This window comes from Haliscomenobacter sp. (assembly GCF_965225875.1).
Classification (GTDB): Bacteria; Bacteroidota; Bacteroidia; order Chitinophagales; family Saprospiraceae; genus Haliscomenobacter.
Genome location: NZ_CBDDBS010000003.1, coordinates 1,903,162 through 1,960,832 on the forward strand (window position 1 = coordinate 1,903,162; position 57,671 = coordinate 1,960,832).

42 protein-coding genes (2 of these 42 only partly in view) are annotated in these 57,671 nt (G+C 44.3%); 19 read left to right on the top strand and 23 right to left on the bottom strand.

Annotated features, from left to right (window positions below; translation table 11 throughout):
- From ACO08K_RS27940 to ACO08K_RS27960, 5 genes are all read left to right on the top strand, one after another.
- A protein-coding gene (locus ACO08K_RS27940) for a DUF2231 domain-containing protein (RefSeq protein WP_421799790.1) crosses the window boundary here: on the top strand, positions 1–351 show its 3' end. The gene continues 552 nt to the left of window position 1, outside the view; only the last 351 of its 903 coding nucleotides appear in the window; its start codon lies off the left edge, out of view; it ends in the stop codon at positions 349–351.
- A gap of 185 nt (positions 352–536) precedes the next feature.
- Positions 537–1,619: a hypothetical protein gene (locus tag ACO08K_RS27945; protein WP_421799791.1), complete on the top strand. Its 1,083-nt coding sequence runs from the start codon at positions 537–539 to the stop codon at positions 1,617–1,619.
- A gap of 74 nt (positions 1,620–1,693) precedes the next feature.
- Positions 1,694–2,260 (top strand): Crp/Fnr family transcriptional regulator, encoded by a 567-nt coding sequence (locus tag ACO08K_RS27950; protein WP_421799792.1) that lies wholly within the window; start codon positions 1,694–1,696, stop codon positions 2,258–2,260.
- Positions 2,261–2,358: 98 nt separating this feature from the next.
- Positions 2,359–2,856: a hypothetical protein gene (locus ACO08K_RS27955; RefSeq protein WP_421799793.1), complete on the top strand. Its 498-nt coding sequence runs from the start codon at positions 2,359–2,361 to the stop codon at positions 2,854–2,856.
- A 3-nt stretch (positions 2,857–2,859) separates the two neighbouring features.
- Positions 2,860–3,570, top strand: coding sequence for a DUF4386 domain-containing protein (locus ACO08K_RS27960; RefSeq protein ID WP_421799794.1), 711 nt, complete (start codon positions 2,860–2,862; stop codon positions 3,568–3,570).
- A gap of 87 nt (positions 3,571–3,657) precedes the next feature.
- Here ACO08K_RS27960 and ACO08K_RS27965 read toward each other — a convergent pair whose 3' ends face one another.
- The 6 genes from ACO08K_RS27965 to ACO08K_RS27990 form a co-directional block, all read right to left on the bottom strand.
- On the bottom strand, positions 3,658–5,127 hold the full coding sequence (locus tag ACO08K_RS27965) for a TlpA family protein disulfide reductase (RefSeq protein ID WP_421799795.1): 1,470 nt from the start codon (positions 5,125–5,127) through the stop codon (positions 3,658–3,660).
- Positions 5,128–5,216: 89 nt separating this feature from the next.
- Complete coding sequence (locus tag ACO08K_RS27970) at positions 5,217–7,940, bottom strand: WD40 repeat domain-containing protein (RefSeq protein ID WP_421799796.1); 2,724 nt, start codon at positions 7,938–7,940, stop codon at positions 5,217–5,219.
- Positions 7,941–7,966: 26 nt separating this feature from the next.
- On the bottom strand, positions 7,967–10,798 hold the full coding sequence (locus tag ACO08K_RS27975) for a WD40 repeat domain-containing protein (protein WP_421799797.1): 2,832 nt from the start codon (positions 10,796–10,798) through the stop codon (positions 7,967–7,969).
- A 24-nt stretch (positions 10,799–10,822) separates the two neighbouring features.
- Positions 10,823–12,157 (bottom strand): tetratricopeptide repeat protein, encoded by a 1,335-nt coding sequence (locus tag ACO08K_RS27980; RefSeq protein WP_421799798.1) that lies wholly within the window; start codon positions 12,155–12,157, stop codon positions 10,823–10,825.
- Position 12,158: 1 nt separating this feature from the next.
- Positions 12,159–18,326, bottom strand: coding sequence for a hypothetical protein (locus ACO08K_RS27985; protein WP_421799799.1), 6,168 nt, complete (start codon positions 18,324–18,326; stop codon positions 12,159–12,161).
- 56 nt (positions 18,327–18,382) lie between these two features.
- Entirely contained in the window at positions 18,383–21,115 is a 2,733-nt protein-coding gene (locus tag ACO08K_RS27990; protein ID WP_421799800.1) for a family 78 glycoside hydrolase catalytic domain, read from the bottom strand.
- Positions 21,116–21,398: 283 nt separating this feature from the next.
- Between ACO08K_RS27990 and ACO08K_RS27995 the strand changes: the two genes are divergently transcribed.
- Complete coding sequence (locus ACO08K_RS27995) at positions 21,399–21,980, top strand: TIGR00730 family Rossman fold protein (protein WP_421799801.1); 582 nt, start codon at positions 21,399–21,401, stop codon at positions 21,978–21,980.
- A gap of 70 nt (positions 21,981–22,050) precedes the next feature.
- On the top strand, positions 22,051–22,272 hold the full coding sequence (locus ACO08K_RS28000; protein ID WP_421799802.1) for a hypothetical protein: 222 nt from the start codon (positions 22,051–22,053) through the stop codon (positions 22,270–22,272).
- Here the strand turns inward: ACO08K_RS28000 and ACO08K_RS28005 are convergent.
- The 3 genes from ACO08K_RS28005 to ACO08K_RS28015 all read right to left on the bottom strand — a co-directional run bounded on the left by ACO08K_RS28005 (position 22,260) and on the right by ACO08K_RS28015 (position 25,489).
- Complete coding sequence (locus ACO08K_RS28005) at positions 22,260–23,813, bottom strand: sulfatase family protein (RefSeq protein ID WP_421799803.1); 1,554 nt, start codon at positions 23,811–23,813, stop codon at positions 22,260–22,262. The genes ACO08K_RS28000 and ACO08K_RS28005 overlap by 13 nt on opposite strands.
- Positions 23,814–23,912: 99 nt before the next feature.
- Positions 23,913–24,731 (bottom strand): hypothetical protein, encoded by an 819-nt coding sequence (locus ACO08K_RS28010; protein ID WP_421799804.1) that lies wholly within the window; start codon positions 24,729–24,731, stop codon positions 23,913–23,915.
- Positions 24,732–25,000: 269 nt separating this feature from the next.
- Positions 25,001–25,489, bottom strand: coding sequence for an FKBP-type peptidyl-prolyl cis-trans isomerase (locus ACO08K_RS28015; RefSeq protein WP_421799805.1), 489 nt, complete (start codon positions 25,487–25,489; stop codon positions 25,001–25,003).
- A 124-nt stretch (positions 25,490–25,613) separates the two neighbouring features.
- Here ACO08K_RS28015 and ACO08K_RS28020 point away from each other — a divergent pair, with 124 nt between their 5' ends.
- A complete protein-coding gene (locus tag ACO08K_RS28020; protein WP_421799806.1) occupies positions 25,614–26,459 on the top strand; it encodes an alpha/beta hydrolase fold domain-containing protein in 846 nt (281 codons plus the stop codon).
- A 56-nt stretch (positions 26,460–26,515) separates the two neighbouring features.
- On the opposite strand, the gene ACO08K_RS28025 is transcribed toward ACO08K_RS28020, so the two are convergent.
- A complete protein-coding gene (locus tag ACO08K_RS28025; protein ID WP_421799807.1) occupies positions 26,516–32,014 on the bottom strand; it encodes a DUF4062 domain-containing protein in 5,499 nt (1,832 codons plus the stop codon).
- Between the two features lie 465 nt (positions 32,015–32,479).
- Here ACO08K_RS28025 and ACO08K_RS28030 point away from each other — a divergent pair, with 465 nt between their 5' ends.
- Positions 32,480–33,739 carry an alpha/beta hydrolase gene (locus ACO08K_RS28030; protein WP_421799808.1) on the top strand — a complete coding sequence of 420 codons (1,260 nt, stop codon included), beginning with the start codon at positions 32,480–32,482 and terminating at the stop codon, positions 33,737–33,739.
- A gap of 14 nt (positions 33,740–33,753) precedes the next feature.
- On the opposite strand, the gene ACO08K_RS28035 is transcribed toward ACO08K_RS28030, so the two are convergent.
- The 3 genes from ACO08K_RS28035 to ACO08K_RS28045 form a co-directional block, all read right to left on the bottom strand.
- Complete coding sequence (locus ACO08K_RS28035) at positions 33,754–34,281, bottom strand: GrpB family protein (RefSeq protein ID WP_421799809.1); 528 nt, start codon at positions 34,279–34,281, stop codon at positions 33,754–33,756.
- A gap of 48 nt (positions 34,282–34,329) precedes the next feature.
- Entirely contained in the window at positions 34,330–35,346 is a 1,017-nt protein-coding gene (locus ACO08K_RS28040) for an SH3 domain-containing protein (protein WP_421799810.1), read from the bottom strand.
- A 140-nt stretch (positions 35,347–35,486) separates the two neighbouring features.
- Positions 35,487–35,912 carry a DUF4174 domain-containing protein gene (locus tag ACO08K_RS28045; protein WP_421799811.1) on the bottom strand — a complete coding sequence of 142 codons (426 nt, stop codon included), beginning with the start codon at positions 35,910–35,912 and terminating at the stop codon, positions 35,487–35,489.
- A gap of 201 nt (positions 35,913–36,113) precedes the next feature.
- Between ACO08K_RS28045 and ACO08K_RS28050 the strand changes: the two genes are divergently transcribed.
- A complete protein-coding gene (locus ACO08K_RS28050; protein ID WP_421799812.1) occupies positions 36,114–36,617 on the top strand; it encodes a fasciclin domain-containing protein in 504 nt (167 codons plus the stop codon).
- Positions 36,618–36,814: 197 nt separating this feature from the next.
- On the opposite strand, the gene ACO08K_RS28055 is transcribed toward ACO08K_RS28050, so the two are convergent.
- The 7 genes from ACO08K_RS28055 to ACO08K_RS28085 all read right to left on the bottom strand — a co-directional run bounded on the left by ACO08K_RS28055 (position 36,815) and on the right by ACO08K_RS28085 (position 42,403).
- On the bottom strand, positions 36,815–37,603 hold the full coding sequence (locus ACO08K_RS28055) for an SDR family oxidoreductase (protein ID WP_421799813.1): 789 nt from the start codon (positions 37,601–37,603) through the stop codon (positions 36,815–36,817).
- A gap of 95 nt (positions 37,604–37,698) precedes the next feature.
- On the bottom strand, positions 37,699–38,460 hold the full coding sequence (locus ACO08K_RS28060; protein WP_421799814.1) for a tRNA(His) guanylyltransferase Thg1 family protein: 762 nt from the start codon (positions 38,458–38,460) through the stop codon (positions 37,699–37,701).
- Positions 38,450–38,896 carry an AAA family ATPase gene (locus ACO08K_RS28065; RefSeq protein ID WP_421799815.1) on the bottom strand — a complete coding sequence of 149 codons (447 nt, stop codon included), beginning with the start codon at positions 38,894–38,896 and terminating at the stop codon, positions 38,450–38,452. Before ACO08K_RS28065 ends, ACO08K_RS28060 begins: the two co-directional genes overlap by 11 nt.
- Before the next feature lie 555 nt (positions 38,897–39,451).
- On the bottom strand, positions 39,452–39,691 hold the full coding sequence (locus ACO08K_RS28070) for a DUF433 domain-containing protein (RefSeq protein WP_421799816.1): 240 nt from the start codon (positions 39,689–39,691) through the stop codon (positions 39,452–39,454).
- 167 nt (positions 39,692–39,858) lie between these two features.
- Positions 39,859–40,185, bottom strand: coding sequence for a hypothetical protein (locus ACO08K_RS28075; protein WP_421799817.1), 327 nt, complete (start codon positions 40,183–40,185; stop codon positions 39,859–39,861).
- Positions 40,186–40,279: 94 nt separating this feature from the next.
- Entirely contained in the window at positions 40,280–40,759 is a 480-nt protein-coding gene (locus tag ACO08K_RS28080) for a DinB family protein (RefSeq protein WP_421799818.1), read from the bottom strand.
- Between the two features lie 123 nt (positions 40,760–40,882).
- Positions 40,883–42,403 carry a S10 family peptidase gene (locus ACO08K_RS28085; protein WP_421799819.1) on the bottom strand — a complete coding sequence of 507 codons (1,521 nt, stop codon included), beginning with the start codon at positions 42,401–42,403 and terminating at the stop codon, positions 40,883–40,885.
- Between the two features lie 284 nt (positions 42,404–42,687).
- Between ACO08K_RS28085 and ACO08K_RS28090 the strand changes: the two genes are divergently transcribed.
- From ACO08K_RS28090 to ACO08K_RS28105, 4 genes are all read left to right on the top strand, one after another.
- Positions 42,688–42,915, top strand: a complete 228-nt coding sequence (locus tag ACO08K_RS28090; RefSeq protein WP_421799820.1) for an Rpn family recombination-promoting nuclease/putative transposase — start codon at positions 42,688–42,690, stop codon at positions 42,913–42,915.
- Positions 42,916–42,961: 46 nt separating this feature from the next.
- Positions 42,962–43,399, top strand: coding sequence for a hypothetical protein (locus tag ACO08K_RS28095; protein WP_421799821.1), 438 nt, complete (start codon positions 42,962–42,964; stop codon positions 43,397–43,399).
- 240 nt (positions 43,400–43,639) lie between these two features.
- Positions 43,640–46,330 carry a glycoside hydrolase family 2 TIM barrel-domain containing protein gene (locus ACO08K_RS28100; protein ID WP_421799822.1) on the top strand — a complete coding sequence of 897 codons (2,691 nt, stop codon included), beginning with the start codon at positions 43,640–43,642 and terminating at the stop codon, positions 46,328–46,330.
- A gap of 449 nt (positions 46,331–46,779) precedes the next feature.
- Positions 46,780–48,225: a hypothetical protein gene (locus ACO08K_RS28105; protein ID WP_421799823.1), complete on the top strand. Its 1,446-nt coding sequence runs from the start codon at positions 46,780–46,782 to the stop codon at positions 48,223–48,225.
- A gap of 93 nt (positions 48,226–48,318) precedes the next feature.
- Here the strand turns inward: ACO08K_RS28105 and ACO08K_RS28110 are convergent, their stop codons facing one another.
- Entirely contained in the window at positions 48,319–49,752 is a 1,434-nt protein-coding gene (locus ACO08K_RS28110) for a HEPN domain-containing protein (RefSeq protein WP_421799824.1), read from the bottom strand.
- 78 nt (positions 49,753–49,830) lie between these two features.
- On the opposite strand from ACO08K_RS28110, the gene ACO08K_RS28115 reads away from it, so the two are divergent.
- Both ACO08K_RS28115 and ACO08K_RS28120 read left to right on the top strand, forming a co-directional pair.
- The gene (locus ACO08K_RS28115) at positions 49,831–50,121 is read left to right on the top strand and encodes a hypothetical protein (protein ID WP_421799825.1); all 291 of its coding nucleotides are present in this window, start codon (positions 49,831–49,833) and stop codon (positions 50,119–50,121) included.
- A gap of 395 nt (positions 50,122–50,516) precedes the next feature.
- A complete protein-coding gene (locus tag ACO08K_RS28120) occupies positions 50,517–51,857 on the top strand; it encodes a hypothetical protein (protein WP_421799826.1) in 1,341 nt (446 codons plus the stop codon).
- Positions 51,858–52,012: 155 nt separating this feature from the next.
- On the opposite strand, the gene ACO08K_RS28125 is transcribed toward ACO08K_RS28120, so the two are convergent.
- Positions 52,013–52,618: an REP-associated tyrosine transposase gene (locus ACO08K_RS28125; protein WP_421799827.1), complete on the bottom strand. Its 606-nt coding sequence runs from the start codon at positions 52,616–52,618 to the stop codon at positions 52,013–52,015.
- 820 nt (positions 52,619–53,438) lie between these two features.
- On the opposite strand from ACO08K_RS28125, the gene ACO08K_RS28130 reads away from it, so the two are divergent.
- Complete coding sequence (locus tag ACO08K_RS28130) at positions 53,439–54,080, top strand: START domain-containing protein (protein ID WP_421799828.1); 642 nt, start codon at positions 53,439–53,441, stop codon at positions 54,078–54,080.
- A 90-nt stretch (positions 54,081–54,170) separates the two neighbouring features.
- Here ACO08K_RS28130 and ACO08K_RS28135 read toward each other — a convergent pair whose 3' ends face one another.
- Positions 54,171–54,929, bottom strand: coding sequence for a hypothetical protein (locus ACO08K_RS28135; RefSeq protein ID WP_421799829.1), 759 nt, complete (start codon positions 54,927–54,929; stop codon positions 54,171–54,173).
- A gap of 1,198 nt (positions 54,930–56,127) precedes the next feature.
- Between ACO08K_RS28135 and ACO08K_RS28140 the strand changes: the two genes are divergently transcribed.
- The gene (locus ACO08K_RS28140) at positions 56,128–57,024 is read left to right on the top strand and encodes an alpha/beta fold hydrolase (RefSeq protein ID WP_421799830.1); all 897 of its coding nucleotides are present in this window, start codon (positions 56,128–56,130) and stop codon (positions 57,022–57,024) included.
- 366 nt (positions 57,025–57,390) lie between these two features.
- Positions 57,391–57,671, top strand: partial view of an RNA polymerase sigma factor gene (locus tag ACO08K_RS28145; RefSeq protein WP_421799831.1) — the 5' portion only. Its footprint extends 274 nt past the window's final position; 281 of the gene's 555 nt are visible here — the first part of the coding sequence; the start codon lies at positions 57,391–57,393; the stop codon falls past the right edge of the window.

Consider the following 57,671-nt stretch of genomic DNA (forward strand, 5'->3'; position numbering starts at 1 on the left):
GTGCGCTACATGCTCAAACGCCCAGTGATGTTGGACCTGACTTTGCCTGCTCAGGCGGGGAAATCTATGGCAGAAATCCAGCCTGCTTTACAAACCGTGGCACCGAGTATCGTTTGGTTGAATTTGTCGGACAATGGGTTTTCGGAAAAAGATTTGGCTTGGTTAAAAGCTTGCCAGAATCTGGAGAAATTGAAATTGGCGAAGAACCCGGTTGGGGATGGAGTGCTGGAAATTTTAGCGGGCTTAAAACATTTGGAAGCCTTGAATTTGAACGATACTCAGGTTAGTACTGGTACCGTTGAAAAGCTACAAAATGCAGGCGTAAAAAGGATTTACCATTGGAAGCAATAAGCACGGTTTCGGCTCAAAAGGACCAGTAAAATGCATAGTCAAAATTTGACGCCTTGGAGTTATTGGGATGACTTTAATCCAAGTAAAAGACGCGTAAATTGGTGATTATTTTGTTTTTAATCTTGACAAAATAAGCTACAAAATCTATCTTGCTTGCTATTCCATCACACCAAGATTCTAATCCCATGAATCCTGTAAAAAAACTGATTTCCCTGGCTTTTTTGCTTGCCATCACCACCTTTGGATTCGCACAAACGCCTGAACAACTGGAAGATAAAATCGCCAAGGCCTGGCGGGATAGTTTGGCCAAACACATCCCTTTCTTTTACCTAGCAGACGAGTATCTCAAGGTTGAAAAGGAATGGGACCGAAAAATATTTAGCATTGACAACAAGGACCTTGTTCAGTACCTCACCTTGAAAGGGGGATTAAAACCGGATGTAGGATTATTAGGCGGTAAAGTTCTGGTACCCATTGCGCGCAAAGCCCTCAAAGGCAGTGAATTTCACCTGTCGCTTTATGGCAAAAGTTCAAACAACAACGATATAAAACCGACCCTCGTTGAATTTGGAAAAGTCGTTTGTGATTGTCTGGAGGAAAAAGCTGGAACCATTGACCCACCAAAGCTGACTTACAAGCAACAAGATTCCCTAAAAAACCAATATTTAAGTGAATGTTTTCAGGCAAATATTGCCGATCACCGTTCAAAATTATTTTTGGATTACAAGTTCCAGGATCAAAATTCCAGCAAACGATTTGGTAGCATTACAACCGGTTATTTTTTTACAAATTGCCCGACCATGGTCAATGCCAGTGCAGATTCAAAAGCAGCCATTTGGGGAGATCGCATTCTTTGGGAGCTCAGGAGAAACTATAGCAAATCAGCCTGGAATGTGATCGAAGCACTCAAAGAATCCATCACTGACAAACTTAGCGATCAATTCATTGGCGTTCAAAATTTTAACGTAGCCAAACCAACCTTGATAAAAGCACAAAGCGTTTTTAAAGCAAATCCTGGTGCCTATGCGATGACCAGGCCTGAAGATGAAACAAAAAAAGACAACCATACTTTTCAGGTATTCAATTTTGTGGCCAACCAAAAAATGTTGTTTCAATTGGTAGCTGAATACCAAACTGATCCAAATAGCAAGTTGAAAGCAGTGGTATTTGTACCAAGGGAAAAAATCAAGAATGTTCAAGAATTGGACAAAATACTGGAATCTAGTCCGCCGCCGCCGCCCACGGAAGAATTACCGAAAAACGACTAGCGCTTCAATTCTCATCAATTCTCATTATACTTGGGAAACGAAAGGATGAATTTTGTTGAATCCAAGTTGAATGAATGATGGAAAAACTGCAACATTATTTCGAATCCATCGGTTTTACCCCTGAAGAACTGGATCAGGTTTTGCATGCTTTCACCATAAAGCAGTACAAAAAGAACGACTTTTTTATTGAAGAGGGCAAAACCAGTAAACACATCGGTTTTATCAAAAAAGGCCTTTTCCAATACTTTGTCATTGTGGATGGTAATGAACGAACGACGTATGTTTCCATCGAAAATACCTTCCTTTCTTCGGTCATGAGTTTTATCAGTGAAAAACCTGCTTTGGAATCCGTGCGTGCTTTGACCGAGGCCGAGGTTTATTTGATCAGCAAAACGGCTTTAAAAAAGCTCGCCAACGAACTCCCCAAATTTAAAGACTTCTACATCAGCCTACTGGAAAGTGCGGTATGTGGCATCGACAGCAGTCGGCATGACCTGATTGTACTGAGTGCAGAGCAACGCTACGAAAAAATGCTGCGCGAAGAACCCCATCTTTTGCAACACATTCCCTTGCAACACCTGGCCTCGATGCTGGGGGTAACGCCAAGGCACCTGAGTCGTATTCGCAGCACGATTCGTTGATTGATTTTCCTAGCACTTGTTTCGCTTTTGGACATTTGTCTAGTGTTCTTAAACCGCCTCACCTGAACTTTGTGTCGTCAATTAAAAACAACGACGACATGAAACTATTTAAAATCACTTCCTCTAGTATTTTTTTCTTTGCCTTTTTTGGGCTATTTCTGGCACCAAAGGGTCTTTCTGCTCAAAGCCGCTTGTCCACCAACGAATTGAGCATCAATGCTTTTCGCAACCCTTCGATTGGTTTAGAATACCGCTACCACAGTGTTTCAGTGCACGCAGGATACTACATTACTAACTTAGAACCGGACATTACGACGAAGTTTCTGAAAGCGGGTTTGACCGCTTGGTTTCTACCCCTTGGGCAAAAAGAAAATCCCTCTTCCTTTTATGCAGGAGCTTCTTACCTGCGTGGCCTCAACCGGGAGTACAAGGATCAAAACGCGCTGGGTTTGGAAGCGGGGTTCCGCTGGATGATCTGGGAAGGGCTCAATTTCAGGATTGGCGCCATTGCCTTAGTGGCCAAAGGACATGATGTCAAAATCAATCCTACTCCTGGCCTGAGTTATTCTTTCTTCTTTAATTCCAAAAATCAATAAACCATGGAAAATACAATTGTTAAACCCGAAAAAGCCATCGGTATTTTACTGATTGTCAGTGGCATTTTGTTGTTCATTCCCTACACCATTTTGTCCATCACTTTTGAATATCCGCAAATCTTGCGACAAGATATTGGATTTGTTTTGAACAAGTTTCATGATGGGGGCAACGCCTTGATTTGGACCTGGTGGACATTTGCCATGGTAGGCTTGCCCCTTTTCCCCGCCTATGTGTTATTGGGCCAAAAGCTGGAAGCAAAACTCCCGCTGGTACGCTGGGTCACTTACATCGGGTTGATCAGTTTGATTGTCCAAATGTTGGGTTTGTTGCGCTGGACTTTTGTGGTACCGGTTTTGGCAAACAATTATGTAAACGGCAATGAGATGGTCAAGGAGGCTGCCAAAATTGCCTTCCAGGTCATCCACCAATACGGCGGCGTAGTGCTGGGCGAACACATTGGGCAATTGTTTACCATCATCTGGACGATCGGCATGAGTTATGCTTTTAGCCGATTGAAATTGATGCCCAAGTGGTTGATTTGGTTTGGCTACATCACTTCTTTCATTTACTTCTTGGCCCAAACGGAGTTGTTTGCTACGGTGATGCCGGGTTTTCCGGTGCTGGATTTGGCGGGACTGATTGGGAGTACGTTGTGGTTGGTGTGGTTGATTGTAGTGGGGGTAAGGTTGTTGAGAATGAGCATTCAAAATTAAGTCCTAGACAATAAAAACCCGCAATTGAACAAGAGTTGCTGCTGCCGGTCTATTGACCGAAGTACAACTCTTGTTCGATTGCAGTTCCTACAACTGCCCTTCCAAGCCCTTTAAATTAGAAGGTCTTTTGGCTTTTGCGTTCACAATTTTACCCTCTTCATTGACGATGAGGTACCAGGGAATGGACAAATTACCTCCCTGATCAAAAATCTTCACCAAATCATTGGTAAAGTCCTTGTTGGTACGGAGGTGATTCCCTTCCAGTTTATAAAACTTGATCATGCCTTTCCAGGCCTCGTCCCGCTCGGGTTCATCAATGGAGATGTACAAAATGTCGTAACCTTTTTCAGCCAGCAGTTTTTTAAGCTCTACTTTGTGAGCAAACTCTGCTTTGCAGGGGCCACACCAGGTTGCCCATACGTCGATGTACAATTTTTTCCCTTTGAATGGCTTCAGGGCTTCTTCCAGGGAATTGAGGTTGGCGTAGTTTTCCACAAAATGGTATTGATCAGAAAAGCCTGCTGCTTGAGCCTGATGGTACTCAACAATGGGGTCGACTAAAGGTTGGAGATACTGTGTGAAAGGACTTTGAGGATACTGTTGTTTGAATTGATCAAACAAGGCAATCAGTTCCTTTTCATAGTCCTTTTGCAAACAAGCGCTATAGAGGTAAGAAAACTGGAAATACTCCAAGAACTCCCCATTGAAAAGACTGGGAGCTTCCTTCATTTTGAAAGTATGGGCTGTTTCGTTTTTGTAGCGCTCCTCTAGTTGCTTTGGATCAAAATCCTTGGCTAAAAATATCGAAACATCCAAATAGGTCTCCGCATACTCCTGCCACCAAAAGGAGCGGATCAAGCTCTTGTTGTTGATTGGGTATTCTTTAAAGGTTTCAGCAAACCAGGATTGATAGGCAGGAGAAAAGCTTTTGATTTTATCAGGATCGGTTCGCACCAATTTGACCCAAACCAGCTGCGCCTGCATGGTCGCATAATAACAATCCCGATCTGCTTTGACCAATTCATAAAAAGCTGGGGTAATTTTTTGAGCTTTGAGCAAGGCTGAAAAAGGTTTAAGGTCTTTGGCTTTTTCCACTGCAATTTTGGCTTTGATTTCACTGATGACTGTATCTTTGAAATACTTGCGCGCGGCAACCTGCACAAATCCTGGGTTCGGCAGGGCCTGGAATAATTTTTGTCCTTCCTCGTTTGGGCCTTTTGCTTCAAAAAAATCTTCGTCTTTTTCAGCTCCCAGGCTGAGCGTAACGCGATCGCCGGGGCTGAGAATCAAAACCTTGTGGGTTTGATCTACCCCTCCGACGGCTACAACAGAAGTTTGTTCACAGGGGATTTTTATCTGAAAATTTCCTTGTGCATCAACTGGGCTAGTTGCTTTGAGCCCCCAATGGAAAATCCCGCGTTGGGGGATGGTATAGCTCACTTCCTTGATCGTAGCCACATTGACTTTCCCGGTGATCAGGATTTCTTTGGGGGCAACATCATTCGTGTTCCAGGCGAAGAGGAGCCAGTTTAATAATAAAAATGAGGATAATTTCATCTATTCTAATTTTGAGGTGACGTTTGGTTTGCTCCGGCAATGGAATCTGATCAAAAATAAGTTATTTTAATGTAACATTCAATAACACATCATTCTAGTAGTTTTTGCAGCAAGCCTGGTTGGTATTTGGGGTGATTTTTATAATCTATACCAATCGTACGCAGGTTTTTTTCGTCCACAGCATAAAATTGTTGGAGGGCTTCAGGGCTGCCATCAAAACGACCATCCGGGGTAATGAAAGCCCAGGCTGGCTTGCCTTCAGTAGAAAGTAAGAAATAAAAAGAACCAATACTTTGACCAGACTTTGTGTTGATGAACTGGTGTGCAGATTGCCCAGAAAAAAACAACACTTTGGTGTCTTTGTATTCGGCACTGGGAATGACGCGAATTTCATCAACAAATCTCCGGTTTAGTTTTTCTTTTGTTTGAAAAGTCGATAACTCAACAACCTGCATTTGTCCGTCTTTAGGGTTATGGGCAAAGAAATATTGATCTTGTAATGAAAAAAAATAACTGCTGGCTGCAAAGGGCAAAGTGAGCACAATCTTATTCAATTGCAAGTCAAATAGCTCTGTCGTGTTTGAGCTTTCGAGTGGATAAGCCAAATAACGCCCTGACTTGGAAATGTTCATCTTTTTGGGCATGGTACGAGACCACAGGAATTGTTTGCTTATTTTGCCTGTTAGATTGTCCACAATTTGCACAGAATCTTTTTTAAGAATAACCTGATAGGGCCTGGGATTTATTTTGCTTTTTTGCTGATAGGCAGCCTGATCTAAATTAGACGCAATGCTATTTTTTGACCAATCGTACTCATAAAAAACGTCACTTCTATTAGGACTTGGGTAATAGATTTTTTGTAATTGGTCACCAAAATAGAGGATTTGTGGAGACCTTATTCCTGATATTTTTGTCCATGTTAGTTGCCAGGTACGCAAATCAAAAACTAGGCCTGATTCATCGGGATAGGTAACGAATAATTGTTGCTCAAAAGGATTATAACTATGGATAGATGCAAAGTTTTGCAGGGAGCCCTCTTTTTTGCCTGTCCTTATATCCATTTTGGAAAATTCAAAGGTATTGGAAAAGTGTAAAACATTGGGTTCAATTGGATCAAACAGGCAAATGCCAGGTTGCCCCATGAGCATACGACTGGTTTCAAAAACTGGCATTTTCGTCTTTAAATTAATCACCTTAAGTTCATCATACTGATCGATATTGACCAATGCATAAGTATCGTCGGCATTAAATTGAGCAGAAATTACCTTCGAATTCCCTCCAATTTCCATCATGTCCTGTAAGAGGAGTTGATCCTTTTCTAATTTGTACAAGTAGGCGCGTTTGGAATCATCCACAACCAGAACCTGCGGCCCTGCATTGCCATGAGCCAAGGCCGTAATCGGAAATTTCCCAATACTGATAGCTTGCTTTTCCTGCAAATCTGGAAGACTGTAAAAGCGGACCCTTCCGTCGCTACAGCCCGCCAACAGGGTTTGGTTATCCGGCGTAATGAGTAGGGTCGAAACCTTGACATCTTCCAGGTTTAGGGTTTTGAGTGAACGTATTTTTGGTATACTCCACAAACATATCTGACGCATGTCTTGGATAAAAACCCAATAAAGCTGGTTTTTGCTTACTTGCGACGATAAGGGATTTTGTATCCCTTCCAGGGTTTTAATCACCCGGAAAGTGCCGGGTTCTAATAGTTGTACTTTCCCCTCGTAATTTTGGTGGACCAAACGATCCTTAGCTAAAAATTGGATGTTTTTAGGTGTTTTTAATAAAATTTGAAGCTCTTGAGTACCGGGCGCCGATGCCTTAACGATTGGTTTGTTGACTTCCCAGAACCATTTTAAATAATCCAATTCACTCTGAGTGGTTATCTTCCGTTCGGGAAACCTGGCTACCCGATGCGTGGGGGATAAACCATTGAAAGCAGACTTAACCATACCTTCCCGGTAAAAGTCCGTATCTCTTTTGGTGAATGGCACAATTTGTCCCATAGTGCTGAGGTAGGCCATTTGTTGTAGGCCATTTTCGCTGGTTTCAAAATGCAAGCCATCATCAGAAATGGCCACCCAATCATTGGTAGAGCTGGGGTAAATGGTCATTAGTTTTTTCCCACTCCTGACATCCAGCACGCATATTTTTTGGGCGATGGGGATGACAATTTTTTCAATTTCGGGGAAATAACGGCCGCTTTTATTCGAAAAAGCCCAGTCTAATTTAAATAAATGGAGGCGATTAGCATTACCCCTGATAGGATAAACGGCTATATCTTCGCCTTCAACTACAACAATTTTATTGCTTGCATCTGATAAACCAACGATGCTATTGGCATGAGAAGGGAATATACTTTGTTGTGAAGTTTTGAGGTCCCAAATCACGGGATGGTAATCGGCATCGAGGTAAGCCAGATAGCGGGAATTCCCCGAGAAGTGAAAAGGAAAATGAGCGCGAAGGCTTTTGCTAAGTGGAATGTTGAGAATTTTTTTTCCACTTGATACTTGGTACAATTCTATGTTCTTTTTGGTGTGGGCAACAATCAAACTATCACGTTCATCAAAGCTTGCACCCTCGTAGGGCTCGTTTGTTTTAATGTGGTGTTTAGCTTTTCGGGTTTGGTTGTCCCAAACAACCATCTCACCCTTGGAATCAATATAAACCAGGTGGGTTTTGTTTTTGCTCACTTGGGGGCGTATATTGGATTCGGTGATGCCAGTATAAAAAATTTCTCCAGCATCATCATACATCGTTTGTTCATACCCATTAAACCAGGAGGAAACAATTGGTCTACCAGCTTTGCTAGTCATTTTGGCCGCAGGCAAATTAAAACTGCTTACAAAAGAACCTGAACTGAATACCACATCTCCAGATTCGAGGACGATTCCCCGGATAAACTACCTTCAAACTTATCCAGCTCAAGTTCCACTTTATCGACACTCAAATCGATGATTTGTACTCGGTCATCAGTGCTGATTACCAATTGTTTTTCCTTTTCATCAAAAAGTAAGTCATTGACCTTGTATGGTAAAACTCTTTTATAAATCAACTGCTGTTTTTGATTGTCCCATAATTCAAAAAAATCTTTATATGCAAAGGCCAAATAAGTCTTGAGGGGACTAATGGCTATGCGGAATTCAACCCATTTGTTTAGGTCTTTGCCGATAAAATCTGGCTTTTGGGTCAAATCCTGACTTTTGCTGTTCAATTGATTGGTGGGAATGGCCTCATCGACTTTTTTGGGGAGTTTGTTGATTTTTCCCGTTTCAACGTTTAAGGCCCAATAAGTGGTGTTTAAAGCCTCTTCAAGGTGACTACTATAAGGGCCTTGTTTTTTAAAATGAATGTGTACAATTTTTGGATCATCGGTACTCAACATTTGCGCTATCTCTTTGCAGAATTCATCTTCGATGATGTATTTGACTCGCCCGGTTGGCAAATCCCAGACGGCCAAGGTGGAATAGCCTGCGCCTACCAGGGCTTTACCGTCTTTCGTAAAAACCAGGTCAGAAATTGACCCAACGGGCATACCGAATTTGGGTAAAAGAGCAACAACTCCAGTTGTTTTTTTTCGCGAATGAGGATTGAGCTGATCCAGTTTTTGCTGGATGATTGCACCTTGGGGTTTGTTGAGTAGTGGTTGCAACTGAGCCCATTGAGTGAAACTGGAATTGCCAGCGGCAGGATTAAAGTTGACTTGGGCTGCCGTATCCCCTTTTTTCCAACTCAGGGTGGCCAAAAGTTTCCCGCTCATGATTTCCCTGATTTCCAGGTTTTGCTCGGGAGTAAGTAGTAAAAAATGGGCACCAGATGGGCAAATCTGGTACAAAGCTGCTTTAGGAAGGGCGTATTGCAATACTTTAAGGTCGTGTTCTACATCTTTAACATAAGCACCGTTGTCTTCAACAACAAAAAGCATATTGGTTTGATTACCAACCCAGGCCGCATATTGAACGGGTAGATCCTCTCGCTTCAGTTTATCGGTTTCAAAACTGTAAGTGCCCAATAGTGAGCCTTTAGAGGCGAAGACTGTTCTACTGCTGTCGCGATTATAAATAGCATCAACACTACCAACATGCTTATAAATGCCGTATTTTTTTTGTTGCTCACGTTCTGTTCGGGAGATGAAAAAATCTTTAGCAGCATGATAGTACGGGGTGATGGGGCTTTGAAAGATATAATTTCCGGCCTTGATAGCGGCTTCATCTGCTGATTTTGAAAACATTGGAACCCTTAGCCAATCTTTTCCAGTGTAAATGATTGCTCCATTTTCGAAATCCCAGGCGGCGAAGTTCTGCTCTCCTTTTATCCAAACAACGTTTAGCGCTGCGCGGATTTGTTCATTGTCAAAAGATTGACTTTGGCCGGTTTGGATATTCCAAATTTTGATATCCCCGCGGGTAGAACTGGTGAGCAAACGCTGATTTTGATCATCCAAGGCATAAAAGTGATTGCGGGTAGGATTTTCAAGCGGGAAATGTTTGAGCTGAATTCCTTGGGGGGTTCCCCAGTCCATTACAGTAACATTTTCTTCTCCATCGTTCAGCAGCAGGTACTTGCCGTTTGGGCCAAATTTAAAGTCTTGAATGTTGCTTTTTAATACCCCAAAAACCTGGACTATACCCATTTTCAGTGGGTCATACACCTTGACCTGTTTTTCTTGAGCATCCACAAACAAGATGCGACCTTGTTTATCCACGCTCAACCCAGCGTGAAAAGCACCAATTTTGATTTTTTTGATGGTCTTTTTTTGTTCAATTTGGTAAAGCGCAATAGAGTCTTGTGTTAGAGCAAACCACAACTGATTGCCAGGGCTTCCCCCAGCCAATGCCCATAAGGACTTGGGTAAAGTGAAAAGCGTCGTTTTTTTCAATTCCGGCAAACTCCAGGAAGAAACGGAACGAGTGTCAGCTAGAATGAGTTGTTGATCCGATTCAGAAAAACGCAAAGGATGATTAGGCGTTTCAGCGAGTTCAACAGAGTTTAACAACTTGCCATCCAATGTGTTCCAAACCTTTAAAACCTCATCTTGCGCATAACTGAGGCAGTATTTGCCGTCAGGACTGAAACCCAGCGCAAGAATAGGTGCAGTATGTCCTGCATAACTCCAGAGCAGTTTTCCTGTATTTGCATCCCAAAGCTTGAGTAAAGCATCTTGTCCCCCCGAGAGCAAATGTCCGTTTTTATGGGTGGCCAAACGTGGAGTGAGTACTCCTGGCTCGGGAAATTCGATCTGATTTCTGGTGGAAGATTCTGTATGGTCATCTTGTTCTGTAAAAAAAGGAATCCGTTGTTTAGTCACATTGCTCCCCTTATGCCCTTGAAAGCTAAGCACTTGCCTTCCAGTCAGAATTTGCCATTTTTTAATAATGCCGCTTTCATCTATACTGAATACGAATTGTTCATCCGTACCAATGGCTACGTCGGCAATCACCTTGGTTTCTGTGGAAAAAAAACACAGAGGTTTGCCACTGAGGTAATCCCATACCCCCAATTGGCCATCACTGCCTGCGGTGACCAGGTATTTGTTGCTTGTTGAGAGGGTGTAGCTGCGCAGCCAGCCCTTGTGAGAATTCAAAGCAGGTTGTGCCTGTAAAAAAACACAAGTGTTCAGTACCAGGTACAACCCAGCAGCCATCCGGCAAAAACAGATATAAATTGGGTGCATAACTCAATCGGTATAAAAGCTCATTTATTTAGGCAAATAAGAAACTTGGTCTTTCCCAATGTAATAAGACTGGCCGTTTATGCTTTTTACCCAAAAGTAAAAATCCAGTATTTTGGACTGATCAATGTCGCTAGAAACGGAGGTATTGCAATAATTGTCCTTATGGGTGAAACCCAGGTCAAGTATTTCGATGTTCTCGGTAGGTTTTAAGGCCCAGGTCATTGTAGGAATATCGATGACACCTTGGGTATTTCCCTTTTTTACAATAAGCAAATTGAGGTTAAAGAATTTAAAATACTCTTCTGGCCTCAATAGGGTATCGAATTCACTTTGGAACCTGGTTTCTCCGGTAGACAAAACAAAGCCCCATTGATCGGATTCGTTTTTTGTCAAAAAGCACTTTTCGGTGCCTTTGAATGCTGTTGTATAAGAAAGAATTTTGTAATGAAAGCCTATTTTGGGGTGAGTTGCCCCATCCTGGTCCAGCAAACCATATTTCCCCTGTTTTCGGACGATGGCGTACATTTTTCCTTCAATATTTATGGGTTTTATGGGCGAAACGATAGGTTTTCCATTGTTTTGGTCAACGTCTTTGGACACCACGCTGATGTAACCTTTTTCATTCACCTTAAATCCCTTGAAGCCATCCGAACTATCTACAAGCAGGGTAGGTGGATTCACGACTTGAAAAAATTGCCTTTCGCGATATTGTGTAGATTTGTTGTTGTGTTCAAGCAGGATTTTAGCGTCTGGCCCAATGCTATAGGTAGCACTTTTTTGTTTGATTTCCAGGCAGTTTCCGGCAAAGCTTACTTTTTCAAATTCGGCTTTGACCAGGATTTCTCTGCTACTTTGTTGCAGATAACCCCAAAGCTCGTTTTCTTGATAGGGGACTAAGGCGGTAAGGGGGAGCCCTTTGATGCGTTCAAACTTGGCCTCAACGGTATTTAGCGTTGTATTGAGTTTTTGAATGGCTTTTTCCCAGCGCCGATCCTGGCGAAAGTTGGCAAAGTCCGCATCATTGCTCATCCATTTGAGGTCCCAATAGCCCAACTCAATGCTTTTGTTGAGGTAGGCATTGGCCTTATCCAGGTCGCCTACTAAACTGGCACAACAAGCAGCGTTGTAGTAATCATTCTTGTTGGCTTCAGGCTTGCTTAAAGCTTGTTCAAAGACCTTGAGTGCGTCAGAGTAAGCTTTCTTTTCGTAAAAAGCAGTAGCTGTTTCGACAGCCCGGTAATAATTGATGCCCTCTTTGAGGTCTCTACCTTCTGTAATACCTGATTGTGCAGAGAGTTTAAATACAAACAAAGAGAGTAAACAAAAAATCAGGAGGCGACTGGAAATCATTTGCTTCATTTTATTTGATTAGTTGACTGACTAAGCCAGGGGTGTAACCCGTGCCAGGATCAAGACTTAGCGTTTGGGATTTTAAAGTGTTTTCATCTACTGTATACAAGTTTTTAAGCCCTTCTTCATTGCCATCGTAGCGCCCATCCAGGCCCACAAAAGCCCAGGCTGCCTTGCCTGCCCATAACCCAAAAAAGTAAAAGTCACCGAGATAAATGTTTTTATTGACATCCCACAATTGGAATGCATCGCCAGGGCTGTAAAGGAGGGCGAAACGAGTGTTTGTAGTTGCGATTCTAAACTGCTTTTGAGGGGTAGTATAAGATAACGTTTGGATGATTTTACCACTCGCGAGATCGTAGGTGCGAGATCCAGTTGGAGAGGGTAAAATCAAACTCCGGCTATCCTTGGAGTAAACCGGGTCGCTGCCCGATCCTTCTTCGGAAAGAATAAGCTTTTTGGTGCTCAGATCATAAACATTAAAGCCCGAATTGCTTTTAAATTGCGTCAAATAACGGCCATTGTTGGAAAGGTACAGCCCAAATCTTTCCTGTTTGGCTAGTGAATGTTTGTATACCAGTTTTTGATCGAGAGTCGAATAGATACAAACACTATCGTTGTTGTTGGGCCAATTCGCCAAATACAGGCCATTATTTGAAACTGCAGAAATACTCAGTCTTTTGTCAGGCTGCCAAAGGTAACTGCTGTCACCCAGTAGCTTTTTCCCCGTACCTTCTCTTGGTAAATAAAATTTTCCTACGTAGTAATATTTATCGCCCTGCTTCAAAAACTTTCCATAATAGTACTGGCCTTTGATTGATTCGGTTTGAGACTTTGCCAAATCAATCCGATGGACGCCCTCACCTGATTGATAATGCAAAATGTTCCCGCTGATGTCCCAGTTTGAACAAGTCATTGGTGTGGAGGAGATGGATTTATTCTTTTGAGCTTCTAAATCGTAAACCGAAATGTTCGATGAAGTACCGATGTAATCGTATAAAGCGGATTTGCCATCATTGGAAAGGGCATAAATATCGCCTGTTTCTCGGATGGAATCCACTAAAGTCAACTTTTTAAGGTCATATACCATCCAGCGGTGGGTGTATGTCGGTTGGGCGTAATAGTACAATTGATCTGGATTAGATGGATCGATGTGCATCCAACGAGCTTTTGTATGAATGACAAAGTGTTTAGGGCTTGAAACTGAATTCCTGTAGGGTATGGAAAAAATCAAATCCTTCACCCTCAAAATCAGGCTCTGTTCGGCACCAAATTCCAATTGTTGGATGTGCCCATGTGAATTGTAGTTTCCTAACAATTTTGGACTCAGAGCCTTGTAAGGAGGGCTAATGCCATATACGTACAGATTGGAATAAATATCTGCAAAAACCAAGTGGTCATTTTCTGGATTGATGGCCAAACTCAGGATTTTATTACCCGTAGGTCGAATGCGCTCAATACTGCTTAAACTAGGTACCTGCAACAAATGAACAAAACCCTGCAAAGTACCCGCGGCTAGGGTGCGACCATTCGGGCTAATTGCCAGGGAAGTGATATTGGAATTTTCCAGGACTTTTTGCAGCAATAGCGTCCCATTGTTCGCATCAATCAAGCAAATCGTACTGCTCCCATCTACACAAATGAAATATTGCCCATCCTGGGAGAGGATCGACTTAACCAAAGATGGCTTTTGGAGTTGAATGGTTTTTAACCATCGCAGAGTGGCTTTTTCAAAAAAAACAATTTTCCCAGAAATGTCCTGGATGATGATTTTTTGATCGTCTTTGGTAAACAGGGCTGCGACAATATGGCTTCCCAAGGGTACTTGATTGGTATAGATTTTTGTTGGATTGGTTTTGGCTTCTTTGAATTGGCTTGCCAATATTGCATTGGCCAAATAAAAGGGGCTATTCGATCCAGCAGTTGTTTTTGGAGCTGATACAATATTAACTTTATTGGGGCTCAGCAATGCCGGAAATGCCTCAGGTTTGAGCGCTAATGAGCCTGGTTTTTGTGCTGAAAAATGACCAACGCTGCCAACTTTATTGCGATAATGGACATAGGTGGCCGCATTTTCGGAAGTTTCGAAGTGCTTGTTTTGATCTATACTAATCCACTTTTCCATTGTACCCAAATAAAGGGTTTTGAGCAAATTGCCTGATGGCGCGTCTATCTGAAAAACAATTCCATGATTGGAAGCTGCGATGATTTTTTTGTCGGCAGGAAAATATTCAACGTCAATGTCTCGCATTTTGAGATCGAGTCGGTACAATTCTTTCCCTTGCAAGTTGTAAGCAAGAATCCAACTATCCAATCGTCCATATATGGTTTGATTGTCCTCTGATATGCTAAAAATCTCCATACCACCATACGGTAAAGCAATGGTGCGGAGCAGGACATTCATTTTTAAGTCCCAAATGGTAATTCGACCATCAATAGGGCTATCGATAAAGAGGTAATGTGAGTCTGTCGAAAACTTGATAATGACCCGCTCGGGGCTGTCAGCCACGATGGGAATAATGGCTTTCTCCTTACCCGTTTTTGCATCCAATACCCAGACCTGATTTTTTTCACCCAAGGCAATTAAACTGTCCCGGTTGTCGATGGCGATAACATGGAAGGAAACTTTGGGCGATTTGGAAAAAATGGCTTTTTGCTGATCATTGTCCCACCAGACAAACTCTTTTGCATCATGTTTGATCAAGCCCCAACGATTGCCTTTTCGCGCAGACGCAAGTTTGTGAATGGAGCCATTCCAAAGTGGAATTTTGAAGAATTGCTGATTGAACAAGTCAAAATATTCCGAGTTTAAGCCCCTGAGAATGGCTTTGTCGTTGATTTTATAAAAACTGGAGTTCCAGCCAGGAACCTCTTGTGAACTCGTTTCCCGCTTATGCAAATCCACAATTTTGTAGCTATACTCGCTATAGTCTGAAGGGGTTCTAAACACAATTTTTCCAGATGGAAACAAGTGAACGTAAAGCCGGGAATCATATGACTTGGTGGTTTCATTTACTTCGTAAAAATCCGCAAACTGAAGTACAGTGTCTTTTTTTAAGTCCCAATTCCAGATGCGGTATCCATCGGATAGTAATAAATTTTCGCCAGTTGGCGTAAATACAAGATGAATAATGGTGCTCGTGGGAAAATGACGACGCCTGTATACAACTTTACCCTTAACCTGCCGAACCTCTACCGCACCATCCTCTTGAAAGGCCACAGCTAAAAGTTGCTGGTCAGGGCTAAAAGCCAGGTTGTTGATTTTTTTGCCTTGAAAAAGAGCGGTAAATGCCTGTGTTTTCTTTAATGGGTGAAAGAGATATAAAAACCCATCTTCGGTTCTTCCCACCAAAGAATCTTCCTTTGGCCAAGCCCATAAATTTTCAAATTTATGGTTGTATAAATTGATCTCTATGGAATCGCTGAAATTTGGTCCATAAAAAGATACCAGCTTGGTAAAATCGTATTTGCCATAGTGTTCGCCATATACACTAATGATGTTTTTTTCATCATTGTGTAAATAGCGATGTGTAGTGAAAGGAAAGGACAAATTTTTAACCAATGAACTTTGATCAGGGAAGACAAATTTCAAGGTTTTTAAATCATATTTCATTAACTCATAGCTATTTAGGCTTTTAGCGTCGAAGAAAAAATCGTTATTGGGCTTGTCGTTGGTTTCAGTAATGTTTCCTGTATTCAAATCTAGTTCCCAAACATGGGCGTTTCCGCTTTTATTAAGCCTGAGTTTGTGTCCACTGTCGCCTTGCAAATAACGTATTTCCCTATTAAAGATGAAATGAGAAACGGAGCGCAACTCTCTAATCTCGGGTAAAGACCAAACTTTCCCTGTTTCTCGATCATCCACGGTCCATAGGGTTTTTCCATCGTTGTGAATCCCCATGTGGACTATAGGGTAATTGTGCCCTAAATTCAATACCACCGCATCCAGATCATCGGGCATTCTAGCACTTGAAGCTGGCGAAAGGACATCCACGGTTTGGGTTGGAGCTGCATCAAGCTTCAATGCCAGTAAAGCCTGCAATTTGCCCCAGGCTGTTGCATCAATTTTTCCTTCGCTATTTTTTATTTGAAAATTGTTGGTGCCAGCTTGCCAAAAAAAACTGAGCAATGGTTTGCCATCAAGTGCATTACAAAATACCAGACTTTGATCGGGATGTACCAACAAGATTAGGTTTCCCTGAGGATGTAAGGCTGCATGCAAGGGCGAAAAAGGCAAATCGTATTGACTGCTGATTTTTTTATTCGTCACGTCCCAAATCACCACTTTTTGCTGGCTGATCAATAAGACCTGCTTCTGTGTTTTTCCTAGCCAGCCTGCAAAGCGGCAATTGTTGAGTGCTAGGAGTTTTTGTCCACTTTCTACCTCCTGAATTCCACCTTCTCCAACTTCATTTCGGTACAACAAAAACTTAAAATCTGGTGTAAAGTCAAATTGAGTTAAACGATTCCTGACATGATTGATAACGAATTTTTTACGTAGCTTTTCGGTTTTGGTGCCCTGGGGGCCCCAGTCTTTTGCGTTCAACTGGTAAAATTCACCAAAACCATCATCAATCAGGTTTACAAGAATCGTACTGGCATCTTTTGAAAACTGAATAAGGTTAAATTCTTCTACGTTGTATTCGTTTTGGTAGAACTGATCACTTAAGTTTTCAGGATTGATAAAATGGAGGCCAAACATAAAATCAGGCAGTACCAGTTGTTGGCCATTGGGTGCAATATGAAAATCGGTAATGGTTGCAGAATTGTAACGATCTTCATAGAATGATAAACCTGAAGATCTGTCAGCTCTTTGATTCAATTCGGCTGGTTTGGTTAGGTCCCAGGATTCTATAATGCCATTCGAGGCAACGGCAAGCAGTTGCTTAGAGTCATTGCTTATTTTGATGTGATGCCTGTCCCAGTTGTAAGTCATTGCGTATGTACTCAGTGTGGGCTTGGTAGTCTGATTGAGGTCTATTTTACTCAGCTTCATTTCTGTATCATTGACCAAAACATGTAGCCCGTCATCGCTAAAACTTACCGTCTGGATATCTGGAGTAAATACCCCAAATGATTGGGTGTTTTTTTTGAGCTGAGGGTCATAGCGAATTATGCGTTTATCTTCATCTCCGATATAAACCAATTGATTTTTTTGGTCTAATTGATAATGTATAACTGCTTGTAAGCCCTTGCCACGATCAATGACCTTACCCGTTTTTAAATCAAATTGAAAAGTGGAATCTCTGTTGCCAATCCCCACGATTGTAGCCTCATCAAGGAGTTTAACCATCCTGTAAAGTGGCGCTTCGAGTTTTAAAGAAGAAACAATTTGACCATTCTTTAAATCTATTTTTTGTAAGGTTCTGTTGCGATTGGTCAAGCAATAAAAATACTGGTGATCTTTACTGAGGTTGGGCGCATTAATGAAGTCATCACATTTGAAAGCGGCAATTTTTTTGCCACTGCTAAATGCGTAAACATTTACCCCTTCCGTGTCTTGAGTGATCAAGTGTTGCTTGTCTTTGGTTAATATAATTAGCCAAACAAGATTTTCAAACGCAGTGACGTTGCGCACAAATTGCCCGGTTTGGGCGTTCCAAAGCTTTATTTTATCATCTATTCCAGCAGTTATGAGCCATAAACCATCAGGACTCAAGGTCATCGTTACAGTTGGAGGCAGGTGTTCTTTTGACTGAAATTTAGGCCTTACATAGCGTTCTTTGATTCTTTCTCCAATTCCGGGGTCACCATCAGTCATTGCTTCAAGAAATTCTTCTGCTTCTGTTGAAGGCACGGCTTGATGAGCCACAATATTGAACAACAATTTTCCTGTGTTTAGGTCCCATTTTTTAATCCTGCTGGCTGTATCAGCACTGAAAAGATAACGGTCATCGGGTGAAATGTTTAGGGCGACAACACCAAACTGGTTTTTTATCTCCCGAATCTGTTTCCCGGAGAAATAATCCCATAAAATGATTTGATGGTCGCTACCTACTGTGGCTAGGTATTTATTGCTGCCAGGTGACAAGGCGTAAGTTTCCAACCATCCCTGGTGCCCACGTTTGAGTTCAGGTAAATTGGGTTGGGCAAAATTGACCGCAGCTACACCAATAAAAATAAGCACCAAGAAGATACTGAGGCTTACTTTGGGGAATGGAAAACGGAGAGAAAACATAGGGCAGATTTTGTTGCAAAGATATGCAAAACCCCAGAACCTGCCCCAAAGATCGGTCAATATGTTGCCTCAAACCGATACTCCCCCGATCCCAATTCCACCACCGCATACCCATCCCGATACTTCAGCCCGCTCAGCACCACCCCATTCTCCGTCACCCGTCCATTCTCCTTACACTTGATCCAGACCTCCGCCTGTACATTCGCCGGGATTTTCACCCGCAACGAATACGTGGAACCCTGAATTTTCCAATCACTTTCAATGGTACCCTGCACTGACTGATAAGCCCCTTTTGCCCAGGTCAAATCCCCCGCAGGTTGGGGCTTGATGATGACTTTGGAAAAGCCGGGAGCAGCAGGATTGATGCCCAGCAACGAGCGGTAAAACCACTCATCGATGGAGCCAAACATGGGGTGATTGGCCGAATAGGTGAACCCTGGGTCGCCCCAGGTTTCCCACAAAGTAGTTGCCCCTTTGGCCAGCATATCCCCCCAGCCCGGGTAATCGCGCTGGTTGGCAATCTGGTAGGCCCACTCGTTCAGGTTTTCTTCCCGCATTACATCGAAGAGGTATTTGGTGGAAAAAATGCCAGTGGAAACGTGCATTTTATGGCGCTGAAACTCCTGGTACAGCACCTCCAGCGCTTGTTGGCGATCGGGAGCAAGTTTGTACCACAAAGCAAACAATTGCGCCGATTGAGTGGCATTGTCAAAACGTCCAGTGCCATTCACGTGGTAATGGTTCACAATGGCGCGTTTGATGTTAGCGGCCAGTTTTTGGTATTTATCAACGGCTTCTTTTTTGCCTAAAATCTCCGAAAACTCCGTCATCAGCAGGGCATGGTGGTAATAAAAAGCGGCGGCGGTGAGCGCTTCCGGTTTGGTGTCCAGCGCTTCGTGGTCGCTGATGTCCCAATAGAAGAGGTTGTTTACAGCCTTGCTTTGCAGGAAAGCCATTTGCCGTTCAAAGGCTGGGAAATACTGCTCAATCACCCGTTTGTCGCCGTAAAACTCGTACAGTTTTTTTTGTAAAAAAGGAAAACCCAGTTGCCAACCCAGTGGCCCCGACTGGTCGCCATAGCCCCGGTCGGCAATGCCAGTAAAAGGGGCAATTTCGGTGATGCCGCCCTCGGGGCGCTGTTCATTGGCAAAGTCACGTACAGTCTTGCCGTAAAAATTGGCCATGTTGTAGTTGTACAAAAAGGCTTCGGAACTCACCACCATATCGGCGCCATAACCCATCTTTTCCCGGGCGGGGCAATCGGATTGTACACTAAACACGTTGCTCAAAAAAGTCCATTGAATGACTTCGTGCAATTGGTTGAACATGGCGTTGGAGCACTCAAAACTGCCATTGGGTGATAAGTCTGTATTCATGCGCAAGCCTTGAATATCGTCAAGCTTCGGTGCCTGGCCCGGCCAACCCACGATCTCGATGTAGCGAAAGCCGTGAAAGGTGAAGCGAGGCACAAAGGTTTCTGCAAGTGGATCTCCCCGCAAAATGTACTGGTCTATTTGCCAGGCGGTTTTGGGCGCGCCAGGACCACCACTCAATCGCCAGGCCTCTTTAATTTGGCCAGCTACGGTGGTCCACCAGTTCAGGTGACCATTTTTCAGGGTATCCTCCCCGTAGCGCATGGTGATTTTGGCCCCGGCCGGGCCTTTGACCTTGAAACTGGCCACTCCGGCGAAGTTTTGCCCCATGTCCACCAAAAAAGTGTCTTTGCCGATCAACTTGATGCTGCGTGGGCGAATCGTTTTGGTGATGCGGATGGGAGGCTGCATTTGAGCCGTCAGTTCACCGCTGGGGCCTTTGCACAAGTTGGCTTTGGCCCAGGGTTTTGCCTCGCTGAAGGGGCGTTCCAGTCGGGCGTCGTGGTTCTCGCCAAGGTAGACGTTGTTGCGGATGATGGAACTTGGGGCAGTTTCCCAGGTGTCGTTGCTGGCGATTATTTCTTTGCTGCCATCGCTGTAAGTGAGGTGGATTTCGGCCCGCAGGCAAGGTCGGCCCGTTTCCTGAAAATTGCGCAAATCCCAGCGGCCAAACAGGCGCAGGGGCAGGGGATTCCACCAGCCATTGCCCAATTGGACGCCAAAAATGTTGTTGCCTTTTTGCACCTGGCTGGTCACATCATGCACCACGTACAAGGCCTGTTTGCGATAGGTGGTAAAACCAGGGTCCAGCACATGATCTCCGATTTTTTGCCCATTCAAAAACGCCTCGTGGTAGCCGAGGCCACAGATGTACAAACGCGCCGAGTTGATTTTTTTGCCGACTGAAAATTGCTTTCGAAACATTGGCATGGGGTCGTCTTCGTAGTATTTTTCTTCCTGGGCGGGCGGAGTACTGCCGTCGTTGATCCAGCTCGCCTGCCAATCCTTTGGATTCATCATGGCCGTTTCAAACCAGGCAGTTTTGCTCCACTCCGAAGCTTCTCCGTTTTGGTTGTATACTTTTACTTTCCAGAAGTAGCGGGTAAAGGATTGTAGGGCTGGCCCGGCGTATTCAATATGCAGGTTTTGAGCGGAATTGATTTTCCCTGTCGACCAGGTTGCCGCCTTGTTTTGCTCCAATTGTTTTTGATCGGTATGCAGGACGATTTCGTAGGCGGACTGGCTTTGGTTGCGGGCCGTGGCGCTAAAAGTCCAGGACAAACGGGGTTTGGCAATATCTATGCCCAGTGGGTTCTCCAGGTATTCACAAGTTAGTTGGGCTACCTGTAAGGGTGCAATTGCGTTGAGGGCCAGGGGCAAAAAAAGGACGAACAGGGATAATGTTCTTGCTGACATGATGGACAGTTGTAGGACTTTACTGAATAGGTTGTGCCTGCAAATTAGCAGTTGAATTAAATATCCTGATTTTTCCACGATTTACCCCTATCCTGATTATTTTTTTGAAAAAACAATAAGGAATAGGCCAAGTAGTGGGGCAAAAATAAATGTTCATTTTTCCTGAGCCAGAGGATTAGATAAGACACTTAAATTGAACCGTTTACTTATCTAATCCTCTGGCAAAATGAACATTTATTTTTTTATCGCTCCCAAGCTGCTTTTCTTTGCAAAAAAAGTACTCATGCGCGCATTAACCGTTTTTTGCGGAGCCAATACTGGTGCCGACCCTAAATATACCCAGGTAGCCCGCCAAATGGGCGAATTGTTGGTGCAAGAAAACATCACCCTGGTGTACGGGGGTGGAAAAGTAGGCCTCATGGGCGTGATTGCCGATGCGGTATTGGAGAATGGAGGTAAAGTGATTGGGGTGATTCCCCATTTTTTGGCGCACAAGGAAGTGGAACATCCAGGAGTGACCGAAATGTTTTACACCGAAACCATGCACGAGCGCAAGATGAAGATGTTCGAAATATCAGATGGGGCGATCGCCATGCCGGGTGGTTTTGGGACGCTGGATGAGTTGTTTGAGTTGTGCACCTGGGCGCAGTTGGGTTTGCATGAAAAGCCCCTGGGCTTGCTCAACATCCTGAGCTTTTATGATAGCCTGATTGATTTTTTGGGCCGCGCCGTGACGGATGAGTTTTTAAAAATGGAAAACCGGGGGCTGATTCTGGATGCAAAAGAGCCCAAAGTGTTATTGGAAAAGATGCGGGACTACCAGCCGATTCATGTGCCGAAGTGGATTCGGAAGGAAGATGTGTGATGAAGCAGGAGGGGGCATCATCATTAGACTTGAGGCGATCTGATCTTCAAGCAATTATGTAATTTCAGGCATGACGACCAGCGGCAGCGCCGCCAAAACGTCTGTAGCTCAAGGAACGAAGATAGATTTTGAGGTACGTAGTACCGGAACCATTAACTTTGTTCCGGTGCTACGCACCTTAACCATCTTACTTGGCCTAAATACTACAGACGTTTTGGCGGCTCTGCCGCTGGTCGGTGATCTTTATTTCACCTTATTGATTATCAATTTTCTACAAGTCTATTTCAACTGAAGATCCTCATTGATCGTTTGGTAAGCCCCCACCGCTTTTTGCATGGCCGACCTCAGTTTGGCCAATAATTGGGCTGAACCAGCCGCCAGATTGTTTTTTTGCCCGGGGTCACTGCGCAAATCGTACAATTGAGCACTGGGTGAAACTCCTAATTCGATGTTTACTTCCTTGTGCACAGCCATACCTTGATAGGCTGGAATAAATGCGTATGGCCCGGAACGGTAAGCCAGTCTTCCCGATGCTTCCAATACCAATTCCTTGCGCCCCTTTTTGTCTTTTCCCAAGAGCGCAGCCAACTGATTTTGGCTATCCATCAGCGGGGTTTTGAGTTTCAATAAGGCCGCAAGGGAGGCATACAAATCCAGTTGACAAACCAGCGCAGCCGAAACGCCAGGGCGGACCCGAGCTGGCCAATGTACGATAAAAGGGACTTTGGCCCCGCCCTCAAACAAGCTGTATTTGCCTCCACGCAAAGCCCCAAAGGGATCGTGCGCGCCCACTTTTTCCACCGCATCATCGTAGTAGCCGTCGTTCAAAACGGGGCCATTGTCGCTCGAAAAAAGGATCAGGGTGTTCTCCAACAGCCCCTTGTTTTGCAAGTGTTTCAAAATTTCACCTACACACCAGTCCAATTCCAAAATGGCATCACCCCGTGGGCCCATGCCCGATTTACCAACAAAACGAGGGTGTGGTACCCGGGGCACGTGCGGTTGGTGCAAGGCGAAATAAAGGAAAAAGGGTTGCGTGGTGGCAGTTCCGATGAAATTCAAGGCTTTTTCCACAAATACATCGCCCATGGTTTCATCCTGCCAAAGGGCAGACTTGCCGCCACGCATGAAGCCAATGCGGGGAATGCCGTTGTGCACACTCTGATTGTGTCCGTGGTGCCACTTTTGTTTGGTCAACAATTCGGGACTGGTCAATGCGGTGGGCTCGCCGGGGAAGTTTTTTTCATAACTCACCTGCAAAGGGTCTTGAGCAGACAGACCCAAAACCCTGCGGTTTTCGATGTAAACCGTGGGCACCCGATCGGTGGTAGCCGCCATGATGAAACTGTAATCAAAACCCAGATCGTTTGGGTTTTGCTGGATGGGCTGATTCCAGTCCATGCTGCCATTCCCAAGGCCCAGATGCCATTTGCCCACCACCCCGGTGCGATAGCCTTGGGTTTTGAGCAAATCAGCGACCGTTTTTTGGGCGGTATCCAGCAAGGCGGGTGCATCGCCGGTGAGGATTTTGGCGCGTGGGTTGCGCCAGGGATATTGCCCGGTCAGAAGGGCGTAGCGGCTAGGTGTGCAAGTAGCAGAAGTAGCGTAAGCGTTGTTGAAGCGTACCCCGCCTTGGGCTAGTTTATCGATATTAGGCGTAGCCAATTTGCCTTTGCCATAAGCGCTGACATCTCCAATGCCCAAATCATCGGCGTAAATGATGAGGATATTGGGCTTGTTTTGGGCGGGCAGCTGCCTAACGCCGCACAGCAACAAACCAATGCCGATCCAAAGGACCTTCATAGAAAAGAAAAGACGAAGGGTTATTCTCATGGTTGATGACCTTTTTCGAGCAGTTCAACAGGGTGCTTAAAACTAAGGGGATTTTTGGAAATGCAAGCAGCTGAATTTGCCTTTTGCCTGCTTGCCTAACTATCTATCCAGCCAAAGGTCAAACTTCGCCAATTGCTCCCTGTCCTTGCAGACCCAATGCTGATTCTTAAAAATGAAAGTTGCGTCCATTTTTCGGGTCAGCTTCACCTTAAAGTTGCCCTCGTCGTCCAGCACACCATCTTCCAGTAGATAATGCACGATCAGCTCATTCTTGTTCCACTCCAGGTTGGCACTGATACTGCGCGGCTCCCCTATATCGTTCCCAAAAGCAGACCATAGGCCCAAAGGAATGGAAGTTTGCTCCTCCTGCTGCCTCAACTTTTTAAACAGGTACAAATCAGTGGCACAAAAACCCGAACCCGTTGAACAGGTTTTGATGCCAAAAAAATCGCCGTAGCGATTGAATCCTTCGAAACGGTTGTCCCAGCAACAGTGATAATGCCCATGAAAAAATCGGGCCGACTGCAGTACTTTCCCGGCCTGGTTCAACTCAATGATCAGGTGGGTTTCAAAAGTATATTCCGGGCTATAATCAATACTGCAATAATAAAAATGGCCACTTTCTTTGATTTTGTAGTATTTGCCAAGGGTGTCGCCGTCTTGCAGATTGTCCCAATAGCTACCAACAGTGTCCGTTAGTTTATTGGCAATTAAAAAGGGAAGGCCGTCTTTTTTGGTGACGAAGCCAGAGTCTTGGCGGAGCGGGAGGGGATGCAACCCTGAGGAGGCGGACTTGGATTGGGAAGTCTGGTTTTCGGGCTTGCCGCTACAGCAGGTGGCAAACAGAATCAACATCAGGCCACAGCTACAGGTAGTTAAACTGGGCCATGCAAAATTGAGTGTAGGGATGCTTTTCATAATGGATTAAAATATGAATCATCCCGAATTTACAAGTATCAAAATGAAAAATGAACACAAAGGACACAAAGGCAGCACAAAGGACACAAAGACGCGATTTTGACAAAGCAATATGCCTGGACTTTTTCTAATCTTGGATGTAAAGCTTCGTCAACGTCTCACCTTTGTGTCCTTTGTGCTGCCTTTGCGTTCTTTGTGCTAAAAAAAATTGTCGCTTTATGTTTTCTGAAAAATTCGGGATGATTCCTATTTCATCAGCTATCCCATTGTTAATGCCCGTGCGAATCATGCTCGTCGTGCACATGCCCATGCTCGATCTCCGCAGCCGTAGCCCCACGAATGCTTAGAACCTCACCAGAAAAACGAATCCCCAAACCCGCCAAAGGGTGATTGTGGTCCAACATCACCTGGTCTTCTTTCATCGCAATGACACGCCAGATGATGGTTTCCCCCGTTTCTTCATCATCCTCTTCCAGCATGTCCCCTATTTGCAGTCCGGGAATGTTTAAGTCAGACAAGGATTCTACCCGCACGAGGTTGAGGTCGCGCTCCCCGTATGCATCTGCGGGCGCGAGGTCGACTTCAACTTTAGTCCCTACTGGTTTGCCTTCAAACTCAGTTTCTACCTTGGGGAAAATGTTTTCGTATCCACCGTGGAGGTAAGGGAAACCTTCCTGGCTTTCTTCCAAAACTTCACCACCTATTTCTTGAATCTTGTAGCTGATGGTTACTACAGCGTTTTTTTGAATTGTATGCATGTTTGTGCTTTGAGGCCGCAAAGGTAGTATTTTTAGTATTATCTTTAGGCTGTTGAACATCACCCCTCAAGGGTATCTCTGCGGAACGTCCGATCCTTTCTACATCCAGCAACTCGAATTCCCTATGAAAAAATGGCTTTTGATCCTCTTTTTGATGCAACAAATAAATGCCTTTGCCCAGGAGCACAAAGACATCGTTTATGCCAAAACACCCCAAAGAGACCTCACTTTAGACATTTATTTACCCCCACAAACTGCCAATGCCCAACTGATCATCTGGGTGCATGGGGGCGCATGGCACGGAGGTTCAAAAGCCGACCCACCCAGGGAGCTGTTGCAGAAAGGATATGCCCTGGCCAGCATCGAATACCGACTGACCACCGAAGCGGTTTTCCCAGCCATGATCCACGACATCAAGGCTAGCATCCGATTCCTCCGGGCCAATCAGAAAAAATACGGCTACCTGGCCGATAAAATTATCCTCTGGGGATCTTCTGCCGGGGGGCATTTGGCCGCGGTGGCCGCGTTGAGCAACAATGATGCTTTTTTGGAAGGCACGTTGGGCGATTACACGGGTACCAGCTCCAGAGTAGACTTGCTGCTGGACCTTTTTGGCCCCAGTAATTTCAAGAACATTTTAGCCCAGTCTACCCCTCATGGCATCAATGTAAGGACTCCGGCACTCGCTCTCTTTTTTGGAAAGCCACTGGAAAAGGTGGAGGAAAAACTGGTTGAAAAAGCCAGTCCGGTCTTCCTCGTAGATGCACAAGACCCGCCCACTTTTTTGGCCCACGGCAACCAGGATCCCCAGGTGCCCATCAACCAAAGCATCGAACTGCACCTGAAATTACAGGCGGTGAAAGTAAAAAGTGAGCTGCATTTTTTGAATGACATGGGGCATGGGGGGAAAGGTTTTTCCGCACCGGATTTTGTGGGGTTGATGGATCGGTTTATTAGGGAGTATTTGTGAGGTTTTTTGATAGGAAATAATCAGCATGCATTTGATTCAGTTGGCTAAACTACACCTCATGGCCACCATTGACACACCTTTATGATTCCATTGAGTAGATCTTTCATTACGACTTTGCCACCTAGCTTGTAAACCATCGGTAAAGCATATGAAATTCTGTTTAGGATAGTGCCTCGAACATCATTTGGATGGCCCAATGCGGGGATAAGTTCTTCGTAAAATACAAAATCTTTTATTTCCTGAATCCTCAAGAAAACAGCCTTCAATACATCTGCTCTATAGGATTTAAATTGAAAAGCCATCCCAGCAGCCAGCGCCTTTGTGAGGCTCTTTTGATCCAAATATGGTGCTAGCCCTATCAGCGCTTTAGCTCTAGAAAGCTCATCATGAATGGCCAATGCCGCCTCCAGTGCTTGTGTAACACCCTGATGGTCCAGAAACGGGGCCAATCTAGTGAGTAATTTGGCCTTAGAAGATCCATCTGGTTGATCTTGCATGCCTAATGCCGCCTCCAGTGCTTGTGCAATGCCATGTTGATCCAGGTATGGAGCGAGACCAGTTAGCACTTCGGCTTTGGAACCTTCGGATTGAAAGACTATTGCATCCCTTAGCAGCTGTGAAAGCCCAAATCGGTCTAAATACGGTGCCAAGCCAGTGAAAGCCTTTTCTTTTAACGATTCTTCTTGAATGGTTAAAAATGATGCCAACACCTGCTCGATTATCTGCCTATCCAGATAAGGAGCCAAGCCTATGATTGCTTCAATTTTATAAGATCCATCCTGAATGGCATATGCCGCTATCAATGCCCGTTCCATACATTGCTGGTCTAGATATGGAGCCAAGCCTTTGATTGCATGTCCTTTATGATAACCATATTGGATAGTAAGCGTACCTTCCAAAGCTCGTTCTAAGCCCATTTTGTCCAAGCGAGGGGCGAGGCTTTTTAGTGCATCGGCCTTAGAATATTCATCCTGAATACCTATTGCGCAGTCTAAAGCTAGTTCGATACTTTGTTGGTCAAGATAAGGGACCAGGTTATGGAGTGCAGAAGTTTTATAAAATCCATCATCAATGTCTAAAACGGCCTCCAGAGCTGCCTTGCTAGCCTTCTCTTTTCCCTCTTGGTCGAGATGCGGTGCAAGGAAGATGAGGACATCAGCCCTATTAGATGAGTCTTGAATACTTAAGGTAGCCTGTAATACTTTATCCATATCCTGTCGATCCAAATGTCGAATTAGGTTGGTGAGCAAATCGGCTTTTGAGGGTTCTCTCTGGGAAGAATGCATAGAAGATACTGCTTCTAAGGCTTCTTTAATCACTTTGATTTTATCCTTTTTGTCAAGATATGGAATTAAATCTGTAAGTAAACTGGTTTTATAAGACTCAACTTGTATAAGTAATGCTGCATCCAAAGCTGCTTTGATGGCTTCTACCTTGTCCTGTTGGAGTAGAAACGGGATCAGGCCTAGCAATGCAAGAGCCCTGTTAATTTCCTCTTCCATAGATAATGCGACTTCAAGCATTTGTGTATTGGCTTGAATATCTAAGTACCGAGCCATCCCCCCGATTGCCCTGGCTTTTGCGTATTCACTATGGAAGGCTAATACTGCTTCCAGAACTTGATTGATTCCCGCTTGAGACAGGTTCGGAGCTAAATCCACCAGGTAATTCGCCCTAAAAGGCTCATGATGAATGCCTAAGATTACTTCTAATGCTTTTTCCAGGTCCTGTTTGTCTAGATTTGGGGCCAAAGAAATGAGTGCTTTAGGGCGGTGGAAATCGTCCTGAAATGCTAGGGCAAATTCTATGTTCATACCGATTTGGTATAAAAATGGAGCCAGATTTTTTAATGCATCGGATTTGCTGGAGGAATATTGATCATTTTGGATCGCAGAGGCAGCCTTCAACGCTGCTCGAGCAGCTTCAATATTATCAGGATGATCCAGGAACTGTGCCAGATTCTTGAGCAAATTAGCCCTGGAAGATTCATCATGTATGGTCGATGCTGCATTCAGTGCTGCTTCAACGGCATTAGCTTTATCTTGGTCCAGATACCTGGCCAAACAAGTAAGTGCCTCAGTTCGATAAGAATCATTTTGTATGGCCAAAGATTTTGCTAGTACTTGTGAGAGTTCCTGCTGGTCCAAATGTGGTGCGAGCCCCCTGATTATATTAGCTTGGTCATCTTCTTCAATAAATGATAAGGTTTCAATGCTAAGGGCCATAGCCTCGTGGTTCAAATGCGGGGCAAAACCTCTAAGCGCATCGGTTCTTAAGTTAATATATGGGGTTTCCAATGCCACCTTCATTACTTCCACAACTTCATATTGGTCAAGATGTGGAACCAATTTTCTAAGGACGGAAACCTGCTCAGGTCCATGAAAATCAAAAGCAGCTTTTATTACTTGTGTATGATCTTTCCGGTCTAGAAGTGGAATAAGACTTTTAAGGGCAGAAGCCCGGTAAGACTGATTTGATATTGATAATACAGCATTCAAAGTTTCAGTGGTAGCCTTGGCTCTGCTATCCTGGTCCAAATACAGGGTTAGGTCTTCAAGAGCAAGTACTTTTGAGAATTCGTCAGGTATAGTAAAAAAAGTCTCTACCGCGCTATGGATGGCCTGGGTTTTAGGGTCCTCATCGAGATAAGGTATCAAACTCGTGAGCGCTGTTACTCTACAACTTTCGTCTTTTATAGCCACTGTAGCAGCCATTACCTGAACAAGGCCATCCTGGTCTAAATGTGGGGCCAGGTTCCTAAATGCGGTGGCTTTAGACTTCTCATCATTTATGCTTAATACAAACTTTAATGCTTCTGTTATCCCTTGCGGATCAAGGTGAGCAACAAGTTCTTTTAATTCAGCAATGCTTTTAACTTTCCCTGTAAACCCGTCTGATAAAGCCTTTAGCGCTTCTCTGGCAACCCAAAATTTGCCAGGAGGATTCAAATGTTCGGATAACCTAGTCAATATTGATGCTCTGGACGGTCCTTCAATGAGCAAAGCTATTTCTAAGGCTTTTTCCAAACCCTCTTGGTTCAGATGTGGGGCAAGAAACCGGAGTACATGTTCCACCTCAGATTCGAATCCAAATCCTGAAACAACTTCCAAGGCTTTCGCCATGCCCTGCCGATCAAGATATAGATCAGGGGCCATAAGCGCAAGCGCAGTAGCCCTAGAAGAATCACCTTGGATAGCTAGCGCAGCCTCTAATGCTGCTTTGGTAGCCAAAACTTTATCTTGCTGATCTAAATAGGGGATCAGCCCTGCAAAAGCCATTGCTCTGGCGGATCCATCCTGTATAGCTGATGCTGCCGCCAAAACTTTTCCCAGTTCCTGCTGGTTTAGACAGGAGGCCAATTCCGCAAGTATTTTCGCCCTGGCAGATTCATCCTGTATAGCAAATGCTGCCGCTAATCCTTCTTCACGCCATGATTCATTTAGGTCATTAAATATGCTCTTAAGTACGCTTACCTTGCTATTATCATCAGGCAACTGGCGTACATGAGCTAGTATCTGGACGCTTGTCCATTTACCAGTTTGAAGTAACAAAGCAGGTAGCTCATTTGGTATATTGGCAGCTAAACTACGTATGCTGGCTTCAGCTAACATACAGGTTATTTCCTGGCCGAGATATAGGAGTGGCTTCTGCTCTTTAAAAAACTGCCCGTTTAATTGTCGGGCATAAAGCTTAGCACGGGCGACATCATTTAGGAAACCTGCCTTGGTCCCCTCTAAGGATTCCCAAGCCTCAGACCAAGCTCGGTGAACGAGCTTCATACGTTCCTCCAGCGGCTCATTTCCTCGAGATAAATGGGCACCGAAATATTGGATAAGGTAGACGGGAACATCTTTTGGTTTCAAGTCCCCAAGGTAAAGGTTATCAAGAATCCATTTCCCCCAATTCAAATAACGAGCTTCCCATCTTTCTTTTTCTAAAACGGTTGTTTGTTCAAAAAAGTAATACCCAAGCCGGGAATGGCTGAAGACATATCCTTGTTTGTTACCATCTCCAATAACAAAACGAGCTAGGGGTTCTAAAGCCTCTTCGATGAGTATTGTTGAGTTTAATTCCCAATCCTCTTCAACCAGCTGAATAATCTCTTCCTTTTTGAGTGGCCCTATAGCAAAAGCCAGCAGGTCCAACATGCCTCTCACCGCTTTTATTTTCAGTGGATCTTTTTTTTGTTCCTTCCATAAGGACTTTTGTTCTTTCCACCAACGCTTGAAATAGCCCTCCAAGCCAGGTTCGATCTCCTTTAAATCTTCGGGTGTTAAATTTGTCGCTTGCTCTCTATTTTGCCACAAATCATTTAAATAAAGTTGAATAACCAGAGGGTCGCCTTCCGTCAATCGAAAAAGCTCTTTTAAGATATCGACATTCCGGCTTAGATGAGCTACGGGGAATCCCATGCTATCCATTACACTTTGCAGGCCAGAAGAGGAAAGGTTTTTGAGGCCAAGAACTGTGGCCAAACGATTTCGGTTCCATCCCAAATCATCTAGCCACTGAGTAGCATCGGTATCTTCGGCAACATACCGGGCAGAAATGAGGATTTTGACTTGCTTTGGGGGATTGTTAGGGAATAGGTCTGCTCCAGCTTGCCAGTCGGCTGCTTCGTCAATTCCATCGATGATTACAAGTAACTTGCGGCCATCAGGTAGGGGACGACGTAAAAAATGAGCGATAAGACCGCGCCACGTTTCTACGGTCTGGCTGGAGGACTCCTTGATCTCTTCACCGTAAAGCTTGGCCAGCCGTGCCGCCAAAGAAGCAAAGAAAACCCCTGAAAGGTTGGTGCGAAATCTTATACTAACCGGCATGAAGACTATAGCGAAGTTTATGTCAGCATGCATAAGCTTACTCCAGTGTACAAGTAAAGCAGATTTGCCCTTACCGGCGGGGGCGGCAAGCAGCATGTAAGGGGTCTGTTCTTCATCATTCAACCAATCTGTAAGCATATCTAGTTCTTCACCTCTCCCTCCAAAGGCTACAGGTTGCTGTTCTGTACCCAAGTATTCGTTTAGAAAATTTTCGATACGGGCACTGTAATCATAGGGAAGCGACTCAACCCCTTCAGTAACTGTCCTGAGACCAGTTGCAAAATGTCCTTGTAGCCAGGTGTGCATGTCGGTAACCACCCTCGCTGCCAGATCACCTGGATCGGAGAAAGTGCTTCGGAGATGATTGTCAGAAATGAGTTTTAGAAACGCTTTAAGTCTATCAGGATCATCTGTCTCGAACTGGCTTTTTGCCAATGCTTTCTCATCCATGACATACCATAGGCATGGTTTGCCCAACTCCTGGGCGCGTTCATACTCTGCCTCCACGATTCCCGAACCGTATCTTGGCCCCAGTAGGCCGATGTACAAATCACATGGTTCTATATCCTCAAGCGAAGCTTCTTTGGTATTTTCACCTCTACTGCCAAAGTATTCCATACCTATAAATTTCACCTCTGGCAGCCGGTTGATAGCTCTCTCCACAGCCTCACGCTCATCTTTTAAATCGAGCCAGGTCGAACTAAGGTAGACTTTGATAACTGTACTTGGCATACTGGCAATCTCGATTTCTTTGGAAGTAGACCTTGGAAAGTAAAGTTAGTTTTTTTTTGCAACTTTACTTTTTTCAGCTGACAACTTTCCGTGCTAACTGAAGTCTCTCTATTTTCTCCGAAGGTGGCATCCTGGTAAGTGGAGAAGCAAAGCATGGGGGCTCCTCCAAAGAGAACCGACCCAAAGGACTCCTTGCTCTGGCTGGTATAGAATATAGACTAAGTACGTAAGCCCTTTTCCAAACATGATCCTTGATTTCAAGGCGAGTAATCGCTTTCTTAGGGCCAATCAACCAAAGTATTGAACTTTATCCTTTATCCAAAACTAAATATGTTGAATATAAAAACGGAGTTACAATTTCTGAATGAGATGGAGCATGGGGGTAAGGATTTTTCTGCACCAGAGTTTGTGCATTTGATGGATCAGTTTATTAAGGAGAATTTGTAAAAACTTAAATTCGATCACATGAAATACCTGCTATACTTACTGGTGTTTTTCCTATCCATTTCCAGGAACCATGCTCAGTCGTCACTGGCTGCGCCCATCTTGCTGTGGCCACAGGGCGCTCCTGGCGCAACTGGTACTTCCGACGAGGATAAGCCGGCGGTTATCCCTTTTATTCCCGAAAAAAGCAAACAAAACGGTACTGCTGTTTTGGTGATTCCCGGGGGTGGTTTTACCATCCGGGCGGTCGATCATGAAGGCGTGCTGGTGGCGCAGTGGTTAAAAGAGCGGGGCATTACGGCCTTTTTGTTGCGGTACAGACTCAGACCACTTTATGATCGCAAAGACTGGCTGGCCGATGGCCAAAGAGCCATTCAATACATCCGAGCCAATGCCGCCCAGTATCAGATCGACCCCGATCGGGTGGGCGCGGTAGGGTTCTCGGCTGGGGCTATGTTGGTGGCGGACCTGGGCTTTAACGCTGGCCTGGGAGATGCCAATGCCACGGATCCATTGGAAAAACCATCTGCTTTGCCCAATTTTGACATCCTGGCCTATGGCGCCATGCCTTTCCCTGCAGCCCTTTCCCCAGAACGGCTAAAACAAGTGCCGCCCACTTTTATGTTTGGCACGGTGGAAGACGCCGGAAGTCTGAATGGACTAAGTACCCTCTTTGTGGATATGGTTAAAAATAAGGTCCCGGTGGAAGCCCATTTTTTTCAAAACGGGGTGCACGGCAGTGGCTTCGCGTTAGGTGATCCCATTTTGGGCGAATGGCCCAAGTTGCTTTGGAACTGGATGCATACCAACGGGTTCCTTTCTCCCAAAAAACGCCTGGCTTTGAATGGGCTGGTAAAATTGGATGGTAGCCCACTTTTAAGGGGAATGATCGTGCTCACTCCGCTGGACAATCCCAATGATCCTCCGGTCATCGTTTATATGACCAATACAGGCACCGGAGAGCTGGGCCGATTTTCCATGCCCGCCGAACAAGGGCCGGTAAAGGGAAAATACAAAGTAGAAGTTCGCCAGGAAGCGACCCGCTGGACCAGCAATAGCCGCGATCCTTTTATGATCAACATGATGGCCAAACAAAGAGACAATACCCTCACCGATGCGGACAAAAAGGAATGGGGCGAGTTTTTGAGAAAAAGAAACCTCAATCCGAGTATTGACAAGCAAAAGGTCTTCAAAAAACAAAGACCAGGCGATGTAAAGGATTATGTGGTGGAGATCGTAGAGGGAAAGGAAGTGGTGATTGAGGTGTTTAGTCAACGCTAAGCTCCATGATCTCATTATTGGTCTTTCTCCGCTGCTATCATTGCATCAATAAAATCATTCACATACAGTTCTTTCAGTTCCTGGTATTTTTTTCGATCCTGATTGGATTGTTCCGCCAATGCGTATTTCATTTGCTGGTATTTCATCCTGGCCTCCTCATTTTTGCGCAGATGGTTGCGGGATAAAAGGTGCCTTTCCAGGGTTTTGCTGCCCCTTGGGCAAACGTAAAGATGGTGCTGAATGTGGTCCAATACCTCATTGCTCAATTGGCCACTCCTTTTGAACACCTCCCGGCCTTCAAGCCCCTGGTTTCCATTGTGGTAATAGCCAATTTTTTCAAGGCCCTGCTTTATTTTTTCAAAATCGGGCTTAGCCTGGTATACAATGTCGATGTCAATGATGGGTTTGGAATCCAGGTCGGGTACTGAGGTACTACCCACGTGTTCAATGCTGCATTCAAGGCCGCCTAGAACGGTTTCAAGTTGACTTTTGATGGCGTTGAATTGGGTCACCCAGGCTGGGTTGTATTTTTCGATTAGCATTGGCTGGTTTTGTAAATGATTGAGGTGGACTGCTCTTACAGTTTTTCACTATGGGAAGGAAATGCTGTAATAATGGGTGTCAATTGTTTTATCATCCTGATAATCAGCATAAAGGGAACATTTAGCCAGGCAGTACTTTGAATCCGGTGACCAAATCAACTTTTCTATTTTTATTGGGTAATCGAAGGTGATGCTAAAAGAACTCCATTGCTTGTGCCGCAGTCGAAAAAAATCGATCCCGATCACGCCACCACAATCTTCAGAAAAATTGATCCCGATGTTTTGCCCATTGGGTGCAATTGTCGGCGGAATGGACTCAGAGATTTCGACTTCGGTTTTCCCGTCCGACTTACGCACCAGGTAGCCCCAGTCATCTGCTATCTCCGCGTGATTACACTGTCTACCAATTAAATACCAGCCATATTCAGGAAATTGCCCCTGGTATGATTCTGGTTCAAGCTCTTTTGAGGGTGGGATTCTACAAGGAGCATTCCCAACAACCTTAACCCCACCATTGTCCAGCGGCAACTTAAGCGGTCCTTTGTTGCTGGAATATTTTTTGGTGTCATCGTGGAAATGGTCTTTATACAGTGCCGCCTGGGTGTCAAACTGCGCCTTGGTAATCTTTTTCCCGCTTAAAAAATCGAAATTTAACTCTGTTGCAATGTCTCCACTAAACTCAATATTGGCCAAGCTTAGGCCTCCAGAAAAAACCCATCCTTCCACCTTTTTTCTTCCGGAGTCCTCATAGGATGGCCAGGCTACTTTGTACCAGGTCCCTTGCTGTTTTATCCCCCGCAAGGTTACTTCAGTGGGGGCGCCTCCCGTTTCGTGCAAATAGCGCACGTATTCCTGGTCCGGAAGTTCGGCTACTACGGGGGCATTGAGATCCGGTCTTTCCCGGATTCTTAATTTGTCAACCTGAGTGATAAACGTGACGATGGCACTGGATTTTGCTGCCAGAGGATAAGCTTTAGTCGATGTTATTGGCGTGCCAATGGTAGTTGAAGACGAGAAGGTGGTGGCCATCAGCAAGATGGCTGCGAAAACGAAGCTGGTTCTCATGTGTTTTAGGTGTGTTTAGTTTTAAATAGGATTCGCTGGATGTAACGGTATGGGCGAGGAAAAAATTTTATTTTTTATGCGGAATTGCAGTAGAGCCGTCATTAATGTGCAAGGCACAAGGTTGGTGCAGTGCCTACCCTTCAATTCCGCTTCATCTCTGATTGTCGCATGGGCATTGCATCGATGATGCGGAAAAGATCAATAGGTAAAATAGGCTGACTGGTTCTTAATTTTTCCGTACCATCTTTGCCGATGAGCAGGACCCTGAAAGTGTCTTTTTCAACTTTGTAAACTTGGTACAAATGTTTGGAGTCGGCAGTAGGTAAACTGGTGTTTGATTTTGGGTCCAGCACGATTACCTTCAGGTCCCGGTCAACTAACCCAGCACGACTAGCATTGAGCAGTGACAGTTGATCCTTGAGGTGCTGGTCTTGGGGATCAGGAGCAAAAACCAATAAAATTCGATTTTTCCAGCGGTACTGATCCAATGGTTGAGCAAAAAGGGTGGAGCCACACAATACGCCAAAGGCAAAATATAAAATGAAGGAAAACATTGGAGTATTCATATGAAATGGGAATAAATTAGGCAAATGCTGAGCAGTTAGAACGTAAACCGCCCCTAAATTGGCCACTCAACTAAATTGCTCAACAATTGTTGGCTGCCTAAAGATGTCGCTTTTTTGTCTTTTCAACAGAAAGATCCACCAGTACACCCTTTTCTAAAACCTTTACCCAATCGTTCTGTTAGGCAGGCAAACCATATCGAAATGAAACATTTCTTTTTTATTTTTTCCTTGCTTGTATCAACTACAAGCTTCGCCCAAACCAAATCAATTGTAGAAATTGCCGTTGGTTCTGCCGACCACACTACCTTGGTAGCAGCCCTCAAAGCAGCTGATCTTGTTACGACGCTGAGTGGACAGGGACCTTTCACGGTATTCGCCCCGGTCAATGCAGCTTTCGACAAGTTGCCTGCAGGTACCGTTTCTTCTCTATTGGAGCCAGCTAATAAAGCTAAGCTTGCCCAAATTTTAACTTACCACGTAGTGGCTGGCAATTTGAATGCCAAAGCTGTTTTGGCTGCCATTAAAAAAGGTAAAGGTAAGGTTGTGCTTACAACGGTAAGTGGAGGTAAACTTACCGCGTCTTTGGAGAAAAAGAAAGTAAAATTGACTGACGAAAACGGTGGCGTTGCATACGTTACCGCAACAGACTTGACCGGCTCAAACGGTGTAATACATGTCATTGACAGTGTAGTATTACCGAAATAATTGAGCAAATTGTTTTAGTCTTGAACAGGCAGCTGCTTGATCACCATACAGCTCCAATTCATAAAGTCTAAAAGAAACAGTTCGTCATCCCGAATTTTGATTGAGGTCAAGATTCGGGATTTTTAATAAAGAAGATTTGGGCTAGTGGAGCTACCTCAACTTTCAAACAGATACCAATCAGATCGCTTCCCAAGCATTCAGGTCACTTTTTGATTTTTGATAACCCGGTCAAAAAGGCCGGGCGCCAAGCGTTTCAGCAACATGGCCAGCTGCTCTTTTGCTCCACCGATGTATACGTTTTTTTGCCGCTGGTAGATGGCCTTGAGTGCTTTTTGGGCAAATACATCCGCTTGCATCCCCTGGGCGTTGCGGCTGTTTTTGAGTCCCTCCTCGGTAATTCCAACTGCATTCCTGGCAATGTTGGTAGCAATGAATCCAGGTAAAATATGGCATACATTTAAGCCAAGATCCTCCACTTCGAGTCGTAGGGATTCAAAAAAACCAACCACCCCGTGTTTCGCGGCGGCGTAAGTGCTGCGGTATTTGGTATTGATTTTCCCCATGACACTACTAATGACCACAATTTGCCCTTTTCGCTCCAACAAATGTGGCAGCATCGCTTTGGTCAGCGCAATGGTGCCGATCAGGTCGGTTTCCAGGATTTTGAGGTCATCTTCAAAGGGGGTATCGATGGCCAGGCTGCGTTGGCTAATCCCGGCATTGTTGACCAGGATATCAATGTTTCCAAAAAGGGCAATGGCTTGTTGAGCCAATGCCGGGAATACTTCATACTTCCGCAAATCCAAAGGCAAAATGGCGGAGGGGATTTCCTGCCGCGGCAGGGAGGCTTGTACTCGTTGTAAGTCGCTGGCGTTGCGCGAAGACAAAATCAGCCTGGCCCCTGCTGCATTAAAGGCTTTGGCCATCGCTTCACCCAAACCCGAAGAGGCGCCGGTAAGCCACACAATTTTATCCTTGAAGTTCATGCTGTGCTGTTGAGTAAATGTCAAAGTTCATTGCTCAAATTAGGGATTTTGCTTGAGGTGGCAAAATTGAATGGCATCCCGAAGCCCCTCTCCTATCATTGAGCACCCAGAAAACTACTTACCATTTGGCTGTAATTTTCCCGCATGGGCAAGTCCAGATCAATGTACAAAGCGCTGCGTTCTACCCGAGCATTTTGCCCCGAAACTGGATTCAGGCCCTCCTTGGAATACGGCTTCCAATAGGCCCCAATCCCCCGCTTTTGCCAATTGGGCAAATCGTTAAAATTGATCCCGCGCTGAAACAAGAGCTCATTTTTCTGCGCCACACTCAAGTTTTCGAGTTGCCGGGTAGCCTGGCTGCTGTTCAGTTGCTCCTGCCGCAAACGCCAGTAACAGTGGGCGTTGAGGGCATTGCGGTAGGCGTCTTCATTGCGCCAACGAAAATAATCCACCACCAATTCGGCATTGGGCAACTCCGCGATGCGACAATCAAAAACACCCATGCCACCTAACAGGCTGGAGAATTTGGCACTGGCCTCTCCGGCCAAAATGGAAGTGTATTTGCGGTGTTTGCGGCCAAAGGTATTTTCATTCAAATCAAACAACAAGGAGATTTCATCACTTTCGGTATAGCCGTAAATGACTTTGAAGCCGCAGTTCATCAGGTGTTTGAGGGTTTCAATCATCAAATCCCGGAATTTTTCGTCGAATGGGGCTTCAAAAGCATAGGTCTCCTTGGTGAGTCGGGTAAAATTGCGGCCGTCCAGCCGCGCCACCATGTACATATTGGGCACTACGCAGCGGTCGGGCGCAGTTTCGTAGATCCGCATTTTGAGGTCTAAATCGTCAAATTTCATTGTTCCAGGTTTTGACTTGCCAATTGTTGTCTTCGTAAGCGACGTAGTACAGTTCATCAAAACCTTCGTCAAGGGTGGGAAGTTCCAATTTGCGGTAAGTGCCCTTGATGCCCAGGTCGGGTATTCGGGCTTTGCCTTCACGCTGGGCATTCCACATCAGCGCTTGTTCCAGGCTGGATTGAAAGTAATACGCAATCACCCGGAAGTGCCAGGATTTGGCCTTGTCGATGTAACCTTTTCGCTCGGCACGGGTCGGGTTGGTATTGTCGATCACGAAACCCTGCTGGGTACACAAACAGGTGTCGATGAACTGGGCTTCCTTGTTGCGCGTGTTGAGCTGATCCAGAGAGATGTGGACGTGGGTGCGGAAGAAGTTGTTGAGGTAAAAGGTGGTTTTTCCACTGGCCTGGATGCCGATGAAGAGGATGGCTTGCATGAGGTTTTTTTGGGGGGTAAACAAGAATGGGGGGTGAAAGATTCCAAGGGCTGGGAAAACGATCAACTCTAGATTTAGACGGCAGGGTAGAGACGCAGGGCCGTGCGTCTTTCCAGAGAAGATTAGAGCCTCACTTCAGGCTGAAACGCTGGTGCAGTGTCTCATGACCTGCACCTATTATCCCCGCGTCTTCAAGACGCAAGAGCATGCAAAATACTGAATAAGACCCACAATCCCCCATCACATTTGATCATCAAAACCAGGCAAATATACAAAGCTACTCCTTGCCAAATACGGCTCTAGCAAGTCTACCTCCAGCAAACACCCATCATTTTCAAATACATAATTCCGAGCACTGCTGTACAGATACTCTTCTGCTTTATCCACCCATCCAGCCCGAACCGGGTCTTGATGAATGTAGTCTACTTTTTGCCAGATTACTTTGGGTGAAACCAGGGCTATCGATATAGCTGAGCCATTTGTACCTACCTATTCAAAAATACGTATTCTCAATTTTACCTTGTCTTCTTAAATATTTCAGGTCTTTGACGCTGATCATGCTGCCGTCTGTACTTCAATAATGATTTCATTTTTGGCAAAACGTGCAGCGTAACGGATTGCTTCCATCACCAACTCGGGTGTAAGCAAAGGGTGTTTTGCGGCAATGCTCTCGACAGTACCTCCGGTGCCGAGCCATTCCATGATGAGCTCTACGCTGATGCGCGTTCCAGTAATACAGGGTTTTCCTCCAAGAATTTCTGGGTCAGATACAATATGCAAAAATGGATGCTCCATTTGGTCTGATTTTGTCACCCAATTTAGGGTTTTATGCACGAGTATGCTATACCGCGTGAAATAATTTTCAAAAAAGGAACTTGCTGGGGATTTACCAGTTCGTTCAAATCTTCCCCCTTAACTGCTAAGCCCCAACACTGGTACAATTCTGGGGCATTGCAAATCCATTACTTGCCTCTTTCAAAATCCACCACCCTATATTTGATCCTTTTTTCAACTATTTCGTGTTCACCTGCTGAGTTGTCTAATACATTACCCCCAACACCGTATTTTACTGCAGAAATTTTTACTATAATTCCCTGTTTTTCAAGTTCCTCTAGGTCATTTTTCTCAAAATTTTCAATTACAACATATCTACCCGTTTTTGATGAGATAATATCTATGCTTTGAGTAGGATACATAAAAAAGAATTCAAATACATATTCAAGTTCGTTGGTATAGCCATCTCTTAGCGCATCCTTCAAAGTATCTAAAAGTTCCGACTGACTTTTCATAGATTGAGTTTTTGTTAATAACCACTCGACCAAGTCTTCCTCATTACCCCCAAAACGCAACACTAATGCATGGTCTTCACAACCGTACATTGGGCTAGCGGCGCAATTTAAATTTTTCGATTTGCCTACGGTGCCGAAGCACATGCACAATAGCATGCTCGAGCAGTTGCTCAAAATCATACTGTTGTCCCCAGGAAACTTTGATGAGGTTATTGAGAATTTCTTCAAGCGTAATTTGCATTTTATTCTCGAGTGTCTCAGCTGTATACTGCAGCATTTGGTCTAGTTCCAGACAAGCATCCTGAGGCGTTTGCATTGGTTTTGCTTGTATTTTTTCAGTGAATGCGTCGCCAAATTGTTTGCGAATTAAAATAGCATATCCATAACCCGCATTTACAACATGGTTTAAAATGCGTTCAACCGAAACACAATCTGGGTCACTGGTTTCATGGTCAACTATGGCCAAAAAATGGTGCGAATCAATGTCGGAAAGGACATTTTTGAGTTCGTCTGCTGCGCGTTCGTACTCATCCAACAATGCCCCTACAGGGCCTTCTCGATAGGTTTTCACCATGAGTTTGAATTTCTTTTGTGCTAAAAAAATTGTTGCTTTATGGTTTTTGAAAAATTCGGGATGAAGAATGTTTGGGGGCTTGGGGCTATACTCGGATGAGCGTGATCAATCTACCCAAAATCATTACTTCAAGGTGCTGGCAATAAATTCCACCACATCCTTTTTGAACTTTGCTGCCGAAGCCTCGTGGGTGTACATCATGTGTCCCGCTTCGTAGTATTTTTGGGTTACATTGGCTTTGAGGGTTTTATTCAAGCCCATGTGGTCAAAGGTGTATTCGGTGGCGCCAAAAGGCGTAGCCATATCGTAAATGCCATTCATTACCAGAATCTTCATGCGCGGATTGTTGGTCATGGCGTTGAGGAGGTCTGGAGCAGTCGTAGGGGGGCAAGCATCGCCAAAGAGGCCCTCACTCCGCTTGTGTTTCCAATCCCAATTGAACCCTTGCAAACCGTAAGCACTGGTATTGTAGGTCTTGTCTTTGCTTACCTTCAATTCGGTGGTGTAGTAATGCATGAATGCTGAAATGTAAGCCGGAGCAATGTCCGTAGCTTGCGGGTCTTTAGAGGTATATTCGCTCAATACATTGGTGGTGATGCCTTTGTAACGAGAATCGAGTCGACCAACTTCCATGCTTGAGCTGCGCAACAATTCCTGGGCAAACTGGGGTTGATTTACCCGCAAGTTTGCTTTGTCCCAGTACTCTTTGCTGATTCCTGAGTAAGCTACCAGTTTGGTCAGGATGTTTTCCCTTTCTGCAGCACCCAACTGATCGCCTTGCATCAAGGCGGTCGCATATTCACCCCAGCAGAATTTTCTTACTTCGACCAAAAAAGCATCCAAACTGGCGGGTTTGCTGGCGAGTTTGTTGTGGTACCAGGCGGTTGCTGCGTAGGTAGGAAAGTTGACTACATAAGAAATGTCATCGCCGGGATTGTAGGCCAAAGTCCTGATTTCCAATACATTGGACACCAGCACGACGCCATTGACGGAAATGCCAAAACTGGACTGCAGGTAATCGGCAACCCCAGCTGAACGAAACGTACCATAGCTTTCACCCAGGAGGTATTTTGGTGAGTTCCATCTTTCGTTTTCATGCACATAGTTTTTGATGAATTGGCTCACCGATCGAATGTCGGGATCAACGCCCCAAAAGTCGGTGTTTTTGGCCTTGCCCACTGCCCGGCTCAATCCGGTTCCTACGGGATCCATCATCACCACATCCGATACATCGAGGATGGAGTAATTGTTGTCCTCAATCCTGTAAGGGGCGGGGCCATTGGGTTGCGGGTCGTTGACCACCACTCTGCGCGGGCCCATTATACCCATGTGCAACCACATAGAGGAAGAGCCAGGGCCACCATTGTAAGAGAAGGTGATCGGACGCTTACTCAAGTCGGTCTCCCCATCTTTGGTGTAGGCGGTGTAACCAAAAGCAGCAATGGGTTCGTCTTTTTCATTTCTCAGAATCAGTGTGCCCACGGTGGCCGTATAATTGATGACTTTGCCTTCAATTTTTGCACTGTGTTTGGTGACAAATTTTTCGGGCTTGGTGCCTTTCAAGGTATCTACCTGCGAGAAGGCTGGCATAACGTACAGTAAAGCCAGGGCCAAAATACCGATGAGTGCATTTTTTTTATTCATTTGATCTAAAATTGAATGGTTAGGGAGATGAGCTAAGGTAAGTGAAGATATAGGTAATTTTTAATAATTTTAAATGCCTTCTTCCAATACCCGGCGGACCGCCCAGTTCCAAATCCAAAATGGCTGTAATGCGTTCCGCACCCGCTGCAATTATTCTCGCTTCAGCCTTGCTCATCCTCCAATCCGCTCAATTTGCCCTGGTCAAAACTTGCCAAAAGTGCCTCGCCCCAGCCCACTATCCCCACTACTTTCGTAGCTAATTCTTCCAAACACAAACTTTGAGGATGTCGGATTACCCAAACAAGTCTCACGATGAATTTTTCAAAGCCTCCTTTGGGCAGCTGGAGATTGCGCGAGATTATCTGGAGCAGTTGTTGCCAAAGGAGGTATACCAAAGCCTGGATTTGAGCCGACTGGAGCGGGTGAATGGCAGTTGGGTTACCCCCGAGTTTATTGCCTTATTTACCACGTTTCGACTACATCCTCACCAATGTACGGGCGCTTTCCGATGAGCAAATTTTGGAACTAAAAAAGGGCTTGCTCATCAATGCCTTGCTCATGCTCAAACACATTTGGGAGCCGAAATTCGTTCTTGAGCATCCCGAATTGATCTTTATTCACCTAGAGCCCAAAAACCAACAGGTTAGCGACTTTATCGTTTCCCTGCTTGCATATCTTTTCAAAAACGCCGAAATTGAGCGGGAAACCATCAATCGGTTCATCAAGCACTTTCCGGATAATTTAAATCACAAAGCAATGAGTACTTACGACATGATTCAAGCAGAAGGCATCGAAAAAGGTGTCGAGCTCAAAGAGCGCGAATTCATCAAAAACCTATGGTCCTTCCAGGAGTTTTCCTTGGAGAAAATTGCCTTACTATCTGGCACTAGCTTGGAGCGCGTAATCGAAATCCTTTCAGCGCATCTGCAGGCAGAAGGGCTAAATGAGGCTGTTGCTACTCAAACACTGGAAGCTTATCAGGCTAAGTTTGTTTAGGTTGATTTTTCTCTATACACAACGTTGCTGCATAATCTCCCGACGCTACACCCGCCGCTCAGCCTGACAACTAATCGAAAAAACTTAGTCGAGCAGTGAAAATACCAATACCCCCTCCTGATCATTCCAGCGGTTTTTCAACTTCTTCCCTAATCTCTTCCTGTAATCTAATATCTTCCATAAATTACCTCGGCAGTTCGCCAATTTTGACAATTTTGTTACAACAATCAACCTCTGGATATGGTATTTAGGTCCATTTTTTCGCTCAGCATGTTGGGACTTTTTTTGCTGTCAAACCTACAAGCACAGTCCCGTTTATCAAGCACCATCAACAGCAACTGGCTTTTCTGTAAAGGTGACACCACCCAAAAAGCAGCTGGAAGCAACTGGAAACCAGTGTCTATTCCGCATACCTGGAACACCCAGGACGTACTCGACGACGAGCCAGGCTACTACCGGGGCGATGGCTGGTATAAAAAGACGCTGTTTATCCCCGCCGATTGGAAAGACAAAGACATCTATCTCCATTTTGAAGGCGCAGGGCAGACCGCCGAGGCCTTTATCAATGGCAAATCGGTCGGAAAACATGCCGGGGGCTACACCTTTTTTTCATTCCCCATCCGCTCATTCCTCAATTTTGCCGCCGAGGGCAACCGTGCCAATGAACTGGTGGTTCGGGTGAACAACAGCCACGACGACAACTTACCGCCTACCATGGGCGATTTCAATATCTTCGGAGGACTGTATCGAGATGTGTACCTCAACGTTTTGAACCACGTTCACTTCGATGCCGACAATCACGCTACCAATGGCGTGTTTGTTACTACGCCACAGGTCAGTGCCACCCAAGCCACCGTGCAAATCAAAGGCGCGTTTGTAAACCAGACCAACACGGAGCGCAAACTAAGCATCAGCCACCGCATTCTGAAACCCGATGGAAGCCTACTGGCGGAGGAAAAAGGTTCCTTTAGCGCAGCTGCGGGGCAGAAATTTGATTTTATACAGACCATAAAAAACATTCGCGGGCAGCGACTTTGGTCCCCTGAAGACCCCTACCTCTATCGGATTGTGTCTTCCCTTGCCGATGCTACGACGGGGCAACTGCTCGATGAAGTGAGCAACCCCCTTGGGTTTCGCTGGTTCCGCTTCGACCCCAACACGGGCTTTTTCCTCAATGGCAAGTCGCTCAAGCTGATGGGCACCAGTCGCCATCAGGACTATCCAGGTATGGGCAACGCCCTGTCCGATGCCATGCACGTGCGCGATGTGGAACTGCTCAAAGACATGGGCGGCAACTTTCTGCGCGTGGCACACTACCCACAAGACCCTGCCATTCTGCAAGCCTGCGACCGATTGGGTATTTTGGCTTCGGTAGAAACACCCGTCATGGGCTTTACCGACTCCGAAGCGTTTGCCGCCAGTGCCAAACAGCAACACCGCGAAGTCATCCTTCAGCATTACAATCACCCCAGTGTGATTATCTGGTCGTACATGAACGAAATGCTGCTGCGGGTTCCGTTTGGCAATGACTCCACCCGGCAGAAAATGTACCTGTCGCATCTGGCAGGCTTGGCTCAAGAACTGGAAAACATGGCGCGACAGGAAGATTCAGCACGCTACACGCTCATTCCGAACCACAATGCCTGGGAGGTGTACAACAAAGTTGGGCTAACCAAAATCCCGAAACTCGTTGGCTGGAATCTTTACTTCGGCTGGTACTACGGTACATTCGATGAGTTCGGCAAGTTTCTGGATAAACACCACCGCGAACTACCCGACAAGCCCGTGTTGGTTACCGAATACGGTGCCGATGCCGACAACCGGATACGCAGTGCTACGCCCCTTCGGTTTGATAAATCGGTAGAATACACCATGGCTTACCATCAGGCCTCACTCAAAGCCATCCTCGAGCGCCCATTTGTCGCCGCCGGGATGGTCTGGAACTTGAACGAATTCAACACGGCAGTTCGAGCCGAAACCCTCCCCAACATCAACCCAAAGGGCATTATGACCTACGACCGTCGGGAAAAAGACCCGTATCGGTTTTACAAGGCCAATTTGGTCAAAACGCCTTATATCCAGGTGGGCGCAAAAGAGTGGAATCGCCGCAGTGGCATTGCCGACTCAGAAACGAGTTTGGTTTGTACGCAGCCTGTTGAGGTGTTTGCCAACCAGCCAACAGTTACGCTGACGCTGAATGGTAAGCCAATCGGCAGTGCCCCAACCAAACAGGGCATCGCTCAGTTCAAGGTTCCATTCAGGCCTGGGCTCAATCGGCTGGTGGCAACCGCTGCGGTGGCGGGTACCACCATTAGCGACCAGGCTGATATTGTGTTCGACCTGCTCCCACGGCAACTGAAAAATGCCAAACTGCCCTTCACGGAACTGAATGTCAGCCTGGGTGATTCACGGCTGTTCTTCGATGACAAAACAGGGCAAAACTGGCTCCCCGAGCAAGCCTACCAGGCGGGTAGCTGGGGGTACGTAGGCGGCAAGCAGTTTGTGATGGCGAACAATTCGCGGGTTGGTTTTGGTGGCAGCCGGAATATTCTCGGCACCGAATTGGATCCGATTTACCAAACCCAACGAACCGGCATTGAAGGGTTTAGATTCGATGTGCCGCCCGGCGATTACGAATTGACGCTCCACTTTGCCGAATTGTTATCGAAAAACACCGGCAACGACATTGCGTTTAATGTCGGCTCACGGGGTGGCCCACGCGACGAGTTCAAAGCCCGCAGCTTCGATGTGTTGATCAATGGCCAGGTGGTGGTTTCGGGTCTGAGCAACAGCGAAACCCTCCAGACGGATCAAGCCGTGGCCATCAAGTGCTTGGTCAGCGTAGCTGGACAGGAAGGCGTGCAGGTTACGTTCAAATCTCGTCTTGGCGAAGCAGTGCTGAATGGCATTCAGTTGAGGAAGTTGCGGTGAGGGGGGGTTAGGTTTTCCCGCGACAGCTGGCATCTTGTAAACGATGGAGTGGAGTTTTTTTTGTACCCTGGGAGTTTTAGGCACTCCTTAATGCTGGATTTGGGCCACACGGCAAAGGCAAGCTGGGGAATTGCTGGGTAGATGGGCCAAGGGGGGGAATTGTGCGGCTGTTCTTGGCCATGTTGATTGTTTGGGAATGTTATGCGCGGGCAAATTTACTAAAGCATATAGGTTAATATAATCACTTTTTTTCTTGCTATCAGGTGTCCTAATGTGAGATCATGCATTATAAACAAAAGTTATAGGTGACAAAAGTTGCAATTGTTGTGTTTTATCATTAATTTTGTTTTTGATCTTAATTTTGTGCTAAATGCCTAAATCGATGGAAAGTACTTAGCTTAAAATAAGATGCAAAATAGCGATGAATTTTAATCAAATAACTCAATTTTATGAATAATGAATTGATAATTCCCAATAGGTTTGAGAGCGTCCTTTCATCGCAATTATTTGAAAACTATACCCCTTTGTTATTGCCAGTAGAAACTGACTTAACAGCGATTAAGAAAATCGCGGACAAAACTACTTTTCAGAATGGAGGAATTCTTACGTTCATTTTAGGTAATTCAGGAGTTGGAAAAACTACGTCCATTTATGCGGCATCAATTTTTATGAAAGAGTTGTTTAATTCAGTATTTAACATCCCCTCTGATATACCTTTAAGAGATGTCATTTATTGGCTAAATAACAACATACCAAAGCAAAACAAAAAGAAGCTCTTAGTGTTATTTGATGGCCGTGAAATAAATGATGATGAGGTTGGTCTAAGCCAATTCCTTACAGGCCTAAATCAGCTTCTAAGAAAAAGAAAAGACGTTTTATTTTGTTGGCCTACTACTGACCAAGATTGGCAAACAACCATTAAAGAAACAGCGCACAAAATAGGTGGTTCTAATTTTGTCCCTAGGGGTAGTGATCTTATAATAAGTGGACTTCCAAAAACCGAATGGAACTCGGCCTTAGAACGAATTTTAATTAGATTAGACCTCACTCTTGATGATATTTCTTTGCCTCAAGATGCTGTAGATCAATATATTGAAGAAGGAGAAGTAATTGGGGATTTCCTAGGGAATATCCGAGACGTTATGGTAGAAAGAGTGTTTGATGTAAAAACTGATTACAGATTACCAGAAATTGTTTTTGTTGTGTCAAGTGGAGTCGAGGTCGTAGGAGAAGCCAATAGGTTAAGAAGAGCAGGATCATTAGTTGTTAAGGCTGAAGAACTTATAAATTACTCGCCAAGGTCTAGATCAGGTAAATTTTGGTCAACCCGGCTGAGCAGCCCAGAACAACATTTAGCCTATATTATATCACTTTTCAATGTAAGATTAACAACAGTTGGGCCAAGTGTTGTGGCATACTCATGTCTTCACTTTGGCAATTCTAATTTAAAAAAAATATCTGCTGATGAAGGCTTACAAGAAAATTTATCAAATGCTAAAGTTACATTGAAAGCATCTGACTTTTACAAATACTTAGAAGGAACGACTACAAATGAAATGACATCAACTCGAAAAGGAAAAGTAGGTGATGCTACAACTAATTCTTATGATAGAATTCAACTATTATCTGCGACAAATCACAAGGAAATTAATAAAGCAATATGCGACTTAGTAAGTGACTCACTTAGCTCTTATGAAAAAGATAAGGAAAAGCTAGAAGTAGATCAAGGCGATCAAAATTTATATACAGATGCAATAATAGTTGTCAATGGCGAGGAAAAATACTTAGAGTTTCATCATTTAAGCTCTAAAAACTGTAAAGCATCTAAGATATCATCATATATAATGGAAAAACTTCAATATTACGCTATTCACTACAACCTAGTACCCAGGTAAATACCTTATTAATAGGGGTTATCATATCTGTCGAGCCTGATTTTGTATGCTCAGTCAGTCGATCATATGGCGAAAACATATAAATCAATATATTCATTCTTTGTAATTCATAAAAATTGCATTTGTAATAGGTTTTCCTATTCTATCTACTATCAAATTCATATCTTTTGTCAAATTATAAAGTAAATATGCTTGAAAAACAACCGTCAACTTATTGGTGTACTTATACAGCTGATCCGAAGGAATCACTTTTTGTTTCCGTTTTGGGTCCACTTCATAATGCACTAAATAGTTTCTTGTCGTTACAATTTTTTCGAAAGCCTTCACTGGATTTCGAAATACCTTTTTCGTTATAGGTTTCAAATTCTCATGGATATCCTCAAATCGATTAAGTAGAGTGGTCTCGTTCCTTTTTGAAAGTCTCGTTTTTAGCCATTCAGCCTCATTCTTTTTGAGCTTCCCTAATATGCTACTGATCGTCTTGAGATACTTTAGGCCTTTACCATGAAATGTAGGGTTTAGAACTCTATGAAACACCTCAATTGAAAAAACTATATCGAGAAAGGCATTTTCTACGTACTGTGCTTTACTATAAATCTTACCAAAGTACAAATTTAAAGCAGGTCGATAATTCGAATAATTTTCAATCCAAAGGCCTAAAAAATTAGGGCATTTATTCTGAATTTCTGATAGAGATAGAAGCATATCCCTATTATGGATGCTTCTTCGGCTGGTGAATCTTCTTTCTTGTTTTCTCACTAAACTAAATCTAGGTTCGCTCTCGATTTTTTTTCTCTTTTGTTGCTCTAGGGAATGAATTTTCATGTAAATTATGTCTATGGGTACAGGTTCACCAATGACCAAAGTAAAAAAATTGTTAATCACATCAATTATTTCTTGAACATAGGAAAAATTCTGCCTTCTTATGAATTTGATCGACAAAAAGGCTGACTCTGAAATTGTTACATTTTTATATAAAGGATAAAATGGTGCAGAAGCAAAAAAGGTAACTTTGATTTCTAATTCTTTATTTTTATAAAGGGGAATGTCATCTGGTAGTTTATACTCTAAATTAACAGAGAACACCTCGTTATCTTCTTCGAATCTGTTTCGTTTATAGCCAGACACATTGATCCATTCTTCCAAAAATTTAGAATGTAAATAAACTTGCCCGATCTTAAAATCTTTGAAGTTCTCAACCTGGTGGTCTATAATTACAAAAGAGGATTTTATAACCATTTCTGATAGGCCACTAGATGTGTGACCAGTGACTGTGCTGTTGATTAGAGAGAATTGATGAGTTTTATTGGTTTTACTACTTTTACCAACCCCGATAATTACTGGAAAAGGCTCTTGATCATTAATACTCCATAGATTATCTCGCAATTGTTTAGGCTCACCCATTATTTTCAAGGTAATTGTAGAGTCGCTATCTATTGTAAGTTCTCCAGGGTAGGAATCACAATCTTCCAAATTTTGGCGATCTCCCATACACCACCATCCTAAATATGTTTCTGAATCATTCATTATAAAATCAATTTTAATGTAGGCCTTATTCTGTGCATTGATCTTCGACCAGATCAAAAATAACCAAAAACAATTATCATGCATCCATTTCCCAACTACTTTAAACTCAACGCCATGAAATTCTTTCTTTCCCTGATCCTGATTGCCTTTTGTTCAATCTCTTTCGCTCAAGGCACCACCCAAGAAGAATACAATTATGTAACCAAAGGGTACAAAATCCAGCAAGAAAGTGGCCTGGACATGAAAAAAGGGTACTCTATCAAACTTTATCCTGAAACCCAAACAAATGGCTCAGTTAACTGGAATGAGAAAGCAGAAGTCGTAGCTGGAGGGCTTTTCGTGATGGTCAAACAAAGCCCTGCGCATTGATCTTGTATTACCAGAACAAAAACACTAATTTCAAGGAATATCTTTATGTCCCTACTGTCGATGCTGACAAAACCTTGTGGGATGCGCATATTTTACGATTTATGGAGTACAGCAACGATGCTAAGAAAATTCTGTATTCCAGTCTGGCCAAAATAAGTTCATTATCTAATACGAAATAGCTCTCATACATCCTACCTGGCTGAGGCTGAGGATCGGCCAATAAAATGTTTTCGCTACCTTTGTCCTGTCATGATGAGAATTTCTTGTAATTACCTTCCAAAAGGTTAGATTTGTCTTTCGAATGTAGCCGAAGGCTAATCAAAACTAAATAATGTTAGTTCTATTAGTAATTGGCTAAGAGAAATTATGTTGAACTCAACTAAAAAATAAAATTGATGGAAAATTATTCAATTGACATAGGAGCCGAAAATATATACAACAGCAAGACAAAAGGCTATTTCAAGGAAATTTTAGAATCGTATCACAATGGTAATTACAGGGCAACAATTGTAATGTTGTACACAATTGTCATTTGCGACTTGGTATATAAATTACAAGAATTAAAAGAAATATATAACGACGACAAAGCAATTAAAATATTGAATGAAGTAGAAGAAACTCAAAATAAAAATCCAAAATCTCCAGATTGGGAAGTTGAACTAATCAAAAAAATTTCTGAGAGAACGACATTTTTTGAGATATCTACTCATGAAAACGTACTACTATTACAAAAACATAGACATTTATCTGCTCACCCTGTTATGGATAAAAACTATGAGTTGTATACTCCAAATAAAGAAACTACAAGGGCTCATCTTAGAAACATGTTAGAAGATATATTAACAAAACCTCCATTGGTTTCTAATGACGTTTTCAATGAGTTAATAAATGACATTTCGGAAAAGAGAGAGTATTTTCCGCCTCAATATAACAATATCGAATTTGAAAGGTATATCCTTGGCAAATATCTTAACAATGCCCCAAAAAGCACAATTTACCATGTCTTCAAAAGTATATGGAAGCTTACATTTAGGTTGATCGATGAAAAATGCAGCCAAAACAGAGATATTAATTATAATGCTTTATTTGTAATGTTTAAAAAATACAAGGAAGAGCTATTAGGACTGATTTTAAAAGATAAACCTTATTTTTCTAAAATTGAAAAAGGGCCGCCTTGCCAATTTTTAATCAGCTTTATTAGCATTTATCCCGAAATTTTCCCATTACTAGAAGAACATGCCAAAATAATCATAAGGCAAGAAGCTTCTATAAGAGCAGATTACAAAGTTAGAGCTTGGTATTTGGAGGAAAATCTCAAGCAACACATCAAAGTTTTGAGGCAAGATTACGATAAAAATCCATCCTCGATTCATACATACATGAAAAATTTATCTTATCTAGTAAGAGATACTGAGGAATTTGACGGTCATGAGGATTTAATTGATTTTTTAGTACATGTCTATGGTCATTCCAGAATTTATAGAGAAGCAGAAATAATGTTTGCAATATTGATCAAACCGTATCTAAACCATTTTACACTCAACAATTTCACTAACTTGTTGAATAAAACAGAAAATAATATTAGGTTACATAAAAGAAGCACAGCATTCACAGATAATAGCCTCGTCATGAGATACATAGAAGAGAAATATAAAGGTAAAATAAATTTGGACGAATATCCGAATTTTGTTTCTTCAACAACACAAGCTCAGGGAAATGAAGACTTACCTTTTTAAGTGAAACGGCCAAAATTTTACCCGCTCGACCGAGTCTTCCACATTAATCGCCAGGCTGAAACGCTGGTGCAGTGTCTCATGACCTGCACCTATTATCCCCGCGTCTTCAAGACGCAAGAGCATGCAAAATACTAAAAAAGACCAACAATCCCCCTTCACGATTGATCATCAAACCCCGGCAGATACACAAAACTGCTCCTCGGCAAATACGGCTCCAGTAAGTCTAGTTCCAGCAAACATCCCTCATTTTCAAACACATAATTCCGTGCACTGCTGTACAGATACTCTTCCGCTTTATCCACCCATCCTGCCCGAACCGGGTTTTGATGAATGTAGTCTACTTTTTGCCAAATCACCTTGGGCGAAACCAGGGCAATGGGATGGTAGTCTTGCAGCCAAAATTGGTGGGTTCGGCCATTGGCATGGAATCGAGCATAATATCGAAATACATGCAACATCCATTCCTTACGGCTTTCGTTTCCTTTTGCAATGGCTTCCAAAATCTGGCGGGAGGTATATTTTTTAAAATCTCGAAGTACTTCCGACAGGGTTAACTCACCATCTGCTCTGACAATCATGTGGATGTGATTGCTCATGATCACGTAGGCACAAATGATCAGTCCTTTTTCTTTTCGGCAATAGGCCAGGCTTTCAAGCAGGATGTCTCGATAGGCTTTTCTAGTGAATACATCTACCCAACCCACAACCGTACAGGTAACGTAATTCAAACCATGCTGATCCAGGATGCGGTAACGAGGCATAAAGTTTTTGCATTAAAATAATGGTTTTTTCTACATACCCGTATTGAGCTTGTGCTTTTCTCGGGCGAGTGTGCATGCTTATGCGTCTTGAAGACGCGGGGATAATAGGTGCAGGTCATGAGACACTGCACCAGCGTTGTGCCTGGGGAATATTGGGGAAGACTTGGACCAGCGGGATTTAGAATAGCCCCGGACGACCGCAGGGCCGATCAGTTCTATTTTTCAAAAGGTCTATTTGCCCTGGGTTTCTTTATTTTGGGGTGAATTAATATTGTTGTATTACCCGAAACACTGTAGAGACGTTGCATGCAACGTCTCTACCATGTCAGATTTTACTTCCAAATCTAGAACTGATCGACCCTGCGGTCGTCCGGGGCTATGATAAGTTCAACCGCATCCGCGGTTTGTCATCCCAAAAACTCGGGATGATTCATGTTGGCGATTGATGAGGAAGTGTTGGTCGAGCGGGGGGCACTATTGGGATGTGCGCTACCGACTTAGGATTTCGCGCATCAAGTAAGCTTCATTTAATACAATTTACCTCAAGCCTTCCCATTAATGTCAAGGTGCGACCCTAGTGCATATTTTTGTGTCTGAAGGCATGAAAATAATTGAGGCAGGTCGTGCCCATTGCGCCTTGGTATCTGCCCCAGCAGGATCAATCATTTAGATTCTATCGTTCAATTAAACCAAACCTTAGTTGATATCGTATATTAAGTTGAAGGATCTAATTTTTATTTCGACTCGTCAGGATTTGTGCTTGTATACCAAAAAAACATGCGCAAAACTTGGCGTTGCACAGTATTGAAAAACACCCAAAATGAAACGCCTTAGTCTGCTTGTATGCCTGATAACGAGTTTATCCGCTTATCACATGTCCGCCCAAAACAACGCCTGGAAATTCCGCAATGACCGCAATGGGATTCAGGTTTTTACACGCAAAGACAGCACTTCCGGTATTTTGGAAATAAAATTTCGGACTGAAGTCAAAGCCAGTTTAAATGCAGTGGTCGCAATGGCCTGCGACATTCCCAATCTAAAAAACTGGGCTTACCGCCTTAAAGAATCTTCTCAGGTAAAAGAGGTAAGTGAAACCGAAGGGTATTTGTACATGTACAGCGATTTCCCCTTTCCTTTTTCTGATCGGGATATGATTGTCCATTACACTATGCAACAAAATCCCTATACAAAACAAGTTACGTTCGTAAGCAAATCCGTTTACAATGCAATCCCCGAAAAAGACGGGGTGGTGCGGATTAAAATTATTGAATCCAAATGGACCTATACCCCTTTACCAAATGGTATAGTACGCCTGGAATATCAGCTCAAATCAGATCCCGGAGGGAACATCCCAAATTGGCTGATCAACCTGGCTGCCGACGATGGCCCCATCAAAAGCATTGCAAATTTGAAAGAGTTCTTGCCCAAATACGAAAATGCAAAGGTGGCTTTTTTGAAATAGTAAAACATGCACGATCTTAAGCAAAACGACATTTCGCTCAGCTTTTGCAGAGTATCATAAATGCGCAACTTCGCGCCAGCGGATTGATGGTTAAAAGTTTAAGCGGTTCGTGCCAAAGTTACCAGTGCTCTGCTGGTTGGCGATCACCGTGATGGACTCAATATCCGTGGTATTGGTCAATGTGCCTTCAAATTCAGAGGCATTGCCCTCGCGCACAAGCGATAAAGGCAGCTGAACGCTTGGCTGATTTTTATACGCCACCTGGGCCAGCACCTTGAAATCAGCAGGCAACCAATAGGGCGGAGTAGAGCCGTTGGAAACCCTGCAGCCGCACATCATGGTGACCACTGCGGAAAGCTTATTGTCCTTCAGCGTGGGCGTATGCACGAGCAGGCCGGGTATCAACACGGTGGTTTTGTACTGGAGTTGAAAGGCGTTGAGTTGCATCGGCTGGCGGATCGTCAGGGTTTTGAAGGTATCTTTTGGCCCCGGAATAGGGTATTCTACCACCAGTTCTGCGATTTCATTGGCGTTGTTCAGGTCGGCACTGCCTTTGGCGACCACGGTGATGCCGGGCTGTGGGGTCAGGTAGTTGATCGTGACGGGTACCACGGCCTTGGTCGGGTTATTGGTCAGAATGGGTACTACGCTGGAGCTGCCGTCAAAATATGTGGGGCCAACTTCGCCATCATCCGGCGGATTGGTCTTGCCCGAATAATAGGCCAGCGGGTGCACTATGCCATTGATGAAAATAGAGACCTTGATTTGGTGCGGTAGAAAGGCATTCTGGCCAATAAATTTTCCGCCAAGGGCCTGGAGGTAAACCTCAAAATTTGCTGTTGTGGACATGGAAATAGGATTGGTTATGGGTTTTGAATAAGCAGCAAATATAAGTGTTTGTTATTATTTGGCGTAAAACCACGCTCGTCCAAGTCTAAGCCATTGAAATCCATTTATTCTGTTTTCCTTTATTAAAGTTTTAGTGCTCCCCTGTCTGCATTCGCGACTTTACCGCGCAATGATAGATGCGATTTTACCTCAATTTTTACAACAAAAAAGCCTCACCCTTAAATGAAGCTTTAAGAATGAGGCTTTTGGAAAGAAGTGGTGATCCCGTCAGGATTCGAACCTGAGACCTACTGATTAGCTTACCCCTACGGTTTTCACCGCGAACCATTGCTGGTTTTTGTGGTCTGGACTATCTCACCGCCATTTCAGGCGTGCCGCGTATAGTCTCTACGGAACCCTCACCTTTTACTGCCCGTCGGCATTTCAAAGGGTCATTGGTTTCCTCGGGATTGCCATATTCATGCCTGGTAGCGATGAACTTAGGTTTCCCCGATATAGCGGCCTTCACTTTACAGGTTACTTTTCCCTGCAAAGGCTCCTATTGTGCAGCTTATGCAGTGCACGCTGAAGTCAGTTGCTCTATCCAGCTGAGCTACGGGACCAAATCAAACTTAAATCAAACGCCCTTTCGCGTTTGCCCGGCAAATGTACTCTATTTTTATTTTTTGCGCAATCTGGCGATCAAAAAGTCCAAAAAATCTCACTTGACTTTGTGGGCAAAGCGATGTATTTTGGAAAAGTTGAGTGGTTGCATGTGCGCTGCGCGCTTTTGAGGCTACGCCTCTTTTTGCTAAAGCGACATTAATGGGAGAACGGATGACACGGATTAAAGCGGATTAAAACGGATTTTCATCCCGCCTTCGGCGTGAGGGGATAAAAATCACGAAGGTATTTCCACCTGCTTCAGTGTTCAATTGCTATTATTTCACACTGGAAACTACAAGGATGAATACTTTAATGTTGAATGTAGGCTTTTCTTAGGTGCCCTTAGGTGTCTAAGGTGGTTCAATTTAAAACAACTAAAAAAATTTTGAACCACCTTAGACACCTAAGGGCACCTAAGAAAAGCAGCGTTCACAATCCATGGGACTAGCCATCCACCAATCTCAACTTTTAAACGCCCGACTGTGTTCCAAATTAGTCCTTTGCCCACACTGCATCGCTACCCATATTCACTCATGTTAACCCAAACGTTGCCATGATCTATCGTTACCTGTACCCACTTTTTTCCCGCAAGCGTTTTTACGCTTCGGTGGTTTTGTTCGGATTTTTGGCCTACACCTACGATACCATAGAGGTGAGGCTGACCGACGAAACAATGCTGCGCAAACTTGCCGAAAACGCCTTTGCCTATGTGCCCAAGGTGACCCATTTCCGGCAGTGGGGGCGCGAGATGCGCTACGTACAGGTAGGTGACGCCAGCAAACCCCTGATCCTGTTCATCCACGGCGCGCCCGCCTCTTCCTCCTTCTGGATGGACATGCTGAGCGACAGCACCCTGCTCTCCCAGGCCAAACTCATGGCGGTGGACCGCCCTGGTTATGGCTATTCCGGCTACGGCGATCCCGAAACTTCGGTCAAAAAACAGGCGGCGCTTATTGCCGGCATTTTGCAGGAAAAACGGGCCCTCCACCAGCAGATCATCGTACATGGCTCCTCGTATGGAGGCACGGTTGCAGCGCGATTGGCGATGGATTATCCCGAATTGGTAGATGGACTGCTGTTGCAATCTGCTTCCCTCAAACCCGGTGCCGAAACCACCTATTGGATCTCCTACCCTACCCACCATTGGTCTTTGCGCAATTTTATTCCGGGTTCGATCCGCACCGCCAATGCCGAAAAACTCTCTCATAAGGCCGAATTGGAAAAAATGGTTCCACTGTGGCCCCGGATTCGCAGCAAGGTCATTTTGTTGCAGGGCATCGATGACACCTTGATTTTCCCGGAAAATGCACCTTTTGCCGCCAAAAACCTGGTCAATGCCGCTTCGGTGAGTTTGACCCTGGTGCCGGGCTCCAAGCATGATTTGTTGTGGACACAAACGGATTTGTTGAAAAGCTCTCTGCTAAAATTGATCCAAATTACTAAAAAATAAAGCAGAAGCAGCTTCGCTGCTTTTTTTTATAACCGCGACGACACGACGGCGCGACGATTCATTTGGCTGCGCCAAATGAGCGACGAAGTGTGCGAAGCACACGTAACGTCGCGCCGTCGTGTCGTCGCGGTTATAAAAAATTTGGCGCAGCCAAATCCAATTCGCTCCTTGTATTCAAACTTAAATCCCTTTTTTTCTCAAAACGCCTAAACCCAACATTATCAATACCCAATTCAGCATTTTAGGAATTTTCCCAAAGAAAAAATCAATTCCACGAAATTTTTCTTGCATTTCGTTTAGGGATACAGGCACTTTATTTTACTTAATAGAAGAGAGCGCTACAAATCAAGCCATCGGATTACAACTATGGGCGTAAAAGAGCTAACCGACAAACAACTGGTCGTCTTGCTGCAAGAAGGCAATATCATGGCGTATGAAGAAATTTATCAACGCTATTGGTACAAGTCATTTACCTGGGCTTCGCATCAGGTAGGCGCAGCCGATGCCGAAGAATTGGTGCAGGAACTCTTTTTGAGTTTGTGGAACCGCCGGACGGAGGTGGTCATCAAACGACTCGATTTGTACCTCGCCGTTGCCATCAAAAACCAGGTCTACACCTTCTTCAAATCCCAGCTCAGTTACCGCAA

What these genes read in the sequence shown, in the direction of transcription:
- ACO08K_RS28105 (WP_421799823.1), top strand. Translation starts at nt 46,780, where the DNA reads ATGAATAATGAATTGATAATTCCCAATAGGTTTGAGAGCGTCCTTTCA.
- ACO08K_RS28125 (WP_421799827.1), bottom strand. Translation starts at nt 52,618, where the DNA reads ATGCCTCGTTACCGCATCCTGGATCAGCATGGTTTGAATTACGTTACC.
- ACO08K_RS27960 (WP_421799794.1), top strand. Translation starts at nt 2,860, where the DNA reads ATGGAAAATACAATTGTTAAACCCGAAAAAGCCATCGGTATTTTACTG.
- ACO08K_RS28015 (WP_421799805.1), bottom strand. Translation starts at nt 25,489, where the DNA reads ATGCATACAATTCAAAAAAACGCTGTAGTAACCATCAGCTACAAGATT.
- ACO08K_RS27970 (WP_421799796.1), bottom strand. Translation starts at nt 7,940, where the DNA reads ATGACTAGCAAAGCTGGTAGACCAATTGTTTCCTCCTGGTTTAATGGG.
- ACO08K_RS27955 (WP_421799793.1), top strand. Translation starts at nt 2,359, where the DNA reads ATGAAACTATTTAAAATCACTTCCTCTAGTATTTTTTTCTTTGCCTTT.
- ACO08K_RS28040 (WP_421799810.1), bottom strand. Translation starts at nt 35,346, where the DNA reads ATGAGAACCAGCTTCGTTTTCGCAGCCATCTTGCTGATGGCCACCACC.
- ACO08K_RS27950 (WP_421799792.1), top strand. Translation starts at nt 1,694, where the DNA reads ATGATGGAAAAACTGCAACATTATTTCGAATCCATCGGTTTTACCCCT.
- ACO08K_RS28030 (WP_421799808.1), top strand. Translation starts at nt 32,480, where the DNA reads ATGAAATACCTGCTATACTTACTGGTGTTTTTCCTATCCATTTCCAGG.
- ACO08K_RS27985 (WP_421799799.1), bottom strand. Translation starts at nt 18,326, where the DNA reads ATGTTTTCTCTCCGTTTTCCATTCCCCAAAGTAAGCCTCAGTATCTTC.
- ACO08K_RS28035 (WP_421799809.1), bottom strand. Translation starts at nt 34,281, where the DNA reads ATGCTAATCGAAAAATACAACCCAGCCTGGGTGACCCAATTCAACGCC.
- ACO08K_RS28095 (WP_421799821.1), top strand. Translation starts at nt 42,962, where the DNA reads ATGCTCAAACACATTTGGGAGCCGAAATTCGTTCTTGAGCATCCCGAA.
- ACO08K_RS28025 (WP_421799807.1), bottom strand. Translation starts at nt 32,014, where the DNA reads ATGCCAAGTACAGTTATCAAAGTCTACCTTAGTTCGACCTGGCTCGAT.
- ACO08K_RS28000 (WP_421799802.1), top strand. Translation starts at nt 22,051, where the DNA reads ATGACGACCAGCGGCAGCGCCGCCAAAACGTCTGTAGCTCAAGGAACG.
- ACO08K_RS28045 (WP_421799811.1), bottom strand. Translation starts at nt 35,912, where the DNA reads ATGAATACTCCAATGTTTTCCTTCATTTTATATTTTGCCTTTGGCGTA.
- ACO08K_RS28115 (WP_421799825.1), top strand. Translation starts at nt 49,831, where the DNA reads ATGCATCCATTTCCCAACTACTTTAAACTCAACGCCATGAAATTCTTT.
- ACO08K_RS28080 (WP_421799818.1), bottom strand. Translation starts at nt 40,759, where the DNA reads ATGGTGAAAACCTATCGAGAAGGCCCTGTAGGGGCATTGTTGGATGAG.
- ACO08K_RS28100 (WP_421799822.1), top strand. Translation starts at nt 43,640, where the DNA reads ATGGTATTTAGGTCCATTTTTTCGCTCAGCATGTTGGGACTTTTTTTG.
- ACO08K_RS27945 (WP_421799791.1), top strand. Translation starts at nt 537, where the DNA reads ATGAATCCTGTAAAAAAACTGATTTCCCTGGCTTTTTTGCTTGCCATC.
- ACO08K_RS28140 (WP_421799830.1), top strand. Translation starts at nt 56,128, where the DNA reads ATGATCTATCGTTACCTGTACCCACTTTTTTCCCGCAAGCGTTTTTAC.
- ACO08K_RS28070 (WP_421799816.1), bottom strand. Translation starts at nt 39,691, where the DNA reads ATGGAGCATCCATTTTTGCATATTGTATCTGACCCAGAAATTCTTGGA.
- ACO08K_RS28065 (WP_421799815.1), bottom strand. Translation starts at nt 38,896, where the DNA reads ATGCAAGCCATCCTCTTCATCGGCATCCAGGCCAGTGGAAAAACCACC.
- ACO08K_RS28110 (WP_421799824.1), bottom strand. Translation starts at nt 49,752, where the DNA reads ATGAATGATTCAGAAACATATTTAGGATGGTGGTGTATGGGAGATCGC.
- ACO08K_RS28075 (WP_421799817.1), bottom strand. Translation starts at nt 40,185, where the DNA reads ATGAAAAGTCAGTCGGAACTTTTAGATACTTTGAAGGATGCGCTAAGA.
- ACO08K_RS28055 (WP_421799813.1), bottom strand. Translation starts at nt 37,603, where the DNA reads ATGAACTTCAAGGATAAAATTGTGTGGCTTACCGGCGCCTCTTCGGGT.
- ACO08K_RS27995 (WP_421799801.1), top strand. Translation starts at nt 21,399, where the DNA reads ATGCGCGCATTAACCGTTTTTTGCGGAGCCAATACTGGTGCCGACCCT.
- ACO08K_RS28135 (WP_421799829.1), bottom strand. Translation starts at nt 54,929, where the DNA reads ATGTCCACAACAGCAAATTTTGAGGTTTACCTCCAGGCCCTTGGCGGA.
- ACO08K_RS28085 (WP_421799819.1), bottom strand. Translation starts at nt 42,403, where the DNA reads ATGAATAAAAAAAATGCACTCATCGGTATTTTGGCCCTGGCTTTACTG.
- ACO08K_RS27980 (WP_421799798.1), bottom strand. Translation starts at nt 12,157, where the DNA reads ATGAAGCAAATGATTTCCAGTCGCCTCCTGATTTTTTGTTTACTCTCT.
- ACO08K_RS28050 (WP_421799812.1), top strand. Translation starts at nt 36,114, where the DNA reads ATGAAACATTTCTTTTTTATTTTTTCCTTGCTTGTATCAACTACAAGC.
- ACO08K_RS28010 (WP_421799804.1), bottom strand. Translation starts at nt 24,731, where the DNA reads ATGAAAAGCATCCCTACACTCAATTTTGCATGGCCCAGTTTAACTACC.
- ACO08K_RS28060 (WP_421799814.1), bottom strand. Translation starts at nt 38,460, where the DNA reads ATGAAATTTGACGATTTAGACCTCAAAATGCGGATCTACGAAACTGCG.
- ACO08K_RS27965 (WP_421799795.1), bottom strand. Translation starts at nt 5,127, where the DNA reads ATGAAATTATCCTCATTTTTATTATTAAACTGGCTCCTCTTCGCCTGG.
- ACO08K_RS27990 (WP_421799800.1), bottom strand. Translation starts at nt 21,115, where the DNA reads ATGTCAGCAAGAACATTATCCCTGTTCGTCCTTTTTTTGCCCCTGGCC.
- ACO08K_RS28005 (WP_421799803.1), bottom strand. Translation starts at nt 23,813, where the DNA reads ATGAGAATAACCCTTCGTCTTTTCTTTTCTATGAAGGTCCTTTGGATC.
- ACO08K_RS28130 (WP_421799828.1), top strand. Translation starts at nt 53,439, where the DNA reads ATGAAACGCCTTAGTCTGCTTGTATGCCTGATAACGAGTTTATCCGCT.
- ACO08K_RS28020 (WP_421799806.1), top strand. Translation starts at nt 25,614, where the DNA reads ATGAAAAAATGGCTTTTGATCCTCTTTTTGATGCAACAAATAAATGCC.
- ACO08K_RS28120 (WP_421799826.1), top strand. Translation starts at nt 50,517, where the DNA reads ATGGAAAATTATTCAATTGACATAGGAGCCGAAAATATATACAACAGC.
- ACO08K_RS27975 (WP_421799797.1), bottom strand. Translation starts at nt 10,798, where the DNA reads ATGCACCCAATTTATATCTGTTTTTGCCGGATGGCTGCTGGGTTGTAC.
- ACO08K_RS28090 (WP_421799820.1), top strand. Translation starts at nt 42,688, where the DNA reads ATGTCGGATTACCCAAACAAGTCTCACGATGAATTTTTCAAAGCCTCC.